Raw genomic sequence first — 57671 nt, 5'->3', positions numbered from 1 at the left:
TTCCAGCCGCCTGGCCGATTGCAGATAGAGCTCTTCTTCAGAAGTTTCCTGCAGCTTTATGGCCGAGTTCACTATTCCGCCACCTTTTTCGGCGATTTCTTCATAAGTGAGGCCGTTAATGCGATCTATGAATTCCTGTTCTCTGTTTCCGGCGTAAACCAGGTGTGTGTGGGAATCTATCCAGCCCGGCAGCAGAAACTTTCGGGAGGCATCTACTTCAGAAACTCCTTCAAAAGAGGGAAGATCCTGCATTTTTCCGAAGTCGGCAATTTTTCCGTCCTCCACCAGCAACCAGGCGTTGTCTATAATGGGAAGTTCTTTCATTTCGCTGCCTCTTAAAGGTTTAAGGGTTTCCTCTCTTACCTGTACGAGCTGTTTGATGTTCTTAAAGATGGTTTTCATATCGTAAAGATAAAAAAGTGCCGAGAAATTACAGGGGCTGTCAGGGAGGAGTCTCAAAAATGGCATTTTTGGAACCCCGTCTTTTTCATTAATTCTTTTTATCTTGGAAAAGAATTTTTTTCTGACAATTATGACTCATAAAAAACCCGGTCTCAATACCATTTGCACCCATGTGGGCGAGCTGAAAGATGAACAGTTTAAGGGCGCAGTGTCCCCTTTGTACATGTCAACTTCTTATGCTTACGAAGATGTGGAGGTGAAACGCTACCCACGCTACTTTAATACGCCAAATCAACAGGCGCTGGCACAAAAAATGGCCGCTCTCGAGCATGGCGAAGCTGCTCTTATTTTTGGCAGCGGAATGGCAGCGGTAAGTACTTCGCTTTTTGCCTTTTTGCAGAAGGGAGATCACGTGGTGCTGCAAAAAACGCTCTATGGAGGTACAAGTAATCTTGTGGTGGAGGAATTTGAAAAATTCGGCATCGAATATTCCTTTGCAAAAGATCTTTCTGCGGAAGCTTTTGAGCACGAGATCGTGGAAAATACAAAAGTTATCTATATTGAAACTCCGTCAAACCCATTGCTTACAGTAACTGATATTGAAGCTGTGGCAAAGCTCGCAAAAAAGCGGGGGCTGGTGAGTATGATCGATAATACGTTTGCTTCACCCGTAAATCAAAATCCCATTGATTTTGGGATTGATGTGGTGATACATTCGGCTACAAAATACATGGGCGGTCACAGCGATATTCTTGCCGGGGCCGTGATCTCTTCGGAAGAAAAAATCGACAGGATCTTTCAGCTGGCCAAGAATTTTGGCGGAAGCCTTAGCGATTATACCGTTTGGCTCCTGGAACGCAGCCTGAAGACCATGGGACTTAGAGTAAAAGCACAGAATGAAAATGCACAAAAACTGGCCGAATATCTCGAGAAAAATGAGTTGGTAAAGAAGGTGTATTATCCCGGACTGGCTTCTCATGAGGGACATGAACTGGCAAAGAAACAAATGCACGGGTTTGGCGGAATGATGTCTTTTGAACTGAAAGATCTCGATTCGCAGGCGTTTATGAAGTACCTGAAGCTTATCAAACCCTCTATGAGCCTTGCAGGGGTGGAATCGACCATTCTGTCACCTGCCAAGACCTCTCACGCCCTACTAACTCCCGAAGATCGTGCAGCGCAGGGAATAAGTGATAAGCTCATGAGGTTTTCGGTAGGTATTGAAGAAGCCGAAGATCTTATTGCCGATATAGAACAGGCACTGGAAGAGACGAAGAAGGATATGCTGGATGTTCGGCTGTAATGTTTAGTACGCAGTTATAAGTATTCAGTGCTCAGTGCTCAGTGTTCAGTGGTCAGTGCTCAGTGTTCAGTGGTCAGAAAGTTTGCTGAAAAATCTTAGCTGATTAACAAAGAGAAGAGTAAATAAAAAATATACGTTTATTCGTGGCAACTAGAGGAACCAGGAATGAGTATTAAAAAGTGATCAGTGTTAAGTGCTCAGAAAGTTTGTTAAAAAAAGCTTAAGAGGAGTAATAAATAAAAATATTCGTGAATTCGTGGCTACTAGAGGAACAGGAATGATGAATTAGTATTAAAAAGTGCTCAGAAAGTTTGCTGAAAAAAGCTCCGACTGATCCATATTGAGAAGAGTAAATAAAAAATATACGTTTATTCGTGGCTAAATTTTCACGAACCAGACAAGAAAGATTACAAAAATGAAATTAGATATACTTGCCATTGGGGCACACCCCGATGATGTTGAATTGAGTTGCTCGGCTACCCTTGCCAAAGAAATTTCACGGGGCAAAAAAGTGGGGGTACTGGATCTTACCCGCGGGGAGCTGGGAACTCGTGGTACCGCCGAGATCAGGGATCAGGAGGCTGCCGATGCGGCAAAGATCCTGGGGCTGTCAATGCGCGAAAATCTCGAATTCAGTGATGGTTTTTTTGTGAATAACGTCTCTCATCAGCTTGAGATCATTAAAGTGCTGCGGAAGTACAAGCCAGATTTGGTGTTGTGTAATGCGATAGAGGACCGGCATATAGATCATGGGAAAGGGGCAAAACTGGTAGCTGATGCCTGTTTTTTGAGTGGCTTGCGTAAGATTGAAACTATTTACAACGGGAATTCACAGGAGGCATGGCGCCCAAAGAATGTTTTTCACTACATACAATGGAAAAATCTTACCCCCGATGTTGTGGTAGATGTTACGGGCTTCATGGACAAGAAATTAGCCTCTGTTAAAGCCTACAGATCTCAGTTTTGGGACGAAAATAGCGAGGAGCCCGAAACTCCTATCTCAAGCAGTAATTTTTTTGACAGCATCACCTACAGGGCCAGGGATTTAGGTAGGCTCATCAACGTAGATTATGCCGAAGGATATAACGTGAGCCGACATGTAGCGGTAGATTCCCTGTTTGATCTCCTGTAAAAAATTCAATTTTTTTCTTTTGTAGAAGAGAGGAATTATATTACATTTGCATCCGATTAAAATGGTGGTTGTAGCTCAGCTGGTTAGAGCGCTGGATTGTGGTTCCAGAGGTCGCCGGTTCGAACCCGGTCTTCCACCCAAAAAGCTTCTTGTGAAAACAAGGAGCTTTTTTTGTTTTAGGGGATCCCGTCACGTAAATTATCCCCTCCTTTTGAGGGGTGGCCGCAGGTCGGGGTGGGGAATTGTGTCGCTCCGCTGGAGCTCATTTTGACCTTGAGATTTCTCTGCTATAAATATGCCGCTCCTCCGGAGCTCATATTGGTTCTGTGTGTTTTTCTATAGATATGCCGCTCCTTCGGAGCTTATTCTTTTTTTTATTCTCTGCTTTTTTACTCAGGGTATCCAAAAGTTACCATTGACCCACCCCCTCCTTCGGAGGGGTGGCCGCAGGTCGGGGTGGGGAATTGTGTCGCTCCGCTGGAGCTCATTTTGACCTTGAGATTTCTCTGCTATAAATATATCGCTCCTCCGGAGGTCATATTGGTTCTGTGTGTTTTTCTATAGATATGCCGCTCCTTCGGAGCTTGCTTCCTCTTTTTTTTTGATCACACAGGTTTTTAAATCCTCAAAAAATATGTCGCTCCTCTGGAGCTCATTTGGGTCTTTTTTTTCTCTGCTTTTTTACTCAGGGTATTAAAATCCAAAAGTTACCATTGACCCACCCCTTCTTCGGAGGGGTGGCTGCAAGTCGGGGGTGGGGAGGAGACAGAATAAAAAAATCCTCACAGGTTATAAAAACCTGTGAGGATTGGGTAATAAAGATATTTCCCGTAAACTACTCTCCTGCTTCAGTCAGGGTAGGTTTATCAACGTAAGGGCGGGTGTCGCGGTTTGCTATTTCCCAGGCGGTAAGGAATACCAGCTTAGCTCTCTTTTCAAGTAAATCGTATTCTATCTTATCTGGTGTGTCTGTGTGACGGTGATAATCTTCATGCACTCCATTAAAGTAAAATATGATTGGAATATCATGTTTTGCAAAATTGTAGTGGTCGCTTCTGTAATAGAACCTGTTTGGATCGTTTTCATCGTTGAAAGTATAATCCAGGTTGAGGTTCAGGTACTTTTCATTGACTGCCTCACTTAGCTCATGGAGTTCGGTACTTAATTTGTCACTTCCTATAAGATAGACATAATCTCCCGCACTTTCCATATCTTTTCCAATGCGGCCTATCATATCAATATTGAGGTTAGCTACGGTGTTAGCGAGGGGAAATACAGGATTTTCGGAATAAAATTTTGATCCCACAAGCCCTTTTTCTTCTCCGGTAACATTAAGGAAAAGAATAGAACGTGCAGGGCCAAAGCCATCTTCCTGTGCCTTTTTGAAAGCCTCGGCAATTTCAAGTACTGCAACTGTGCCCGAGCCGTCGTCATCGGCACCATTATAGATCCTTCCTTCGTCATCAATTCCCACATGGTCGTAGTGAGAAGATATTACAAGCACCTCTTCAGGTTTACTGCTTCCTTTGATATATGCCAAAACATTTTCGGTATCTTTTACATTTCCGCGTGTAAAATAGCTGCCGGGAACTTCCTGGAAATAATCATCACCACCTAAAGGCGAGGCAATGTTGAGACTTTGATATTCTTTTTTAAGATAATCTGCCGCCATTTTCTGGCCGGGCTCTCCTGTTTCTCGTCCTTCAAATTCGTCACTTGCAAAGGTGTACAGGTGATCTTTTAATTCTTTGGAAGTGATGGTGCTGGCATACTCCATTGGGTTGGCTTCCGAGATGTCTCGTGGTTGCTGCGCTTTACAGCCAATGAGGCTTACGGCAAGAGAAAACAATAAAACTTTTTTCATGTTAAATGTTAGGGATTAAAATAAAGACGGCAATATAAGAGATTTAAAAGAATTCTTACATTTTGAAGTTATTTCCGGCGCATTTTCTGAAGAATATTTCCTTATTCTGAATTTAAAATGAGGCAGAATTGTTGTATTTTTAGATAGCTCCTGATAAAAAGAACTCCGATGAAAAATGATATTTCCGTTTCCCAGATAATGACCAAAAACATTTTGCGTCTCTCGCTGTCTGACAGTCTTTCGACAGCCGAATCTCTTATGAAGAAGAACCACATAAGGCATCTTCCGGTAGTAGAAAATGAGCATATTGTAGGCATGATAAGCCTCAACGACCTGCTTAGGATCTCTTTTGCAGATGCGACCGATGGCGGTGGGGATGATGTTGAAACCACTGTGTATGAAATGTTCACGGTAGAGCAGGTGATGACACAGAAGGTAGAATATATCACTTCCAGCCACACAGTCACAGATGTAGCCAAATTATTTTTGGAGCACGAGTTTCACGCCTTACCTGTGGTAGATGATGATTGTCTAACCGGAATTGTTACGACTACAGATGTGATTAGGTTCTTCCTTGAAAATAAAAGCAAAGAATAAAGAAAATAAAAAAGTGAGAAGAGTATTGTAGGGGGTACACTTCTCACTTGTAGTGCCTTTACAGGCGAATATTAATATCAAAATAAGTCATTTCTTTCTATAGAAAAATATGTTTTTATACGGTTTAACCTGTATTTAACATAATGTGTAAGAACTTTCTCTAACGAAAGCGAAAAAATCTGCTTTTTTTTGAAAAGTATTCAATTCTATGCGAAACCGATTAGGTAAGACTAGTTTTATTCACTCATATTTCTACTGCACAGAGCAACAAAAGAATAGCCGGAATTCTAATTATACAGCTCCTGGTTTGGAGTACTTGCCATATAGAATTTTAATTCTCCCCCCTTCATTACATCATGGTGGTTGATAAAAGGACTTTCAAGTTTCTTTCCGTTAAGTTCAACCTTCTCTACGAATACATTTTCTTCACTTTGATTTTCGGCAATTACCCTGAAGGTCTTTCCGTTTTCGAGATTGATAGTAGCCTGGTTAATGGCCGGGCTGCCAAGGGCATATTCTTCGCTGCCGGGTGCTACAGGATAAAATCCTAAAGAACTGAAGATATACCACGCGCTCATTTGGCCAAAATCATCATTCCCACCCAAACCATCGGCCCCGGTTTGATATTGATCTTTTAAAACCATCCTTATTTTATCCTGGGATTTCCAGGGCGTGTCGGTCCAATTGTACAGGTAGGCCACATGGTGAGAGGGTTCGTTGCCGTGCACATAATTTCCTATAATTCCTTCTCTCGAAATATCTTCTGTATTGGCAAAATATTTATCCGGAAGATCCATGCTGAACAGGGAATCGAGGTGCTGAGAAAATCTTTCTTTGCCTCCCATCATTTCAATCATTTCAGCAGGGGCGTGGGGCACGTACAAGCTGTAGTTCCAGGCATTACCTTCAATAAAGCCCTGCCCATGAGTGTCTAATGCATCAAACTCTTTTTTAAAGCTGCCGTCACTCAGTTTAGGTCTCATAAAACCCGATTTTGGATCAAAGACGTTCTTGTAGTTTTCTGACCTCTTCATAAACTCTTCAAAAATGTCATTTTTACCCAACTTTTTTGCAGCCTGTGCAATGGCCCAGTCGTCATAGGCATACTCCAGGGTCTTTGATACCGATGCACCATTTTTATCCTCGGGCACATAACCCATGTCCATATAATACTGCAGGCCGTCGTAATAACTTGTTTTAGCTGTTTGCACCATGGCATCAAGCGCCCGTTCCTGGTCAAAGTCGGCATTGCCCTTTACTATGGCATCTGCAATGACCGAAACACTGTGGTAGCCTATCATGCACCAGTTCTCATTGGCGTAATGCGACCACACCGGCAGCATGGAATGTACGCTCTGGTCATAATGTGCCATCATGGCTTCTACCATATCGGCATTTCTTTCTGGCTGGAGCACGTTGAAAAGCGGGTGTAAAGCCCTGTAGGTGTCCCAAAGTGAAAAACTGGTGTAGTTGGTAAAGCCGTCGGCTTGGTGGATTCCCATATCAATTCCGCGGTATTTTCCATCGGTATCCATATATTCTGTGGGTCCTAAAAAAGCGTGGTACATAGCCGTATAGAAATTGACCATATCTTCAGGTTTTTCAGTCTCTACAATGACTTTGTTAAGCTCTTTGTTCCAGGTTTCCCGGGCTTCAGTTTTTACCTGTTCAAAATTCCAGTGCGGGATTTCCTCTTTCATATTCTGCAAGGCTCCTTCAGCACTAACCGGTGAGATCGCCAATTTGATATTCAGCTTTTCATTTTCTTTCATGTCGAAATCAAAATACATCCTGATTTTTTCCCCCGCTATCTCCGGAAAGTTTTCATCCTGGTCAAACTTCCTCCAAAATCCGTTGTAAGGCTGCTTATCATAACGTTCCCTTCCGTAGTTCTCAATCGGCTGACTGAAGGAGAGCGCGAAATACACTTTCCTGGTGCGGGCCCAGCCATTGGTTTGCCGGAAACCGGTCACCAAAGTGTCATTTTCAACCCTCACAAAGGTCCACACATTTTTATCGTCATAATTGTAAATGCCTGAAACAAGGTCTAAGATGATGTGCGATTTGCCAGCTTCCGGAAAGGTGTACTGGTGCATTCCCACCCTGCTGGTAGCTGTCATTTCGGCTTTGATGTTGTAATCTTCAAGCAAGACGCTGTAATAACCTGATTGGGCAGTTTCATTGTCGTGAGAAAATCTCGAGCGGTATCCGCTATCGGGATCAGATGCTGTTCCGGGATTCAGCTTTAGATCTCCGGTAGTGGGCATGATCAAAAAGTCCCCGAGATCTGAATGGCCGGTGCCGCTAAAATGAGTGTGGCTAAAGCCGACGATGGTCTCATCGTCGTATTGATAGCCGGCGCAATACTTATAAACATCAGGATTGTACTGTCCATTGACGGCATAGGGAATGGTATCGGTATCGGGGCTTAGCTGTACGCTCCCAAAGGGAACTGTAGCGCCGGGATAAGTGTGGCCCATTTTTGCCGTACCTATCATGGGGTCTACATACTGTGCCAGGTCTTTTAATTCGAGGTGCTGATTATTTTCAGTTTCCCTTGCGGCAGATTTTTTACAGGAGTGCAGAAATACGGCAGAAACTACCAGAACAACACCCATAAAAAGTTTGGGGCTAAAAATGTTTTTTCTCATTTGGATACTGTTTCTGGACCTGTTCATGGAAAGCGGGTAATGGAAACTTAATTTGCAGGTCCTTTTTTTGTTTAACGTTGGTTAGCTGAATAGCGTGAAGCTTCAATGGCTCCGTTGCTTTTCCTGCCGAAAAATACGGACAAAAAAGCCGGAGCCATGGTCAAAGTTACAAAAATGAGAATAGGGTGCTGATCTTTTTACTTAGATAAAAATTCGATGACATCATTAAGTCTTTCCTTCAGCTTAACAAGATCATCGATTTCGAGCTGACTATCTAACAGGCGTTTTTCTAATGCTTCAGGGATTTGAGCAGCCTGTTCCTGCAGGTCTCTTCCTTTTGAAGTTAGTTTCACCAGGACCTTGCGTTCATCTTTCTTAGAGCGTTCCCGGGTAATTAGTGCCTGTTGTTCCATGCGTTTAAGCAGGGGAGTGATGGTGTTTGTGTTGAGAAGTAACTTCCTGGCAATATCGTTTACGGTAAGGCCATTGGTCTCCCATAAAACCATGAGTACCAGATACTGTGGATAAGTGATCTCCAGCCGGTCTAGAAATGGCTGATATTCCCTCGTAATTAACCGCGATGCTGCATAAACAGGGAAACATAATTGATTTTCTAATTTGAGTTGTTCGTATTCCATAGTACAATGTATTGCAGGAATTATTCAGGGTGCTACAAATAAATGAAATAATCGCCTGCGATAAAAAACTTCTCTTCTGAAAACGAAGTATCACTAGAATTATTCCAAAGCTCTTAAAAATTGTTCTTCCAATGGAGAGATAGAAGGACCGAAATAGTGCGTTAAAAGGCCATTTTCATCCACTATATATTTACTGAAGTTCCAGTCGGGCGCATGTTGGTTCCAGCCGTTGAGGTCTTTACTTGTCAGCCACTTGAAAAGTTCCTGCTGTTCCTCATTTTTGACCACCACGCTTTTTTTGGCTACCGGAAAAGTTACCCCATAATTCATCTGACAAAATTCGGCTATTTCATTGTCGTCACTTTTTTCCTGTTCGGCAAAATCATTGGCAGGAAAGGCGATGACCTGAAGAGAATTGCCGTAACGCTCCTGTAAAGATTGAAGTTCGGAGTACTGGCCAGTGTATCCGCAGTTGGAAGCAGTGTTCACCAAAATCAATTTCTTTCCTTTAAATTCCTGCAGCTCCAGCGTTTTTCCGGTATTAAGGTCAACTTTCAGATTGTGCAAAGAAGTGAGCGGCTGGCTTTTTTGTTCATTGGTTAAGACAGTGCCATTTTCACCTTTTTTGCCAAGTTTCCTGATTAATGGGTACATGAAACGTAAAACTTTTTGCTTCAGGCTTTGACTTTTTACTGTTGTTGATCTATTTTTCATTTCTGAATAATTATTTGATTTGTTAATATGATTCTCAACTTCTTTTATTCCGAAGTAAATACTCTAAAGAGCTGATCAGGAATTATTATTGCTGTTTGATGAAATATTCCGCTCCACGAATGCCTTATAAGCACCCGTTGACCACAATGCCCACAGAATCAATACCGGTTGAAAGAAGAGCCTGATCAACCTTGCATGGTCTGTATCCAGGCCAAAAGCATCTGTCCCGTTGAGGTATTGGGCGATATTCCCCGGGAAGATGAGGACAAAGAAGATAGCGACCATCCATCCCATTAAGGCTTTCCATTTGGGCAGAAGCACAAGGGCAAGGCCTAATGAAATTTCCACAAGCCCAGAAAGTACAACCACAAGATCATCAGACAGGGGCACCCAGTTTGGTACCTGTGCTACAAATTCGAGCCTCGAAAATGTAAGGTGGCCAATTCCTGCATAGGCTAAGCTGAGGCCTAATAAAATTCTGAAAACCGCACGAAACCAGTGGGTTTTTACGCCATAGCTCCATTTTAAGTTTTGAATGATCCCGTTCATAAGAGAAATTTTTAAATCTTTATTTTTTGTATCGTGCACGATGTAAATATACAGCTATTTATTATATCGCAAGCGACATAAATAGTTACTTCAAAAAAATTACATTTATGTATGCAGAAAAGCGCTATTGTATCTGCAAAAAAATGCACAACAACATCACAGAGTTGTTTTCGCTAAACGAGTCGATTTATTACAGGCTACATTTTCGGATCTTTAGCGAGGATATTATTGAATTATTAAAACTGAAAAATTGAAAAGACTGGTATATTTTGTTCTGATCTTTACCTTGATTCAATGTAAAACTTCGGAAGTTGAGAAATTTGATGCCACCGGAACTTATAAACTCGGAAACTATAATCCTGAGTCGGCTGAAGAAATAAGGGAGTACTTGGGAGAAATCCAGGTAAAACAGATAGATTCTAACAAGATCGCAATGACCTTTATGATCAACAAAGGTGCTCCAGGTTATAACTCGGGCTCTTTTATAGATACTTTGATTGTCGAAAATAAGGTGGCCATTTACCGAACCCCGCAATTTGATGAATCCTGCAAGATCACGTTTGCATTTGATAGGGAAGGGGTAAGAGTGAATGAAGAAACTGAAGATTTTAATTCCGGTTGCGGCTTCGGGCATGCCGTGGTGGCAAAAGGCTACTTCAGGAAGATTTCATCTGATACTCCTGTTTTAAGGAATCCCATGACGGGAGAAGAGCTTTGAGATATGTCACAACCGTATTTACGAAAGCTTATAACCTGCCATATTACCTCTCAAAAATGCCATTTTTGAGAGGTAATATTTTGTTGGAGCTTAAAGAAAATCTGAAACTGAATTTCAAAATTTAATCCCTCGTTTCTTCATTTCTTCGGAAAGTTTACCGGGTATCTTGCGGCACCTGCAATTCTTCGAATGTTCCAGATGCCAGTCGATTCGTTGATCCAAGGTCGGATTTTGGGGCATCCTGTGCGTTTCATGCCATTCTTTATTGATTAGTGTTTTCATGGCTTATAATTTTTAACGTCTGTTTTGGAACTCAATCTTCCAGATTCCCCGCACCTCATTTTCTGAATACCCAACTGCCTTATCCTGCGGATATAGTTTGAGTATTTTCTCTTTTACCTGCGGCTCAATATTTTCAGGTTTCCCGTGACATTGTAGGCACATGGTATTGGTAACTATGGGATAATAGAAGCGGGTTTTGCCATTTTGTGGCATTAGCACCGGCTGCGGATCTTTACCTGCACTTATCTGGTGCGAAAAAAGATCTATGAGTGCGGTTTCTTCAGCATTTGCCGCGTTGGTGGGGTTTCGAGGTTTATCTGAAATCCGCTGTACTGAAGCGTTGTATTTCTTTGCCATAGAAGCTGTCAGCGGAATTGCCTCCACATTACAAAAATCTAAAGCATGTACTGTACCTTCCTTTTGAATGGTTCCCATCAGGTTTTGGCCCAGTAGCTTTTTGGTTTCCAGCGCGATCTCCATGCCTTTGTCAGCTCCATTTTGTCGCTGCATCCCCATTCCTTTTCCCTGACCAATTCCTTTACCCATTTTACCGGAACCCTGTCCCTGTCTCATGCCTTTGCCCATTTGTCTTCCCTGCTGGCGGTATTTTCCATTTCCGGGACCTTCTTTCCAATGTTTGGCAAACCATTCCGGTTCTTCGACCTGGTACTCGTATAGGTATTCCGCAATCTTTTCTAAGGCACCATCAGGAAATTGCTGGTAAGGCATTAATCCAAACTTTCTGATTGCACCGGGCATCATTGATTTTCCGGCAGCAGGTTCCTCAACAAAACTCACAACCTGCTGCACAAAAGCTTCTCGTTTGGGTTTGTTCATAAGGTAATGAGCTTTTACAGCTGCCATGGGCGGGGCTATCCTGCCTTCATTCATTGGAGCACTGGGGCTGTGACAGGCGTAGCAATAAGTTTCCATCAGCTTTTTACCAGAATGATCCTGCTGTTGGGATGAAATTTTCATTTCGGCTTTTTCAGGGGCAGTGTATCCTGCTTTTTTATCCTGGCACCCAAAGAGCAGGAAAAATGCGAGAAAAGGAAGAAGAAACGTTTTCATAAACAGTGGTTTAACAGATAAATATAAACAGCCGGCAATATCCAAAACATGCGATTTATCATATTCTGGAATTTTCAGCTGTAGTCTAAATAAATTCTATAAAGAATGGGATTTTGATCGTTGACCTGAACCCGAAACCCGCAACTCATATCTTTGAACCGGACTTCTGATTTTGTGCTTTTTCATCTTTTATTCCGAATTTCTTCAGGATGTCTTCCATCAAACACCAGCGGGTAATGGAGGATTGCAGCAGATTCACTCCCACAAAAGCTGTGAACCACAACCAGTTGATATTCACATAAACGGCCAGTAAAAGGCTTATGAGGATAAATGTTCCGGCTATACCGCGTATTACTCTGTTTAGCATAATTTCCAGGTATTTGTTGTTTATGATCTGTTGATCATTGTTTATTGATCATTGATAATTGTTAAAGCGATTGTTCTACAGGTAACACTACCGCACGCACGGGATTATTGGTTTCCAGTTTTTGATTGTACTCTTTCAGGTACTTAAAAAGATCTGAGATCTTTTCTTCATCTGTGAAGGAGAAGAGCATAACGGATTCATTGCCACCTTTTTCCCCCGGAAACCAGCTCTGCGTCGCGACCAGGGAATTTCCATTTTTGTAGCCGTCTATTTCCGAAGAACTAAAGGCTTCAATATTTGCTTTTTTGAACAGCTTTAGTACGTCTTTTTGGAAGGCGACTACGCTGGTGACTATTAGTAATTTCATTTACTTGGATTTAAGTTTAATTCTTCGGGGAGCATCAAGTTTTATTTACTCCCTCTGGTCGATTATAATTCACTTCTTTTCATGTCTGTTCATTTTTTTGCTGTGCATTCCTCTCTCTTCGTTCGTCGGATGCAATAAAAACGAACCAAAAAAAGGACACTTTTTTGATAGGTGTTTCCAATTTTGCTCCCGCAAATTGGAACCGTGCTCCCCCGGCTAAATTTTCTCTAAGGCTTCAAAAATTTTTAACGCCGGTGAATCACTACACTTACAAAAAAGAAGCTACAGAACATGATTGTACTTCAAATTGGTGCCGAGGTGACAGGTTTGGAATTTGGTGCTTGGAATTTGGAGCTTCACCTACAACTCACGACCCGTTACTCGCAACCCGCAACTCGTAACCCACAACTGACAACTCACAACTGATAACTTACAACTAAAGAACTTCCTCAGTTTCTTGTTTCTCCTCAACTTCAGGCTTCTTCTCCCTATCCTCATACTTCTTTCTTTCGATCATGTAATACACCAACGGCACTACCAATAGCGTAAGGAAAGTGGAAACTATGGTTCCTCCCATTAGGGAGATAGCGAGTCCCTGGAAAATAGGGTCAAAGAGGATCACGAAGGCCCCGATCACTACTGTTCCGGCAGTTAACAGGATAGGTGTTGTTCTCACAGCTCCGGCTTCGATCACGGCCTGTTTCAACGAAATTCCGTCTTCAAGCCTCAGGTTCACAAAGTCAATCAGCAGCACCGAATTCCGTACCATGATCCCGGCCAGCGCGATCATCCCGATAAAGGAAGTAGCAGTAAAGAAGGCGCCCATGATCCAGTGACCCAGCACGATCCCGATCAGCGATAGCGGAATGGCTACCATCATCACGATAGGTGCCTTAAAGTTCTGGAACCAGCCTACAATGAGGATGTAAATGATCACGATCACTCCCAAAAACGCAATTCCGAGGTCACGAAAAACTTCCAGAGTGATCTGCCATTCCCCATCCCATTTTACAGTGTAATCATCTTCATATTCCGGCTGACCCAGATACAGGTCACTGATCTCATATCCTGCAGGCATTTCGATCTCCTTCAGTTTATCTTCCATTCCAAGGATAGCATATACCGGACTTTCCAGTTCTCCGGCCATATCGGCCAGCACATATACTACGCGTTTCTGATTCTTGCGATAAATGCTCTTGTCTCTTATAACTTCCGTCGGAGTTACCAGGTCGGCAATGGGGATCATCTGTCCCTGTTGAGAAGCGATCTGAATATTCATGATATCCTCAACCGAAGATTTTTCCTCTTCATCCAGAGTCAGCACGATTCCCACCCTTTGGGTAGCTTCTTCATCATAAAGCTGTGTAATGGCTCTTTCTCCCATCGCACTGTTCAGGGTGTAAACGATCTGCTGGGGAGCAATGCCGTTAAGCATGGCTTTTTCTTTATCTATTTCAAATTCGTACTCTTTTTGATCGGCTTCCACCATCCAGTCTATGTCCACCACATCTTCAGTGTTGTGAAGTATAGTCTGAATACTGTCTGCCAGGGCGATCTGTGTCTCATAATCGGGTCCGTAAACTTCCGCTACTATGGTAGACAACACCGGAGGTCCCGGCGGAACTTCTACCAGCTTGATATTGGCGCCGTATTTATCTCCTATCGCCTGAATATCGGGACGCAGTAGTTTCGCGATGTCATGACTCTGCAGGTCACGCTCTCCTTTTGGCAGCAGGTTCACCTGAATATCGGCAGTGTTGCTTGCCCCACGCAGGTCATAGTGACGTACGAGTCCGTTGAAGGTGATAGGGGCAGAGGTCCCAATATAAGTCTGGTAATTCACTACCTGTTCGCTTCCGCTTAGGTATTGACCTACCTCTTTTGTCACTACGGCTGTTCTCTCCAGCGTAGTTCCTTCAGGCATATCTATGACGACCTGGAATTCATTCTTATTGTCGAAAGGCAGCATTTTCACGGCCACATCTTTGGTGAAGAATAAAGCCACAGAACCCAAAAGGAAGAAAGCTGTAATTCCGAGGAATGTCCAGCGGATCTTTGGATTATCGATAAGCGGTTCTTCAAAGCGCTTATAGATACGGTAGATCATGGAATCTTCAATCTTCTCTTCAGGCTTTTCAGGAGCTCCTTTTTTGGTCTTTTCCCTAAGAAAAATAAATCCGAGGTATGGCGTGATCGTAAGTGCCACGAACAGGGACAGGATCATGGCAATAGAAGCCCCAATCGGCATCGGGCTCATGTAAGGACCCATTAATCCGCTTACGAAAGCCATCGGCAGTACCGATGCAATTACCGTAAAAGTTGCAAGGATAGTAGGGTTTCCTACCTCGTTGATGGCATAAAGCGCAGCCTGTTTAAACGGCAGGCGCTTCATCTTGAAGTGCCGGTGCATGTTCTCGGCAATAATGATCGAGTCATCCACCACAATACCGGTAACGAATACCAGTGCGAATAAGGTGATCCTGTTCAGCGTGTAGTCCAGCATGTAATAGCTGAGCAGGGTAAGGGCAAAGGTGATAGGTACCGAAAGGAATACTACCAGTCCGCCACGCCAGCCCATAGCCAGCATCACAACAAGGGTTACGGCTATGATAGCGCCAATAAGGTGCAGTAATAATTCTCCAACTTTGTGCGATGCAGTTTCCCCGTAGTTTCGGGTCACTTCCACATGCACATCTTCCGGAATTAGGTTCGTTTGCAGGTGTTCCACTTTTTCCAGGATCACATCGGCGATCTTCATCGCGTCGGCTCCCTTGCGTTTGGCTACAGATAAGGTTACCGCAGGATATTCCCCGGGATATTCCGAAGCATCTATTGCCTGCCCAAATCCAAAATTCACGTAAGATTTAGAGATCTCTGGCCCGTCCTGTACGGTGGCAATTTGCTTCAGGTACACCGGTTGCCCGTTATTCACTCCCACGATGAGGTTCTCCACATCCTGAGGGGATTCCAAAAAGCTTCCGGAGCTAACCAGAACTTCACTATCGTTGCGGTCAAAACTTCCGGAGGAAAGCTGCTGATTCGATGCTTTGATCTTTTCAGAAACGCCTAATAGATCAACTCCGCTGGCAGCCATCCTGTCCTTGTCGAGCACCACGCGCAGTTGCCTGTCACGGCCCCCAATGGTGTTCACAATAGAAACATCTTCCACCTTTTCGATCTCGTGGCGCAGCTCGTTGGCCATTTGCCGCAGCTGGTAATCATCATAATTTTCGCTCCACAGGGTAAGCCCCAGCACCGGAACATCGTCAATAGCCCGGGTCTTCACCAGCGGCTGAGTAACATTTGGCGGGAACTGGTCCATATTCTTCATGAGCTCGTTGTAGAGCTTCACATACGAACGTTCAATATCCTCGCCCACGTAGAACTGCACGATCAACATCCCCTGTTCTTCCATGGAAGTAGAGTAGACGTACTCCACACCCGGAATGTTGGAAACCATCTTTTCCAGGGGTTTTATGATGCGCTGTTCCACCTCGGTAGGGCTGGCACCCGGGTAGCCTACAAAAATGTCGGCCATGGGCACGTCGATCTGCGGCTCTTCCTCGCGCGGAATTAAAAACGACGCGTACACACCCACGGTCATGAACACGATCATGAGCAACACCGTCAATTTCGAATTTATAAAGCCTTTGGCAATCTTGCCTGCTAATCCTTCTTTCATATTTTTAATAGTTGTTTGGGCGTGACCCTACGGGTCGGGCTTTCGGCGCTACACGCCTGCCCGACTGGTCAGGCGGGGTAGCTGCCTCTATCCCTCACGCGGGTTTTACTCCTTTACACTAACTTTTGCTCCATTGAACAATTTTCCGTCTGCCGAAACTATATAGGCCTCATCAGGGTTGAGTCCGCTAAGAACTTCTACGCGGTCTCCGTAAGTCCGTCCGAGTCTCAGCCATCTTAGCATCGCGGTATTCTGCTGACTCACGGTATAAACTCCTTTCAGGTCACCTCGGGTAACGATAGCCTCTGTTGGGATCATCACCGCTTCAGCAGTGCTTTCCTGCTTCTCTACCGGAAACCTCACCGTGGCATACATGCCCGATTTCAGATCGGCTTCTGTGTCTTCAAGAGCCACTTTCACCAAATATTGTCCGCCGGTATTGCTGGCCGATGTACTTACTTCGGCAACAGTTCCGGGAACAGTCTGCTCAACAGATTTCACGATGACGTCCACTTTAGTTCCGGTTTCGATCCTTGAAATATTTGACTCCGGAACCCTCGCAGTCACCTCAAAATTCCCCGGCGCCTCAATGGCTAAAAGCGGCTGACCAGGATTGGCCATAGTGCCTTCTTCGGCAAATTTGTTGGTGATGACTCCGCTAAAAGGAGCACGTATGTTCACGTAAGCGAACTGTGAATTCACCTCATTTCCCATTTGTTTGGCGGCTTCCAGTCTGGCCTGCGCCATTTCAAAACGTGCGGTCTGGTCATCCATTTCTTTTTGGGAAGCCGACTGCTCTTCGTAAAGTGCCTTAAAACGCTCGTAATCTTTTTGGGCGTTGTTGAACGCGGCTTCAGCTTCGGTGATACCGGCGTTTACCTGGGCACGTTTGGCCTGCAGGTCGCTGTTATTGATGGAAACCAGCAACTGGCCTTTGTTCACCTTGTCTCCCACGTTTACGTGGATGTCATCGACAAAGCCCATCATGCGGGTGCTGAGGGTGGCGCTGTTCACCGCTTCGATCTTTCCGCTGGCAGTGAGAAAACGGTCTCCGGTCCCCGATGGTGTTTCCACCTGCACAGGTACAACGGGACCTTCATTCACCGCCTGCTTTTTATCATCGCTTCCGCAGCTCGTCGCGAATAATCCCAGGGAAGCAATTATTGTTGTGTAAATCAATTTTTTCATATCTCTAATTGTTCAATGTTCAAAGTTTAATGTTCAAGGTTTTTATAGGTTCAAGGTTTAAAGTTTAAGGTCTAAGGTTGATTCAAATTTCTACTTCTACCTTCGTACTTCTCCCTTCGTATTTCGTTCAACCCCCCCGCCCCCTAAAGGGGTAGAAGGGTATTATTTATTGATTTTTTATTTCAGTTCCAGGACTTTCCGCCTCCCTTTAGGGTTGGGGTAAAGCGGAAAGGCCGCTCTCAATACTCAATACTACTCGTCAAAAATTCTATATACGCTACCGCATAATTATATTCATATACCGTCTGGTAATACTCAAGTTGTTTTTCTGAATACTGTGTTTCGGCTCCTAAGAGATCTGTGGTTTTTTCAAGTCCCTGCTCGTACCGGTTGTTGCGGATTCGCAGGGCTTCTTCAGATTGTTCCAGCGCGAGTCGGGTGAGTTGCAGTTTGTTCTCGGCATCCTGTAATGCGCGGGTGGCGCGGTTTAGTTCCAGCTGACTCTGTTGTACGTGTTGTTCCAGTTCCAGTTCTGCCTGTTTGAATTCGGCTTTGGACTGCTGGGCTTTTCCGATACGCTTGCTGCCGTCAAAAATGTCCCAGGTCAAAGCGACTCCGGCCATGTAGCCGTTTGCGTCTCCCTGGAAGATCTCATCATCATAAAGTTCGTAGCTTCCAAAGGCGTTAAGGCGTGGCAAAAATGACATTTTTGAAGCCGTATACATTTTTTTCCTTGCTTCGGTGGCCAGTTCCATGGCTTTAATATCGGCACGGTCAGCGGGCAGGGCTGGTGAGGTAACGGGATTCATTTGTACGTTGAGGGAATCTTTTGGTACCAGCACCACATCAAGGGAATCGCCCATAAGGAACATGAGATAATCACTCGCGTTCTTCACGTTGCTCCTCGCATATTGCAGCTGATTGTTCACTTCGGTCACGCGGACCTCCACGGCCAACACATCAGAGCGCTGCAGGTATCCCTGCTTAAAGTTGTTCTCTGCCAGTCTCAGGTTCGCCTGCGCGGTTTCCAGTGCCTGCTCCAGTACGATCACTGCTTTGTGAGCGAGCTGCAACTGCATATAGGCTTTTTCGGTTTTAAGTTTCATTGCGTCCCCGGTGCGCACGCTCTGCAGCTCTGTGGCCTCCATTTTATTCTTCGCGGCGCCACGTTGCCAGAAGCCATCGAGGTTGACAAGAGGTTGCTGAACTGCGAGTTTTGTAGCGAAATTGTCAATACGATCGGGATCGTTGAGCCGCGCCGGATTAAAATCATTTTGGGTGACGCTTTCCTGGTTCAGTTTGGAACCAAAGGCCATGAGGGGGTTATTGGTGGTCATCCCGGTGTGGGAGACGCTTATGTTTGGTAAAAAGACCGAGTTGGTCTGCCGGTATTGTGCCCGGGCTGCCAGGAACTCCTGTTGGGAGATCCTCAATTGGCTGTTATTCTCCTGCACCCGTTGCAGGATCTCCCTTTTCCCAATTGCAACAGTCTCCTGCGCCTGCAGAAGAAAGCTGAAAAAAAATATGGGAATAAGGGCAAGGGTTCTTGTTCTTTTCATCTCTTAAAATTTGTGAGACAAAAATACCCTTAGAGAAGGCGGTGGTCAGTAACTTTTGTTACCTAGCAGTGTAGCATTTGTTACAGAAGGGAGGGGGGAAATGGGTTTTTTGGGAGGGGCTGGTAAGGAGTGTTTTGGGCCTGATTAGGTGAGATTTCTAGGATTTCTCTCTCGCTAAAAAGCGCCTTCAAAATGACATTTTTGAATATTCTATTCTACCTCGCCTGCACCCGGGATCAATTTCGGCTAACCCAACAAAAACCCACCTTTTACAAAGTGGGTTTAATGAATATTATTAAAGTATTTTATTGCCGGTCCATGGCCTTGACGTCTGCAGAAAGTCCGCTGAGTTCGGGTTCAAAGATCCATAGTTCAGACTGTTTTCCATCAGTAGATTGTTCCCACTCCTGCATAAAACTTTTCCAGCTATTGGCGCCGTACATTTCTTCGTAAGCCTTTACAAATTTGGGGTCTTCACCCATCCACGCCATATCATCAAAGAAGAAAACCATCGAAAGGTCCCGCCCATCTTTGGTCGCAGGTAATTCATTGGTGTAGACACCGTAGGCCATATCGGGATATTTTCCCTTCATCACCTTCGCTACCTTTTCCATTGATGCCTTTGCCCCTTCGTCTTTAAAACGTTTGATATCATAGGTGTCTACCAGTAGCTTATTTACTTTAAAATCTTTAGGGAAATTGGAGAGTTCATTGTTAAAGCGCCAGTAGGATTGATCGGAATCTGGGGTCATATACTTCACCACATTGTTGATCCAGTCGTCATCGTGCGCCTTATCCTCAGGCCTATTGTCCATAGCACTCCAGGGAAGGGGACCCATGACCCACATGTATTTTCCAACATTTGGTCCGTTTGAGATGTAATAGACCCTGGCTCCATAAGGATCGGAAGCGTGAAATTTCTTGTTGTGTGCTGCAATCCCCTCTTCGAACTGTTGGACCTTATCCGGTTGCGGGGTTAAAACGGCATTTTCGAATACAGCATATTGCTGATTGCCTTGCTCAGGGTTTTGGGCCATAGCCATAAACGGGATCAGGAATAACCAATACATTACTTTTTTCATGATTTTATGTTATTAAGGTTAATAATTAAAGATGAAGGAGGCTATAAGCTGGGAGATTGTTGAAATTACGAATAAATAATTGATAATCAAGTATTTATTAATTGTTAAAAAAATGATTTGAAGATTTGAAGATTTGAAGATGTGGAGGAATACGAGTAAATAAAAAATTATCTGTGCATCTGTGGCCGTTTTTATTGTATAAGGTATAATGAATATTGAATAGTGGGTGAGTGAATAATTTCCAGGCACCAATTCCCAAATTGATTTGAAGATGTGATAATTTGAAAATTTGAAGATGTGGAGGAATACGAGTAAGTAAAAAATTACCTGTGCATCTGTGGCCTTTTTTATTGAATAAGGTATAGTGAATATTGTATAATGGGTAGGTTGAATAAATTCCAGGCATCAATTCCAAAATTGATTTGAAGATGTGATAATTTGAACATGGGGAGGAATACGAGTAAGTAAAAAATTATCTGTGTATCTGTGGCCGTTTTAATTGTATATTGTATAATGTGTAGGTTGAATAAATTCCTGAAGGAGTTTTAGTCAGGTAGCACGTTCCTAAATGGGGGAGGTAATAGATAAAGACAAGTCAGTATCTGTTCAGGAAAATACAGGTTGTTTTCGCAATTTTCACTAACTTAATGAGATCAATCGCATTTAACCAACCATGAGCTTTAGAAAAGTCTTCTTTTATTTTATCGTGTTTGTAAGCAGTCTTGTGATCCTGGCGAGCCTGCTGTCCCTTATTCACGATTTGCCGTACTGGTACTCGAAACTCCTGGATTTTCCGCGATTGCAGTATTTGATCCTCGCAACTTTATGCCTCATTCTCGTTGGCGGACTCAACAAAAAGTGGAAGTGGCCTTCCATACTGCTCGTCGCTGGTTTATTGGCTTCTATTTTCATTCAATCTATCCGCATCTATCCTTACTGGTTCGGGAATAAAACTGTGCCTGATGCAGCCGAAAATTATTCAGAAGAGAATTCTGTTAGCCTGTTGCTCTCCAATGTTTTGATGACCAACCGGGAAGCTGCTAAGGTGATAGAAGCTGTTAAAGAGGCCGATCCCGATATTTTCCTGGCTATGGAAGTGAATCAGTGGTGGCTGGATGAACTGGAGGTCCTCAAACAGGATTATCCTTATGTTATGGAGCAGCCAAATGATGAGGCCTATGGGATGGCACTGTATTCGAAGCTGCCTCTAAAACAAAAACAAATAAAATATCTGAAACATAAAAATGTGCCCTCATTTCATACGCGGGTTCAGCTGGAATCAGGAAAAGAATTTATGCTTCACGCCGTGCATCCGGTGGCGCCTATGCCCAGCGACAAATATCCCGATAATGTTGGGGAAGCCGAGGTTGCCCTTCTCAAAGTGGGAGATTTTGTAGCCGGTGAAAACATTCCTTCTCTGGTAGCAGGAGATTTTAACGATGTCTCCTGGTCTAAAACTGCCAGGCTCTTCGGAAAATCGGGAGAGCTAAATAACGTGCGGATTGGCCGGGGGCTGTACAACAGTTTTGACGCAAATTCCATGATCATGAGGTGGCCGCTGGATCATTTTTATGTCACCAAAGAATTTCAACTTGCCGATCTCAAAACCCTCGGAAAAGTAGGCTCTGATCATTTTCCTGTTTACGCGGAATTCGTTTTACCCTGATCCATTATTGAATAAGGTATAATGTTCTTTTGAAATCAAAAAATGATTTGAAAATGAGATAATTTGAAGATTTGAAGATGAGAAGGAATATAAATTCCAAAATTTCAAGCACAAAATTCCAAATTCCAATGCTTTTCAATTAGCAATTAGGAGAGATTTTTGGACTCTTTGCGCTAGAACTTTTTGGGGTTTGTGAGAAATTAGTCGGCAGACGTTTTTTTATTGAATAAGGTATAATGGATAATTAAAAAGGATTCCTGAGAGGGCTTTGATTCCATTCACTAAATTCCAAAGTTAATTTGAAGATGAGAGAATTAGAAGATTTGAAGATGAGAAGGAGTGGAGAGTAAAAATTATCTGTGTATCTGTGGCAATTTTTTATTGAATAAGGTATAATGAATATTGTATAATGGTTAAGTCAATAAATTTCAAGCACCAAGCACCAAATTCCAAAGTTAATTTGAAGATCTGTTGATTTGAAGATTTGAAGATTTGAAGATTTGAAGATTTGAAGATGAAAAGGAATATAAATTCCAAATTACAAACACCAAATTCCAATGTTTTCAATTAGCAATTAGCAGAGATTTTTGCGCTCTTTGCGCTTAGCTTAGCGGCCTTTGCGAGAAATTAGTCGGGAGACGTTTTTTTATTGAATAAGGTATATTGAATATTGTATAATGTTTTTTTGAAATCAAAAAATGATTTGAAAATGAGATAATTTAAAGATTTAAAGATTTAAAGATTTGAAGATTTGAAGATTTGTTGATTTGAGAATTTGAGAATTTGAAGATTTGAAGATGAAGGAAAAATCCCAAATTCCAGCACCAAATTTTAAACATCAAAGCTTAGATCCAGCTTTTAAATACCTTCCAAAAATGGCATTTTCAGAAGGTATTTTTCTGCAAATTATTAAGCTTCACAACTCGAGCAGCTCACAATATTTGAAACAAATTCTTTTGAAACGCTTTGGCTTCTTTGGTAGTACAATGTTTTTACGCCGAGCTTCCAGGCTTCTATCAGTAGCTTGTTCACCTCTCTTACCGGAAGCCCTGCAGGGATGTTTAGGTTTAAGCTCTGTGCCTGATCAATGAACTTCTGGCGTACAGATGCCTGCTGGATGATCTCTAACTGGCTTATCTCTTTAAAGGTCTTAAAAATGTCTTTTTCTTCCTGGCTTAAACTATCCAGGTGCTGCACGCTGCCGTGGTGTAGCATGATGCTTCTCCAGGTATCTTCATTATCCAGATTTTTTTCCTGAAGTAGCTCTTTCAGGTACTTATTCTTCCGCATAAAATTCCCTTTTGCAAGCCCCGCTTTAAAATAGTTACTGCTAAAAGGTTCAATTCCCGGTGAGGTTTGCCCCAAAATTGCTGAAGATGATGTGGTTGGCGCAATGGCCATTAAGGTGGTATTTCTGAGTCCGTAGCCCTTGAGGATTTCGGGCTCGCCGTAGATCGTTGCCAGCTCTTTACTTGCTTTGGTCGCTTTTGTGCTTATGTCTTCAAAGATCTTATGAGTTAAGCCTTTTGCACGCATGCCTTCAAAAGGGATCCTGTTCTTTTGCAAATAGGAATGCCAGCCCATCGCACCCAAACCAAGCGCCCGGTGATTCTTTGCAAAACGGTTTGCTGCAGCCAGGTAGTGATTACCTTCGGTCTTTGCTATGAATTCCTGTAGCACCCCATCAAGAAAATAAACTGCCATTTTAACCGCTTCAGTGTCTTTCCACTCATCATACAATTCCAAATTCATAGAAGAGAGACAGCAGATGAAAGATTCATCTTCAGTAGAAGGCAAAGCAATTTCAGAACATAAGTTACTGGAGTGTATCGTGAGGTTGTTGTCTTTGTAAACCTGCGGCTTAAACCTGTTCACGTTGTCTTTGAACAGAATATATGGCAATCCTTTTTGCTGGCGGCTTTCCAAAACTTTCGCCCAGATCTCCCGTTTTTCCATGTCGCCATCAATCATTTCCTGCATCCAGTAATCGGGCACACACACCCCGTTGAACAAATTCTGGATAGGGTTACCAATATTCTTGATCTCCAGGAATTCCTTAATATCGGGGTGGTCAATGTCAAGATAGGCAGCAAAAGCGCCACGACGTACGCCACCCTGCGAAATGGTGTCCATAGCCGTATCAAAAAGCTTCATGAAACTGGTGGCGCCGCTGCTTTTTCCATTGTCGGTCACAGCACTTCCACGGCCACGCAATTCCCCAAAATACCCCGAGGTTCCGCCGCCAATCTTGGTTTGCATGATCACCTCGCCAAGCTTGTGGGTGATGCCTTCAATATTGTCGGGCACGTACACGTTAAAGCAGGAAATAGGCAAGCCGCGTTCGGTGCCCATATTTGCCCAAATGGGAGAACTTAAACTCATCCAGCCGCGCTCGATCATTTCAATAAATGCTTCGGCTAATTCGGGTTTGTACAGGCGCCTGGCTGCAGCATTGGCAATACGTTCAATGGCCGATTTCACAGTTTCACCCTTCAGCAGATAGCCGCGGTTAAGGATCTGCTGGCTCTCGTCGTTTAGCCACCAAAGTCTTTCGTTCGTAGTTTCATCGCCAATTAAAGGCTGGGCTTGTACATTAGTTGTCATGGGGATTTCAGGTTTAATTCGGGAATTCAGGCTTAATTAAAAAAGGTCGGCTGCGGTAATACTTTTATCGTGCTTGGTGTAATCTACCGGGCGTCTTGCAAAGAAATCATCAAGACTGTTGGCAAAAACTTCTTCCTCAAACCACAGCATGGGTTGATAATCTGCTGCGCTCACGTTGTAGATCTTAGACATACCAATGCTTTTTAAGCTGTCATCTACGCGGAACTTCATAAAATCCATGAGGTTCTTTTTATCGATATTCTCCAGTTTGCCATTTTCAAAGATCCAGTCCAGGATCTCACCTTCAACTTCTATAGATTTCTTTACGGTGCTGGTTAAATTCTGAATCAATTCCTCATCAAAATAATCGGGAAATTCTTCACGGATTTGATTGATGATGTACATGCCGGCATTTGCGTGTATTTGCTCATCAACCGAAGTCCACGCTATAATATTGCTGATGTTCTTCATCACGCCTTTAAAGCGGTTAAAAGACAAAACGATAGCAAACTGGCTGAAAAGAGAGACATTTTCAATTAATATTGAAAACAGGATGAGGGAAGAAATATAATCTTTTGGATCTTTTGCTTTGGTGTGTTCCAAAGCTTCAGACAGGTAGTTAATTCGGTTTTTGATTGCCGGTACTTCAATGACATTTGCAAATTCATTGCTGTAGCCCAAAACCTCGAGAAGCCTTGAATACGCCTGAGAGTGCCTGAATTCACATTCGGCAAAAGTACTGCCCAGACCGTTAAATTCCGGTTTTGGCAAATGCTTGTAAAGGTCGCCCCAAAATGATTTTACAGCAACTTCAATTTGTGCAATAGCAAGTAAACTCTTTCTTACCACATCTTTTTCACCGTCTGAAAGATAGGAGTGAAAATCCTGTACATCGGCTGTAAAGTCAACTTCAGAATGTACCCAAAATGCCTTGTTTATGGCATCGGTAAAATCCAGAACTCCGGGATATTCAAAAGGTTTGTAGTTTATTCTCTTTTCAAAAATGCTCATAATCTATTCATTTTGATTAAACAAAAGCCTAAAAAATAACCAATGGAAGAGAAGATAAGGGCCAGGAAATAAAGCAGGGCCAATCTGTAGAATTCCACGACAATTACTTTTTATGCGAAAGCAAAGTCATCGATCTGAAAAAGGTACTCTGGCTTATAACCTAACGATTATTGACAGTTGCGCAACAGCTCATGATTTTCACATGATTCCCCTCCTGAAAATATCAGATCAATTATTCAATGTAAAATTAGAAAGAAAGAAGCAGCAATCATTTTGTGCTGCGTTTACTTATCAACACAGTTTTTCACAAAGGCAAAAATTCAGGTTGAACTAAAGAGTCAGCGACAACGGTGTTTCTAAGTTTTTCATTTTATAATGCTTCGGAAAGAGGTGTCAAAAATGTCATTTTTGGATACCGATATCTTCGGAAATTTTTGGCGTTGCAGGAAGTGGAAAACTTCGGTTACTACTGAAGGTGCATTAATAAAAAGTAAGTGTCTTTTACTTCAGCAAAGAGGGAATAATTTTTTCAACCCCTCGTTTTCAGCAGCAGAATTGACAAAAACTAATTATGATATAGTCATCAGTATGATCAGCAAAAAACTGAGTGCGGAATGGGAGGGAAGGCACTGCTTTCAAGCCCCTTTTCTCGGTATAAATGTTTTATATTTGGTAATTCATTCCTCTTTAATTTTTTCAGGATGCCCGGCACAATTTCAACCAAAATAGAACTTCAGGAGAGAATTAAAGAGCTCAGCTGTTTGTATGAAATATCTTCTATCATTAGAGATCATACAGGAGAGATTGCAGCTACGCTTCAAAAAATTTCAGAAGTACTAAAACAGGCCTGGAGGTTCCCCGAAAATGCCATTGTAGAACTGAAGTTAAACGGGTTTGAACATAGCACCGGGGAAATTCCGAAGAAAAACGTGGTGCAACAGGCGCCAATTTATACCTTCAATGAAATTAAGGGCAGTATAAAGATCTATTATCCCGATCCTGAATTCAGCCTGCTGTCTTTTCTGCCTGAAGAACAGAAACTACTCGAAAAAGCGGCGCAGGAAATAGGATCTTTTTATGAGAAAATAAAGCAAAAAGAGCAGGAAGAGCTGTTAAGGCGCACCGTACACCGCAATGACAGGTTAGCGATTCTTGGGGAGATCACTGCAGGGATTGCCCACGAGCTCAACACGCCTTTGGGTAACATTTTGGGTTTTGCCGAACTCATAAAAGACAGGGCCGAAAATGAGCAGACAAAAAAGGATATTGGCAAGATCATTAAAGGAGCCATTTACTCGCGGGAGGTAGTGAAAAAACTAATGTTCTTTGCCTGTGAAATTCCGCAGGAAATGAAGATCATTAGAATTCAGCCTATAATTGCACAGGCGCTTTCGCTTTTGAAACCGAATTTTAGAAAAGCAGGTGTAGAATGCCATTTTAGAGTGTTAGACAAGAGGATTGAGGCACAGCTGGACCCGATTCAGCTAACGCAGGTACTCTTTAACCTCCTTATCAATGCCCTGTATTTTTCTCCAAAAGGTTCGGCTATAGAAGTGAAGCTCTACCGCGATGGCACCAGCTTTTTTATAGAGATTGCAGACGAGGGCCCGGGCATTAAGGAAGAGTTGAAATCAAAGATCTTTGAACCTTTTTTTACCACTAAACCTATTGGAGATGGCTCGGGGCTGGGGTTAAGTGTGGTACATGGTATCATTAGAAGTCATAAAGGTAATATTGTTGCTTTTGATAATAAGCCCCAGGGAACAGTTTTTCAAATTAGTATACCTCTTAGAAATTAACTTATGGCACTTCATAAAGAGAACGTTTTAATAGTTGACGATGATTATGATATGCTCGAGTTAATTCATCGCAACCTCAGTGCACTTCACTTTCACACTTACCGGGCGATATCTGTAAAAGAAGCTATAGAGATTTTAAAGTCGTCACCAATAGACCTTTTAATTACCGATTTGCAAATGCCCGGCGTGAACGGCATTGAGCTCATAAAATATGCCGATGAACATTACCCGGAGATACCAAAACTGGTCATTACAGGATTCCCATCAGTAGACGGGGCAATATCGGCTATACAATCGGGGGCTTTAGATTACCTGGTAAAACCTTTTACCCAGGCCGAACTTAAACTGGCCATTGAGAAAAGTCTTCAGGAAAAGAGAAGTGACATTTTTGATCATAAAAAAGATAAACCCGTTACCAATGCTTACGCCGGGATGATAGGCTCTTCGGAAAGTTTTGAGGAAATGATCGATGTTGTTGAGCGGGTAAAGAACAACAGGGCAACCATACTTATACAGGGTGAAAGTGGAACAGGCAAGGAGCTGGTGGCACGTGCCATTCATTACAAAGGCGCTTATGCAGGCAATCCTTTTATAGCTGTGAACTGTGGTGCTATTCCTGAAAATTTACTGGAATCGGAATTATTCGGGTATGTAAAAGGCGCTTTTACCGGGGCAGGAGATTCCCGGCAGGGATTCTTCCAGGCAGCGGCAGGCGGAACTATTTTTTTGGACGAAATAGGAACGGCACCTGCAAATGTACAAACCAGCCTTTTAAGGGTTTTACAGGAAAAGGAAGTTAGAAGGATTGGAGCGCAGAAGTCAGAGAAAATAGAGTTGCGTATCATCGCGGCAACCAACAGCGACCTTTACCAGATGGTTGAAAAAGGCACTTTTAGGCAAGACCTTTATTACCGTTTAAACGTGGTGAATATTCTCACGCCACCGCTTAGGGAAAGGAAAGAAGATATATTTCCTTTAGTCCATAATTTCATCAAAAAGTATGGGGTTGAATATAAAAAACCCTTCGTCACCATTACAGATAAGGCGATGGAGTTGCTCACGAGATATTCCTGGCCCGGCAACATCAGGGAGCTGGAAAATGTGGTGCAGCGGGCAATAATCCTGTGTGATAAGAATATAGACGTACAGGAAATTCCGAAGCATATAAAATTAGCCGAACCTTCTGCTGAAAGTGATGTGCATAAATCTTTAAGGGAAGTTGAGAGAGAACACATTCAGCGGGTACTGGCTTCGGTAGACAACAACAAGACAAAGGCTGCAGAAATCCTTCAAATCGATCGCAAAACCCTTCGGCAAAAGCTGAAGTAAAAATGGCATTTTTGAAGGGGTAGTTTTTTTGATGTTGAGAAAAATATATATATCTGAATAGTGCTTTCAGCAAAATAAAAGGGTCTGCCAGCGGCAGACCCTTCAAACAAACTAATTAAACTTCTAAACTCTCGACTTTCTTTTTTTCATTTTTTTGTCCTCGAGTTTCTTCTGAATTTTTTCCTGCTTTTTAGCTTTTAAATCTATTGTTGAAGGTTTTAAATTTCCTTTTTTCATGATCCTGGTTTAAAAATTATACATCTTTTTGCCGGGGTGCACCTTTTTCATGGAAATACATCCATAGGTTTGGATGATTCCATTTTAAAAAAGGCGCTTTAAAGCAGAAAGATGATTTTAATTTTTGCAGACCTGTTTTTCATGATTAAGTGACTTGTTTAAAAGCTGATTTTTTCTGAAAAAATTTCAGAAGAATTGCCTCAGGAATGTTGAACCTCCTGCATGTTTTCGAGTATGTATTTAAATACAAAACCTTTAACTATCTGAGACCTTTTTAAATGCTTCTGAAATGAATTCTTTACATGCAGGTGTTCCTGAACATATTGATTTTCACACTGCACGTCATCACATTCCCGAATATTCTCTGCTTTTAGTTTATAATCTCTCAATATTTTAGAATTGAGGCTGTTCATTTCATGAATCTCCTGCAGTTGCTTTACCAGGAACTTCAAATCTTCTACATTTTTTTCAGTTTTAAAGAACGAACTCTTTTGGAGTAGCCTTAAATAAAAACCGATTTCCTGCTCCATAAAGCTGATGTTTTCCTGCCACAGCTTTAATTCTGAACTCATATTGAGCTTCAATATTTCTTCGTCTCTATAGTGGTTCTTCATTTCATTCATTACAGCGCTTCCAGTTTAAATGTTGTGTTTAACTGTTCTACTTCCAGTATTTTTATTGTTTTAATGCCCATGGGGAATTCCCATTCCACTTCATCTCCCTGGGCATAACCAAACAGGGCCAGGCCCATGGGGGCGAGAATAGAAATCTTATTGTTCCTGATGTCACTTTGTTCAGGAACTACAATCTGGTAGGTTCTCTGTACATTCCACGGGGTCTCAATAGTTACATTAGAGTTGATACGTATAACATCGCCGGGCATCTTGTTATCTGGTAAGATCTTTACATCTTCCAGTTCCTTTTTCAGTTTATGAAGAGAAGACTTGTAGGTCTTGTCTTTATAATATGATTCTGTTGATATCAGGTTTCTTAAAAGCTCAAATTCTTTTTTTTCGATTATTATTTGCGTGTATTTCATAGCTGTCTCATTTATGGGAAAATTCCGCGTTGTACATAAGCCATTTCAATTCGGGCTATAGCAATGATGTAGGCTGCAGTACGCCAATCTACCTGGCGTTGATCAACTTCGGCAGCAACATTTTTAAACACCTGGGTGATTTTCTTCTCGAGTTTTTCCATCACTTCGTCCAGTTGCCACAATTCGCCATTTCGGTTTTGTAACCATTCAAAGTAACTTCCTATTACTCCTCCCGAGTTACATAAGATGTCGGGAATAATAGGAATTCCCCTTTCCAGAAGAATGCTTTCACCTTCATCATTGGTAGGGCCATTGGCGCCTTCTGCAATTAATTTCGCCTGAATCTTATAGGCGTTATCTTCAGTAATCTGGTTGCCCAAAGCTGCGGGGATCAATATGTCACAAGCTAACCCGAAGAACTCTTCAGGATCAATTTCTTTGGCTTCAGAAAATCCTTCTATAGAGCCTTTTCTGGGTTTGGAGTGTTCAAATAAACTTTCAACATCAATGCCTTCAGAGTTGAATAAGGTAGCATGTGCATCCTGTACCGACACGAGTTTAGCACCTTCCTTAACTAAGAAATGAGAGGCCCAGTAACCAACGTTTCCAAAGCCCTGAACGGTAAAAGTTTTGCCTTCAAGAGTTTCACCACGTGCCTCAAAGTATAATTTGATACACAAGAACACGCCAAAGCCTGTAGCCCTGTCGCGACCTTCGAGCCCACCTGAGCCTACAGGTTTCCCGGTAACCACGTGCTGATTCTGAGATCTCTCTGACGTAGATTTTGTTGACATGTAAGTGTCGGCAATCCATGCCATAGTCTGGGCATTGGTATTGACATCGGGCGCAGGGATATCATGCTCGGGCCCAATATTTTCGCCCAATGCATAAGTGAACCTTCGGGTAATGCGCTCCAGCTCAGATAAGCTGTAGTTTCGCGGGTCTATTTGTATCCCACCTTTAGCACCTCCATATGGCAAACCAGCCAAAGAAGTTTTCCAGGTCATCCACATGGCCAGGGCTTTTGCGGCATCAACATCTACAGTAGGGTGGTAACGCAATCCGCCTTTGTACGGGCCCAGCGCATTGTTATGCTGAACTCTGTAACCTGTAAAGATTTCCACCTTCCCGTTATCCATCTTCACAGGAAAATGCACGATGAGTTCGTTGTTGGTAATAGCGAGGATCTTACGGATGTTTGGGTTGAGATCAATTAAGTCGGCAGTTTTATTAAACTGGTTTTGTACAGTCTTAAACATGCTCTGTTTATTATTCTTGTTAGCAGTAATCATATTTTTATTATTCAAAGTGTTCACAATTTTGTTTTCTTGTTTCTTTCCAGGTGCAGTGAGTTCTATGATCACAATTAAAACAGAGCCCCTTAAGAATTTCCTGGGGTAAGCTATTATTGACTTCCATTGTTTTAGAATTGATCATTGTTTTTTCAATTAGCATAGTAGTTCAAAATTTGTTTTGCATCCTTGAAGACAAAGCCCGTGCCTTCTTCAATAATTACTGAAGATGTTATTTATAGTGTGCTGTAAATCAATATATTGGTGATGTTTGAAACTGAAATAAGCAAAGGGTAGAGTGGGGAGGAATTACCCGGACGGGGAGAATTGTACCAGTGTCAAAAAGGGCATTTTAGAGGTGCTACTTCCCATGCAGTGGAGTATTTTTTGGAAATACTGAAGGAGTTACCTGAAAGTGGGGTAGGGAAAAGATAAACATAAAGGAGGCTCAAAAATGACATTTTTGAGCCTCCTTTATGTAAAAAAAGGCCTGTTTTTCTTTACACTATCTGTTTTTACTTAGGGATTTTCTAAAAACCATTATTTGGTGGATAGCGCGGGTTTTCTCATTAAAAATCGACAAGGATAAATTCACTTCTTCGGTTATTTTGATGAAGATCTTCGGGACAGGTGCTGCCATCAACACATTTGTTAAGAGGAAGGGTTTTACCCAGTCCCTCATAAGAAAGTCGGTCGGGAGAAATGCCTTTTTTGAGCAGGTAGTCAGCCGAAGCCCTGGCCCTTTGTTTTGACAGCTGCATATTATAGGAAGCCGCTCCTCTGCTGTCTGTATGGGATTTTCATTGTCAAAGTAGTTTTCTTTTTCAGCCCTTATAAAAAAGGGGGCTATCATAACTTCAGTTTTGAGCTACTAAAAGGTATAATTGATGATTCCTCTCAAGAAAAATGGTGTTCCCGGGGTAAAATGGATTTCTTTAACAGGTTCTGTTTCAAAAGAAAGCCGGGATTCTGTTGCGAATTGGGTTTCATTCCATTCAGTATCAAAGAGGTTCTGAATATTCACTCCAAAATGCCATTTTTGGAACTTATATCCCAGATTGAAGTCAAAAACCGTGTAACCTTCGGCCACTATGCTGTTGTCTTCATTGGCAGGGCGCGACGAGAGGTGCCGCATGGAAATTCCGGTGTTAATCCCCGAAGGTAAGTCTACATTAAGGCCACCTGTAAGGGTGAAATCTGGTGCCAGGGGAATGTAGTTATTGTCGCCGGGAACATCCAGGCTGCGGGCAACGGTGTAAGTGGCATCAAGGTTCCCGTACAGCCAGTTTAGGGGCTGGTACTGCAGGCTAAAGTCTATTCCTTTACGTTCTGTTTTGCCGCTGGGCTCCACGATACCGGCATCACCTACATAAACGAATTCCTGTTCGAGAAAAAGGTACCAAAAAGCTGTATTTATCATCATTCTTGGAACCGGTTTCCAAATCATTCCCAGGTCGCTGCCGTAAGCTGCCGGTAAAATATTTTCTGAAGCTTTTCGCACAACCACCCTGGTGTCATTAGAATGAAAACCTTTACCTGCCTTCAGGTAGAGCTGTAAATTGTTTTTGGCGTTATAAAGAAAGTTGAGTTTTGGGCTAATAATGCTCTTTTCTTCAGAAAGCGTTGCATATTTGGGAGCGAGACGATCATAGTATTTAAAATTAAAATGATCAATCCTAATTCCGGGGTTGATAGTCCATTTTCCGAGGTGCAATTCAGCATTAATATAAGCGGCAAGATTGGTCTCGTTAATATCGCCCAGGCTAAAGTTGGAGAGGGTGGAAAGGCGCTGGTAGGTGTGCGACAATTCGTTCTCTTCGCTTTGGTCATTTCGTAAACTAATTCCCGCCTGCAGGTCACCGTACCATTTTTTAAAATTAAACCGGTTGTTGTATTCAGAATTTAATCCCATCATGGTCCTTGTTTCCTGCTGTTTTATCTGGTCACCAAATTTGGGGTCTTCAAGAAAGAAAGTGAAGTTTGAGAACAACAGAAAATCATATTTTGAATAGTAAATATTATTCTTAACAAAAGATTTTTCATCTACTTGATGATCGTACTCTACAATAAGGTTGGTGCGTGAAGTTTCGCCTCCCTCGGTGTCATCTATAGCGCCAAACCTGGAGATCATGCCACTTTCTACCGCCCTTACAAGAATTTGCCCCGAGGCATCCCATGTACTGTAAAAATTTGAAATACTGGCTTTTAGAGAACTGTTTGCCCCAACTTTTGCGGCATATTTTGCCATGAGGTTGATGCGGTTAAAGTGCTGCGGACTCTCAAAAGGGCCGTCTGTTGCCAGATATTCTGACGCAAGATAAAGGCTGTGGTTTTGCTTATTAAGCACGCTGAACATTCCCAACAGCCTTTGTGAATTAAATTGTCCTGCTTCGGCTTTAATCAGGCTGTTCTCAAGCCTGTCTTTGGTTTTAAAGGAAACAAAACCTGCAGTTGCAAAATTGCCTTTTTCAGCATTGTAAGGCCCTTTTCCAAAGGCAACTCCTTCAATTGTTTCAGGAATAAGGAAGTGTAAATCGCTATAACCCTGGCCGTGAGCATGGGAGACGAGGTTTACCGGCTTTCCGTCTACTCCAATACTAATATCTGTTCCGTGATCAATATCAAAACCCCGAAGGAAGATTTGTTCGGCTTTTCCACCACCTGCATGTTGCCCAATGATCAAACCCGGAACTTTTCGAAGTAGATCCTGGGAGGAAGTAACCGGATTAATGTTGATATTTACTTTGCTGAAGACCTCCAGAGAATTAAGTCTGGGGGTGAGGACGACTTCATTGATGAGGTTGAGCTTTTCCTGCATCTCAATATTATTTTTACCTGTATGGGCTATAAATGTGAGGGTTTTGTAACCCATATGGCTCACCCTAATAGAATCCCCGGCTTTGGCCTGCAATGAAAATTGTCCTAGTGAAGAAGTATGGGCGTGATTTTCATTGTTCAGGTTATAGATATATGCATCTGAAACAGGAGATTTTTTATGGTTAATTACAGTTCCCGTTATGGTTTGGGCTTTAACCGATATAAAACTGAAGATAACAAGTAAAAGTAAAAGAATTTTGTAGGGGGTAGAAAGGTACATGCAACTGGTATTTTTGAAGCTGCAATTTTAACACATTCTTTGTAGTACAAACAGTAAAATGCTAGCAAACTGAAAGAAATTTTTTATAAAATTAGTTAGATATTTATAGGTCAGTGTGTTAAATAATATATGTTTAGAAAACATGATCTACTTATTATTGGAGAAGATCTAGAAAACTTCTACAAGCTTCTGAGAGGTTCTTCTTTAAATGACATTGACCCTGAGCAAGGTATTAAGATCAATAAAAAACGGATTGAACGATTGTCCCTACATTATGGGCTAAAGAGACACTATGCCCAAAAAACATACTTCCAGACGAAAAAAAGATCACAAGGTTTATCTCTATTTATTATGCCCTTTAAAAAGTAGAACGGCCCAACCCAATTTGGCCTATTTACATTGCCTAAATCCCCATGCGGAAAGGATTATGTTTTTTGTGGCGATGGTAGATCTTTACTGGAAACTCCATCAATAATTTATTTTTTACAATCACCGAAAGGGGGTGTGAGGGGATAAACAATGCAATACCTAATTGTCAGATACTCAAACAACAAAGAAAAGCTGCATAACAAATGGAAAATAGAACTTAATTTAGCAGCCAAGTTGCCCTAACAAATGGGAGGAACTTTAATTTTTGAAGGTTAGAAATAATTAATGCCCGTAAGTAAGGTAAAGAACATTATAAGACCTATAAAAAAATAAATAATGGATATTGTTATTATAGAAGATGAAGATTTGGCCGCTGAATCTTTAATAGGTTTATTACTCAAAATAAGACCCGACTTAGTTATAAAAAAACGTCTTGAAAGTGTGAAGCAGGCCATTGAATGGTTTAGTAAAAATACCTGTGAATTAATTTTTAGTGATATTCATTTAGGAGATGGGGAAAGTTTTGAAATATTTGAAGCTTTAAAAATTGATACTCCTATTATTTTTACAACTGCGTTTGATCATTATGCCATACAGTCTTTTCAGTATTATGCAGTTGATTATTTGCTGAAGCCTTATGATAAGGCCAAACTCACTACTGCAATTGAAAAGTATATGAGTTATACTAATTCATCCTTTAAGAGGTCTCAGGATTTAGAAAAATTAATAATTCGATTAAAAGCTTCCCCAGAAGTTAATCCAAACAAAACGAGGTTTCTGGTATCCAGAGGTGAAGAATTTATTTCCATTTCCAGTGAAGAAATAGCTTACTTTATGGCCGAGAATAAAACGCTTTTTTTGTTTACCAGGGCTGGTGAAATTTATTTATATGAGGATACAATTTCGAATCTAGATGAGAAATTGTCAGAAAAGGATTTTTTTAAAGTTAACAGAAAATTCATTGTTCGCCTTAATGCCATACAGTCTATAATACGCTACAGTCAGAATAGATTAAAAGTTAACCTTCAGCCTTCCCCTGGGAATAATGAACCTGTTTTAATTAGTTCTAAAAATGTGCAGGTTTTCAAGGAATGGTTAAACCATTAATATGATGTCAACCAATCTTCTACAGGGGTTTAGAAAGCACCGGAAATTTTTTTATTTAAGCGTTCTAGTCATTGCTGGATTCTTTGCTACCAGTGCTCTAATAACCCCAAACATCACCCTGGTAGCGGAAAAATTACTGGAGGAAATTCTTCGGGAAAATTTAGAAACAAAAAAAAATATTGTTGCATTTGAGTTTAACAGACTTGATAGCTTTTTGGAATATTCAGAAAAAGTAATTAATGATTCTACCGATCTTCCGTTTGAAAGGATTAAAGAAAATCTACTATTTATTACAGAACTGGCCAGATCTACAGAGGTTATATCCAACAGTTTTATTTATGCAGTTACATTAGGGGAAATTCAAAAAATTCATCGCTCTGAAACTTTGAAAGAACCAGATTTAAAAGACTTTTCAAAGCACTTGAACTCCTTTGAAGATAACACCTTTTTTGATACTATTATATCAACCCCGCAAAGAGTAATTAATAGGAAATTTTATTTTAAGAAAATTGATCAAGATACAGCTATTGTAGTGGGGTATGATATCGATTTGCTTAATTTCTGGAAATACTTTTCTGAAAAATATAAAGGAGACAGTGGTTATACAGTTGTAACCAATCAAGAAGGAGTATGCCTTTTACATCCTGAACCAGAATTTATAGGCAAAAGATTAGATGGATTCTTTGGGGCTGTATCTATTGATGATGTTTTAAGCAGTAAAGATCCTTCATTTCGTAAATCAATAGAATCTGCTTCAGGAGATGTGCTGAAAGATACTGCTACCTCTGAATTTCTTGGTTTAGAAGTGGTGCGTTATTTTGATCAGATAAACATTGGGAAATCTGCTTTAATTATTGTGGAAAGTTTTCCTGTAGAAATTAATTTGAAGGAAACCACTCAAAATATACAGGAATATTTTTCCTGGATTAGTCTGGTAGCTTTTCTAACTTTTATATTGCTATTAATGATTTCGAGGATTCAATTAAAAGAGGAGTATGTTGATAATCTTAAAGTCCTGGAAGAGAAAGAGCGATTAGTAAATACTAATGAAAAATATCAGAAGGAAAATGCAGTTTTGCAATTAAACCAGTTAAAGAAGAAAATGAATCCCCATTTTTTATTTAACAGCTTAAATTCTTTACATGTGTTAATAGAGTCAAAACCGGAATTGTCTCAGGAGTTTGTTTTGAAACTGGCAGAAGTATACCGGTATCTATTAGAAAACCGGGAGGGAAATCTTACTACAGTAAAAAAAGAACTTTATTTTCTAAAGCAATATGTGTTTTTACAGGAAATCCGGTTTAAGAATAGCTTAAAGGTTGAAATTATAAATAAAGGTGATGAGCTGGTGTTTTTCAGGAAAATTCCTTTTTTATCTTTGGAAACCATGGTGGAAAATGCCATTAAACACAATGAATTTACAAAGTCGAATCCCCTTATTATTGAAATTATAATACATCAGGAAGTTATTGAGGTGCTTAACAATTATACTCCGAGGAAATTTAACGATAAGGATAGTCACAAGCTGGGGTTAACATACTTGAAGAATATTTATTTACATCATCAGGAAAGTAGGTTCAAAACCGAAATAATCGATGGCAAATTTAAATGCATACTTCCTTTATTGTCTTAATTTAATAATTCACTCCACTTTTTATTGAGTTCACTCCATTTGATTTTTACTAACACTTCAATACATGGATATTTAACGTTTTAATGTTAAATATTTATGGGGAACCCCTTGTCTACAGTAAGGAATAGATCATTTGTGATCTTAGTAATTTTTTGTTTGAGTAATTTTGCGGTTTTTGCGCAGGGAGATGAGAATACAGGTGAGCACACCACAAAAGAAAAAGACTCCACAAGCGATGATGGAGGGGAGTTATCCTATCAGCAGTTTCTGAAGAATGGTAATGTTAAGAAAGGGCTTTTCAACGTCTATAATATTAAGAAAGATTATTTTTTTGAGATACCGGATTCTTTGATGGCCCGGGATTTATTAATCGTTAACAAAGTTTCAAGTGTTCCCTATGAATTGAATGGTCATGGATTAAATAAAGGGATGACTTTTGAAACAAAGCTTGTACGGTTTTATAAAGATACTGTGCTTAATAAGGTTTGGGTCAAAACTCTAAATCCGCGCGTGAAGTCTCCTGTAGCTGATGCAATAACACGTTCTGTTAATGCTAATTTTGGAGAGTCAATTATTGAAGAATTTGAAATTGAAGCAAAAAATACAGACTCTACTTCTGTTTTTATTAAAGTAAATAAAGTTTTTAACGGGAAAGAAAAAAGCTTCAGCGACATTCTTGCCAATACCGGGTTAGGAGGGAGTATAAAAACCAACTTGTCTCTTTTAGAAGAGGTGAAACCTTTTCCGGAGAATATTGTGGTAAAATCCCTTTATACTACTTCAGTAAGTGAGGGGGGAGGCCCCGATTTACCGTTATCTATTGGAGTCACTACAAATATTGTCTTATTGCCTTCTGAAGTGATGACGCCACGTTTTTCTGATAAACGGATTGGGTATTTTACCACGCCAATGGATTATTTTTCAGATAATCAGCACGAAGTAGAATCCAGAGGATTAATCACGCGATGGAAGCTGGAGCCTAAGCCTGAGGATGTAGAAAAATACAAACGAGGGATTCTTGTAGAGCCAAGGGAGCCCATTGTATATTATATAGATCCGTCCACTCCACATCAATGGGTGCCATATATCATGCAGGGGGTGTATGACTGGAACACTGCTTTTGAATCGGCTGGTTTCAAAAATGCGGTAGAGGTAAAGGTGCCTTTAGAAGAGGATGAGAATTTTGATGTGGATGACGTGAGGTATTCTGTTATTACATACGCAGCATCAGAAAAGCAAAATGCCATGGGGCCTTCAGTTGTTGACCCCAGGAGCGGTCAAATTCTCGAATCAGATATTATTTGGTGGCACAATTTGATGAAAGGATTGCATTCATGGATACGTGTGCAGACAGGTCCTATAGATCCTAAGGCCAGAGCAAATACATTTTCAGATGAGCATATGGGAGATGCTATTAGGTTTGTTTCCTCACACGAAGTTGGTCATACGTTTGGTCTTAAACATAATATGGGGGCTTCCTTCAGTTATCCTGTAGACGCTTTAAGATCTAAAAATTTCACTTCTCGAATGGGAGGTACAGCTCCATCCATAATGGATTATGCGAGGTTCAATTATGTCGCCCAGCCCGAAGACAGTGTGGTGGACATTACCCCAAAGATTGGAGTGTATGATAAATATGCCATAAACTGGGGATATCGTTGGCTTGATGCTGAAAACGCTCACCAGGAATTACCTGAATTAAATAAGTGGATTAGGGAGCATGAGGATGATCCTGACTATTTTTATGGCCCTCAACAGAGTGGTTCAATCGTGGATCCAAGATCACAAAGTGAAGATTTAGGAGATAACGCAGTAAAAGCAAGCGAATACGGGCTAAAAAACCTCAAGCGGATCATGCCAAATATATTGGAATGGACAGAAGAAGAAGGACAGGATTACTATAAGGCAGCGAAATTATACAAAGCTTTGATAGACCAGTGGGAATTGTATAATAATCATGTGATGGCCAATATAGGTGGGGTTTATATTAACAATACAGTGTACGGGGATGGTAAAGATACTTATGAGCCTGTTCCTGCAGCGATGCAGAAAAGCGCACTGGATTATCTGATCAAGAATGCCGTGGAGCCTCAAAGGTGGCTTTTTACTCCGGAAACTATTGATAAGGTGTTTGCTGTAAGAGATGCTCCTGATGGCGAACGCTACTATTCACCAGTATCTATGTTTCGAATTTACCAAACCAATGTTATTTATAAACTGGTAAAGACTGAACGACTGATGAGGATTGCTGAGAACGAGGTTCTGGAAAAAGATAATCAAGACGTTTTTAGGGAGCAATATCTATTTGATACACTGTTTGATGCGATTTTCAAAAAAACAAAAAAAGGGGAATCATTGGACATGTTTGACCGGATTTCTCAAAAAAATTATGTCGACGTACTTACTGTAGATAGAAATAAATTACTGGAAAAAACGAAAGAAAAAACCGTCGCTGAAAGTGATTCGTACTTTAAAAATATCCACTTCTCTTATTTACCAAGGGTTTCGGATATAGCTACTACCAAACGGGCGGCACTGGAAGATGTTCTTGATCTTCTAAACAAACGGAAAAATAGAGGAGATCGCGAGACTAAGGCGCACTATAGAGACCTTATATCCAGAATTGAATATAATCTTAATAACTAAATGAATAAATTAATTTACCTGTTGATTCTTATTCCTTCTATACTTACTGCTCAGCATCAGAAGATAGTGAAAGGCAAAGTAGTAGAGGCATCTACAAACATGCCAGTTTTGGGAGCATCAGTTTATATTTCTTCATCCCTGGTAGGAAACCAGACTCGGGAAGAAGGGGTGTTGGAAGGTGCAATGTTAGGAACTACTACAGATTTTGACGGCAATTTTGAATTTAAAGTCGCAAACGACACTCAATATATTCTAGTCTCATTTATGGGATTTGAAACTCAAAATGTTGACGTTACCAACCCTGCTAAAAATTTGATTATTAAATTAAAAGAGAGTTCAGAGAGTCTGGAGGAGATTATGATCACAGGCTACCAAAAAATAGAAAAGCGTAAAGTAACTTCTGCTTATGGTAAAATAGATGTTTCTGAAATTCAACAGGCAGGGGTGGCCACTGTAGACCAGCTTTTAAAGGGACAGTTGTCGGGGGTGCTTGTGCAGCCCACTAGTGGGGCACCGGGAGCTCCTTCAAAAGTTTCTATTCGAGGAACAGCCACTTTAAACGGTTCTTCAGACCCACTATGGGTTTTAGATGGTATCCCTTTAGAAGGCAGTGATATTCCGCAGGATTATAGAGATAAAGATAACATTGATAACCTTCAGTCCTATCCTATTGCGGGTCTTAATCCAGATGACATAGAAAGTATAACCGTCTTAAAAGATGCCTCGGCTACTTCCATATATGGAGCAAGGGCTGCTAACGGAGTCATTGTCATTACAAGTAAAAGCGGTAAAAAAGGAAGCATGCGCATCAATACAAATGCCAATGTATTTGTAACCCAAAAACCTGATTTAAGTAAATTAAACTTAATGAGTTCTTCGCAAAAAGTAGATTTTGAATTGTACCTGGCAGGTCGTTCAGATTTGAAATATCAGCAAGACAGAGGACAAGTGGCACGAATTCTAAACAAATATGGAGAATATACCCTATTTCAGAAAGAGGGGTTTTCGGGGATTTCTTCAGGAGCTCAAGATGCCATAAATGAATTGAGAAATATTAATACCAGGTGGGAAGATGAACTGTATCAAATAGCTATTAACCAGCAGTATAGCTTAAATATTTCGGGAGGTAATGATACGAACAATTATTATTTTTCTGTTGGACTCTACGATGAAAAAGGAACAACAAAAGGTACGGGGCAAAAGCGGTATAATATTACATTAAAAGATAAATTTCAAATAACTGATAAACTAAACATTGGGGTGAGCTTGTTTGGAAGTCAGAATAAAACCTCTTCCTATATAACGGGGGCAGATGCTTATACGAATCCTTCGTATTATGCGAGGAATGCTAATCCCTATTTGAAACTGATAGACGAAGATGGAGATTATGTCTATGATCCAGACCTGGTGGAAAGATCTGATCTTAATCTCAATTATAATGTTTTAGAGGAGAGGGAAAATACCGACTATGAATTGGTTGCCAATTCATTGAAATCTATTTTCAATGGTGACTACGAATTGAATGAAGAAATTCATTTCAATACACAATTGGGCTTACAGTTTGACTTTAATCAGACTGAAAAATTTAGTGGAGCAAACAGCTATTTTACCAGAAAATACAGACAAAAATCCCAATATAATACACCCGATGGCGATGATTACTATATGCCTCAAGGGGGAATCATTCAAAATTGGAATGCTGATGTTTTTCAATACAACTGGAAAACTACAGGGAATTACAAAACTTTTTTTAGTGACCTGCATGAGCTGGATGTGATGCTTGGAACAGAATTCCGAAGAAACAAAACTACGGAAATCCATACAAAAGGTTTTGGTTTTAACTCTAATACCTTAACTACAATACCCATTACAGATGAGCGTGCGTTAAGCAACTCTTTGTTTGACACTTATGGGAAAACATTTAATGAGAATGCTTATGCTTCGTTTTTTGGTACTGCCTCTTACACTTATAATAAGAAGTATACCTTATTTTCAAGTTTGAGATACGACGGATCAAATTTATTTGGGGTCAACCCAAAATACAGGTATTTGCCCATATGGTCTGTGGCGGGTTCATGGAATGCTTATAATGAAAATTTCATGTACGATGTTAAATTTATCAGCGATTTGAAATTAAGAGCTTCTTACGGAGTACAGGGGATTATTGATAAATCTACTTCACCTTTTGTAATGGGAGAATATGACAATACCTCCATCCTTCCAGGATTAAGTGAAGAAATCATAAGAGCATTAAATGCACCAAACCCCGATTTGAGATGGGAAGAAACGACGACCTCCAACCTTGGTGTAGATGTTGGGATATTCAATAACAGGATCTATTTTACAGGTGATTATTACTACAGAAAAAGTACCGATTTAATAGGATTAAAAGCAGTGCCTTTAGAATCTGGTTACAATTTTATTAATACCAACTGGGCCACGGTAAGTAACAGAGGGTTTGAATTAGCTATCAATACCACCAACATTGTGACTCCCAGCTTTTCATGGACCAGTGGTTTTAATATCTCTCACAACAAGAGTATTGTTGACAAAATTGAGATTAGAGATGAAAATTTTAAACCCTCTCTGGAGGGACGTAGTGTAAGTGCCGTATTCGCAATTAAAACGGCAGGTCTTGATAGCAATGGTTTACCGCTTTTTTGGAGGAACGGAAAAAAAATTACTGCCGTTGATTTTTACAATTTGGAAGAGGGAACCGACGGAAGCCAGTTAATACGTGAGGAGCATAGAAATCTATATTCATTCGTGGGCGACGAAATGCCGAAATTTAGTGGTGGATTTAGAAATACTTTTCGATACAAACAGTTTGAATTGAGGGTGTTGAGTAATTTTAATATCAAACAAACTGTAAAAACTGAGCCGGCTTATTATCCTACAATTGCACAACCTGGAAATAACTATAGTACAGAAATACTAAAAGCAGGTACAGGTGATTTACCTGCACTTATAGGATTCAACTCTCCTGGATTTGACACAGACCTTGTTTACAGTTGGTACAACTCATATGATGTAGGTAACACGTATAAGGATCTTGATATTTGGGTAAAGGATATTTCATATATACGCATAAGTAGTATCAGGCTGAGCTATGCATTACCAACAGCGACCCTTAAAAATTTACATCTTTCAGGTTTGAATTTTAATATTGAAGGACGCAATTTGTTTGTACTAGGCAGTGACTACGACGGATATTTTGATCCGGAAACCTTCGGAAGTTTATATGCACAGCCTATTCCCAGAATTATTTCTGCAGGTTTTAATCTTTCCTTTTAAACAGCAACTATGAAAAAACTATTACTTCTCATTATCACAGTATTAAGCTGTCTTTCCTGTGATGATTACCTTGATATAAAACCGGTGGGGCAGGTGATACCTACTACGGTAGAGGATTACAGAAGTTTTCTAACTTCGGCATATTCAATAACAACTTCAAGTAAAGTCCTCACCTCCTTCCGTAGTGATGAGCTAGCATTATCTTCTCAAGCTACGGGAGTAGAACAGTACGAAGATATTTTTATTTGGAATGATTTAAATCCAAGTCCGCTGATGAAGGCTTATCCTTATGCCAGCTTTTATAACATAATTTTTTACACCAATCACATTATCAATAGTCAGGCTAACATAGAAGGTAATCAGGAAGCTATTGAACAGTTGGTAGGGGAAGCTTATGCCCTTAGGGCCATGCAATATTTTGAACTCATGAATTTATATGCAAAACCTTACAATTCGTCCACAGCAGCTACAGATGCTGGAGTACCAGTAACTACTATTTATGAAACAGAAGTGGATTATCCTGTAGAAACTGTTGAAGAAGTTTATCGATTGATCTTAAGTGACCTGGAAGAGGCGGAAACTCTAATTAATATTGAACAACAAACGCCGGGATTGAATTACAGGTTTTCTCAGTGGGCCTTACATGCTTTTAAAGCACGTGTTTACCTTTACAGGCAGGAGTGGCAAAAGGCCATAGATTATGCCGATGCAGCGTTGACTATAGGTTCAGAACTGCAGGATCTAAATTCAGATGTAAACATCATGCCTTCAGAATATAATTCTGTAGAATCTATTTTGGCACTGGAAACTGTGGCTACTTTTGACCTTGTAAACAATGCATCTATTTCCGATGGACTATTATCAATTTATAATCAGGAGGAGGATCTACGATTTGAACTCTATTTTAGTAAGAATTCTGACGGTCGCTATCGTTCTAATAAACGTGAAGAGACCAGATTTAAAGTAAGCTACAGAACTTCTGAGATGTATCTTATACGTGCCGAAGCACTTGCCCGGTTACAAAAACCAGATTTAGCAAAAGAAGCTTTGCTGGCGTTGGTGAAACAACGATATACTCCCGAAGGCTTTGAGGCCTACACCCTTAAAGTTTCTGGCCTGACCCCTGATGAGTTAATTACGGAAATAATAGAAGAACGTAGAAGAGAATTTGCCATAGAAGGCCATCGCTGGAATGATCTGCGAAGAACTACTCAACCGGAGATTACAAAAGTATATGATGGGAAGAGCTATACCTTAAAGAAAAATGATGAGCGCTATGTAATTCCTTTTCCAAGAGATGCTGTAATAAACAATCCAGATTTATAAAAATTAACCCCTTGAAAGCCGTTGTTATCTTGCGTTTTTCAATAATAACTAAAAGATAAAATTAAAATCAAAAATTTCACAATTATGAAGAAGTCCATTTCTATTTTTTTATCAATTATTGCAGTTGCACTTACTGTTTCCTGTTCAAGTGATGATGATGCAATTCAACAATCCTCTTTAGCAGAGATTACAAGCTTTTCACTCGATTTTAAAGGTTTAAATGAAGAAGATGTTGATTATGACCTTGGAACAAACATTAATGTACATGTTCCTTTTGGTACAGATTTAACAGCTGTGGTTCCTACTGTTACAACATCTGAAAACGCTACTGTTTCTCCTGCATCTGGTGCGCCAGTAACCTTTGAAGATGGAGCACCCAAAGTTTTTACCGTAACTGCAGAAGATGGTACAAAGAAAGAATATACGGTTACTGTGAATGTTCGGGGTGAAGTAGGTAGTGGCTCTAAATTGAAAACATACACCATTGCTGACCTTTATGGAGAGAATTCTTCAAGTACCTATTCATATAATGAGGCAAATTTTGTAGAAGAGATTATGCGGGAAGTTGATGATTGGGGCGTAGTAACAACTTCTGTTACCACTTTTGAATATAATGATAAGAATCAGATCATCGCTAAAAGAGTGGAAGCGACTAAGGAAGAAACCCTATACACTTATGGAGATGATAAAATTGTAAAAGCCGTATATTCCGAGGACGGTACTGTAGTTTACACTTACAATTATACCTATAACGAAGCTGGAGAAATTCTTTCTGAAAAGCGTACCAACCATGCCGATGAAGATGCAATAGATGAGATAAAATTTGTTATAGAAAATGGAAACGTCACAGAAGAAAACAGATACGGCGAGGTATATGTTGCAACTTACGATGATAAAAATAATCCGTTTATAGGGTTGTATCCTGCAGCTTATGCTGCAATAAATGCAGGAATACAGGCTGTGAATGTAAACAATCCAATTTCTGGCACCATGGCAGATGATGTTATTTCTTATGAATATAATGAAGACGGTTATCCGGTAAGTTCATCATATACCTATTTTGATAACCTGGCGACGGTTAATAAGACCTTCACCTATTTTACTGAATAAGGTTTATTTAAACCTCTTTTTAATGGAACAGGCACTTTTAATTAAGTGCCTTTTTTTATAATTCAAAATGAAAAATATCCAATTGCTTGTGCTTACCTGTTTTTTTTGTGGATGCATTACAACAAATTTTAATAGGCAAGAAATAGATCTACCCGGGGAAAAAATTAAAAACAAAGAGGAAAGACTCAGAGAGCTATACTCTGAAACTGTAGTACCTTTTTTTGAAGATTTAGAGAATTTAAGTATCCCACTTAACTTTCAGGTAGATCAAAAGGATTTAAGCATAAATGCAGGTGCAGCCTTTGATTATATTGAAGTGAGTAGGGGCTTAATTGATTTAGAAAATGAGCCAATCCAGATATTTGTCCTTGCGCATGAAATTTCCCATTTAGCTATTCTGGAACAAAAGCAAATTCTTGGGATACAAAGTGAACTACCCAAAGGGAGCAAGATTAATGATTATAAAAAAGTTGAATATTTATCTGATTTAATAGCTATATATTTAATTAAAACAAATTATCCCGAAGTTTTTGATCTCTTAGATTCAAACTTTTGTTATTTACAGGAAATACTTGGTGCTGCAAGTTTTACGCATCCATCCGGTAAAGAAAGAATAGATTCAATAAAAAAATATGTAAAAAGTATCAGAAAGGGAAATGAGAAAATTTCATTCCGAAACAGATTTATTCATATTTGGGAGATGCAATGATGATATTATTCAGATTAAGAGAAGAATGAGAGAATCCCTTATTCCGTATTTAGAGGAAGAAAAAAATTTTTCAAGGTAAAAAATATGAGGAATGAAGATTTCATATCTTGTTGTTATTGGTTTGACTTCTTCAATATACAGCATAAAGCACACGTGTGTAAGGTGTTAAGCTTTATTTTTACAGAAAATACTTGCTTTGGTTACACTAAAAAATTGAACATCAGGTGTAACCGAATTTGACACCGAATAGATTCATTTTGATGATATAATTTAATATTATCGAAAAAGAAAAATTCTTTTTTTAAGGCCTTTCTAAATTAGATTTTAAAACGATAAAAAGAGCATATCAGCCAAAGTTAAGGCCACTTGCTTTTGTGTCAAAAACTTAAAAGTGACATACGCATCCCGGTTGGCCTTACCTGTTCTTCTTCTAAAAGATTTCTATAGCTCTCATAATCAATGGGCGTGCCCGCCTTCGCCTTTCTGCATTTCAGCCATGAGATAATACGCGTTATTATGGGCAAATCTCATATCTCCCGGCAGATCTTGTAATAATGTTATTTCAACCCATTCACCTTTATCAGAGCCTGTAGTAATTTCTACAGGTCTAAAGCTCCATGTATCTCCTTCCTCTTCTGCCGTAAAAGCATAAAATTTACCTCCTTCTCTAACTATGGCAGATTCGGGTAATGCAGTTGTTTGTTGGTTGTCGACCGCAATTCGTCCTCTTACATACATTCCCGGCACTAGGTTTTCTGGCCTGTCGATGATTTCTGCATGTACATGCACGGCTTTGGGTTCCTGTTCAAAGTTCTTGCTTACCGAAATGATCTCCGCAGTTAATTCAGTTCCGGGTAATGATTCGATTGTAAAAAATACTTTCTGTCCTTTCTCTACTTTGGCAACATCTTTTTCAAAGACCATGAGGTCTACATGAACATCTTTCGTATTGATGATATGGAACATTTCAATCTGCGACTGTACAAATTGACCTGTTTTTATGTTGACCGCTTGTACAGCACCATCTATGGGGCTTCTTACCGGGATCCTTTGCTGAATATTTCCATTTCGAATAGTTTCAGGATTAATATTTAATTGTTGCAGTTGGGCCTTAAGCCCTGCCACCTGTCCTTTAAGACTTTCCAGTTCTGCCTCGGCACGTTGGAAAATTTGCCCGGAACCCACTCCGGCTTCGTATAATTTCTTTTGTCTTTGAAATTCTTTTTCCTGATAATTCAGACTGTTTAAGGCATTGATATACTGCGTTTGGACCTCAATGATCTCCGGGTGTTCAATGTATGCCAGTACATCTCCACGCTCAACTTCATCTCCTTCGATCACTGTTATTGACGATACGTTACCTCCAATAACAGGAGTAACTGTGGCTTCACTTTGAGGAGGGACTTCCAGCTCTCCATTTGCCTGTACGTAACCGCTCATTAACCTCGTTGTAAGGCTGTCAATTTGCATATCCAGTACATCGAACTGCTGCTGTGAAAGCATAGCTTCCTTGACGGCTTCTGTTTTAGCAGGTTCACCGGCTTCTTCTTTCTGATTCCCTTCTTTTTCAGCATTTTCCCCACAAGACAATAGGAGGAGAAACGGAAGTATATATATTGTTTGAAATTTCATTTTTTTAGTTTTTTCCTGTTAGGTAAAATTGTAATTCTGCAAGGGCTATCTGGTAATTCTCAAAAGCCTCGAGCGCTTTAGTTTCGGACTCCATTGCATTGTCTAAATTCTGAATAAAAGCCACATATTCTATGGCACCTTCATTAAAGGCAAGTAATGAACCCTCCCGTTGTTCCTTCAGCAGGGGAAGGACTTCATCCCTGTAAAACAGCCAGGAAGATTTCCATCGCTTATAGTTTCTCAAGGCAACTTCAAAATCAGATTTTATCTGGTCTTTCTGAAAATCGGCAGTCCTTTGTGCAATTTCCTTTTCTATTTTTGCCGCTTTAGCCTGGCCGTATGTAGCTCCGGAAAGAATTGGAATAGATATACCGGCCTGATAATTATAAAAACCGGTTGCTCCATTTACTTTTTGAAGTCCGTACTGAACACTAATATCAGGAAGGAAATTAGCCTTTTCTGCAGCATAAGCAGCTTCTGCTACTGCAATCTTCTTTTTAGGAACTTCCAAAAGAGGATGATCCGCAGGCAGATCTCCGGTAAGGAAAATTTCATTCTCCCAAAGGTCATTTAAATCATCCGGAACATCATAAGCTTCTTCACCTCCCAGCCAAAGGTTCAGCTTTTGCAGTGCTGTCAAATACTCCATTTCAGCCTGTTGCAAATCAATTGATGTTTGGCTGATCCTATTTTTGGCTGTCAGCATCTCTAATCTTGAAATTGCCTCTACCTCATACCAAAGATTCACTGCCTGGTCTAACTTTTTGTACAGGGAATCCAGTTCCTGGAATAACAGATACTGCTGTTTTGCTGAAAAGGTCCGACTCCAGGCAATTTTCACCTCCTGTGCCACCTGAAGTTGAGACAGCTCATAGGCTTCTTCGGCAAGCGCGATCCTTTTATTGTAGAGCTTATTTTTAGAAGGTATGCCCAGTAAATCTATCCCTTTCTGTTGAACGCCTATCATGGTGTATATTCCGCCGGCTTCTCCAAGCTCTTCTCCACCTGTAAATACTTCGGTTTCCCCGAGATCCCATGCGGATCTTTTCATTGCCTGCTCCTGGTCAATTCTCAATTTTTCATTTTTCAGAAGTGGGTAATTCTGAAGAGCCAGGGCAACGGCTTCCTCCTGACTTACCTGCGGAAACCATTCAGTTGTCTGAGCATTCAAACCGGCAGGTAAAAGGAATAGGGTAAGAATTACTGCAAAAGAACCACCTGTTGTGGGTTTAAATTTCATCCTGCCTGACCTGGATTCGACCCATTTATAAAGAATAGGCAAAATAAACAACGTGAGCAGGGTAGAAGTGATCAACCCTCCAATAACAACAGTTGCCAAAGGCCGTTGCACTTCTGCTCCTGCCGAGCTTGAAATCGCCATAGGCAGGAATCCAAGCACGTCGGTAAGAGCCGTTAATAAAATGGGTCGGATTCTGCTTTTTGTTCCAAGACTGATCCTTTCATTTAGATTTTTCACACCTTCTTCTTTTAATTCATTGAAACTGCTAATAAGTACAAGACCATTTAAGACTGCCACTCCAAATAAGACGATGAAACCTACCCCGGCAGATATGCTAAAAGGCATATCCCGCAGCCATAAAGAAAATATCCCGCCAATAGCTGCAAGTGGAATGGCTATGTAGATCATGGTGGTTTGTTTAAACGATTTTAAAGCAAAATAGATCAGGATGAAAATGAGGAGTAGGGCAATAGGGACAACAATATGCAGTCTCTTACTTGCTCGTTCAAAATTTTCAAAGGCTCCCCCATAGCGAATGTAGTAGCCGGGTGGTAGTTCAAACTCAGCATCCAGTTTGGTTTGTATATCTTCCACTACTGACTTTACATCACGATTCCGGATATTAACTCCCACATAGGTACGGCGGTTGGTGTTGTCCCTACTAATCTGCATCGGGCCGGGCTGATAACTTATTTCAGCCACTTCTTTCAGCGGGATCTGGCTACCTGAAGGCAGGGTTATGTACAAATTCCTGATATTCTCAATACCCGTTCTTTCCTCTTCCTGTAATCGCACTACCAGGTCGAATCGTCTTTCTCCTTCAAAAATAACTCCTGCATCCCCTCCTGCAAAAGCTGACTGGATAAGGGAATTTAGATCCTTTATTTGTAAACCATATTGGGCCGTTTTATTTCTGTTATAATTCACTGTAATTTGAGGAAGTCCGGCTGTGGCCTCTACTTTCATATCGGCAACCCCTTCTACAGTAGAAATAATATTGCCCATCTCCCGCGCCTTACTTGCCAGGACCTCCAAATCTTCACCATACAGTTTAACTGCCACATCTTCCCGAACTCCGGTAAGAAGTTCGTTGAACCTCATTTCGACGGGTTGTGTAAATTCATAACTAACTCCTGGAATAATCTCTATGGTTTCTTTGATCCTGGCAATTAGTTCATCTTTTGAATCTGCAGAGGTCCACTCATCTTTATCCTTTAGAATAATAAAGCTATCTCCAATGTCCATAGGCATAGGATCTGTTGGTACATCAGAAACTCCAAAGCGAGTGACTACCTGCTCTATTTCTGGAAATTCGTTTAGAAGAAGCTGTTCTATTTTTGTGGAGGTCGCAATTCCTTCGCCAAGAGAGCTTCCCGGTTTTAGGATGATATGAAAGGCTATATCCCCTTCGTCAAGCTGCGGAATAAATTCACCTCCCATTTTGGTGAACATGAACGCAGCCAAAGCAAATAGGGCTATGGCAATGCCCAAAATAATCTTACCTCTTTTCAGGGATTTATTTAATAAGGGTTCATATTTATCCTGTAGCCAGACTACAAATTTGTCACCATAGGATTTCTTGTGCTTTTTACCTTCTTTAAGAAAGAGAGCAGAGACCATTGGTACATATGTTAGGCACAAGATCATTGCCCCCAGCATTGCAAACATAAAAGTGAGTGCCATTGGCCTGAACATCTTCCCTTCAACTCCTTCCAGGGCCAGGATTGGCAGAAAAACGATAAGGATAATAAGCTGCCCAAAAAAGGCAGAATTCATCATCTTTTTTGCAGAAGAGGAGGCGATGGAATTTCTTTCAGATTTATTTAATTCGCCTTTTTTCTTCATGTGCTGATGAATTGTAAAAACGGTACTTTCTACAATGATTACGGCTCCGTCGACAATGATCCCAAAATCTATTGCCCCCAGGCTCATCAGGTTTGCCCAGACGTCGAAAAGGTTCATAAGAATGAAAGCAAACAGGAGGGAGAGGGGAATTGTAGAAGCCACAATTAATCCTCCCCGCCAGTTCCCCAGGAGCAGCACCAAGACAAAGATCACGATTAACCCTCCTTCGAGCAGGTTATTTGTAACTGTGGAAGTTGTGTCACTAATAAGTTCACTTCTATCCAAAAATGGCTTTATGGAAATACCTTCAGGAAGGGATTTCTGAATCTGTTCAATCCTGTCTTTTACATTGTCAATTACCTCATTGGAATTGGCTCCTTTCAGCATCATGACCATTCCGCCAACGGCTTCTCCCTGTCCATTTTTTGTCAGTGCTCCATAACGTACGGCACTTCCTATTCGAACATCAGCAACATCTGAAACGGTTATAGGCACTCCACCGGAAGTGGTAACGACAATCTTCTTCAAATCCTCCACACTTCTGGCAAGTCCCTCGGCCCGAATGAAGTTTGCCTGATGATTCTTTTCAATATAAGCCCCACCGGTATTCTGATTGTTGTTTTTAAGGGCGATAAAAACATCAGAAATGGAAAGTCCAATAGCTTTTAGTTCGTCCGGATCTACAGCAACTTCATATTGCTTTATCCTTCCGCCAACACCATTCACCTCAACAACTCCTGGTACCATGGCCATTTGTCGGCGTACAATCCAATCCTGAATCGTTCTCAGCTCAGTAGGGGAGTAGTCATCCCTGAATTCCTCTTCTACTTCGAGGGTATACTGATAAATTTCCCCCAGTCCCGTAGAAATAGGTCCCATAGAAGGTTGTCCAAAACCTTCGGGAATTTCATCTTTTACAGCATTCAGTTTTTCACCTACTAACTGCCTGGGGAGATAAGTACCCATTTCATCTTCAAAGACAATAGTTACTACGGAAAGCCCGAACCTGGAAACTGAGCGTATTTCTGTAACGCCCGGCAAATTACTCATAGCGATTTCCACGGGGTAGGTGACGAACTGCTCGATGTCTTCAGTTCCTAAATTAGGTGCCTGGGTGATCACCTGCACCTGGTTATTTGTGATGTCTGGTTGGGCATCTACCGGAACCTGAAAAACGCTCCAGATCCCTGCACCAATGAGCACCACTGTTAAGAGACCAATAATGAATTTATTATTGATCGAAAAATCAATGATCTTATTAATCATACATGATAATTTAATTCAGTTTGTAATAAATTCTCTGGCTAGAGCCAGTGACCACAGGATATAGCTATCCTAAAACTGAATTAAATACGGGGAGGCTGGAAGTGAGAAAAGGCAATTTCCTTGCCTGCACTCTCGCCAAATAGAGGAGTCAAAAAAGGTATATTGGGCTCAAATACTTCGAAGGTACCTGTTTCGAATCTCACCACATGCACATGGCAGCAGTGACATTGGCAAAAAGGAGGACATTCGTCAGAAGTTCCATGCTGATCTCCTTGCTGATCCTGGTTTAATTCCACACTCACGGAGATAGTATCCCGACTTTCGGATACAGCTGTGTCATCACAGGGTATGAAATTTAGCCCCAGGAAATAGACAGATAATATGATTGCCAAAATATTCACTTTTCAAAAGTATAAAAAAAGATAAGCAAAAGGCTTAGGTACATTAAAAAGATGTCTTCCAAAAAGCTTCATGCTTTTCAGAGGGGATCGAGATTTATTTTTTGGGGAGGTTCCTCAATATTAAAACCTTCAGATAATTAATTCATGGTCTGTAAGTTGGAGCCTAACCTTTCTCTCAAAGCAGCCATGTCATCACTGATTTTTCTATCTAAAATTTTTGCATAGTGCTGAGTGGTCTGGAGGTTTTTGTGACCAAGCATCTTACTTACACTTTCTATAGGTACCCCGTTGGATAAGGTTACAGTTGTGGCAAAAGTATGTCTGGCCAGATGAAATGTAAGATTCTTATTAATACCACAAAGATCTCCGATTTCTTTGATGTACGCATTCATCTTTTGATTACTTAACACTGGGAGTAGCCTTTTATGATTGACATCGTGATGGGAGGAATATTTCTCCAGGATGGCTTCTGCAGTAGGAAGGATTGGAATGCTACTTCGGGTTTTCGTCTTTGTGCGGTTTATTTTTATCCACTTGTTTCCGTCAATTCCCACTACTACCTCTTTTTCTGAAAGTTTCTTTACATCGGCATAGGCCAGTCCTGTAAAGCAGCAGAAGAGGAATATATCTTTTACTAAGTTTAATCTATCGTTGTTAATTTCTTTTTCTATCATGACCTGAAGTTCATCTTTTGTAAGAAATTCCCGGTCAACGATTTTTAGTCTCCCCTTCCAGTTGTTGAATGGGTCTCTACTGATCCATTCGTTGGCATAGGCAATCCTGATAATCTTTTTAAAATTGGTAATATATTTTATTGCTGAATTGTGAGCACAATTCCTTTCCGTCTTTAAATAATATTCCAATCCTGAGATGAATTTATGATCAACATCCTTTACGGGAATATCCGAAGCCTTATATTCCTTCTTAATATAATCTTCAACATGCTTTTTCGCGGTTCTGTATCTTTCAGCCGTTCCGGCAGCAAAGTCCTTTCCTATGAGCTTATTTACACGATCATTATGTTCCTGAAAAATATCAAGAAGCATTTTTCCATCCTTTTCCTTGGATCATTCCTAAATGTTGTGGAGGAATTGGAGTAAATCTCGATCTTTGCAGAAAAATTACTGTAGGTGGATAATAATTACCTGGACCTGATTAAGCTTGTACTTCCACAATTCTTGGTGGAGAATTTTGACTTAGAAAAGAGTAGAAAAGAAAAAGAAGTACTTCATCTTTATTTTGAAGAACGCAATATCCCTCCTGACGAACATTCTTCAAAGATTTTAGTATCTAAAGGTTTCCACAAAGAAATTACTATTCAAGACTTTCCGCTCCGGGGAAACACCGTTTATCTTCATGTGAAACGCCGTCGATGGTTGGATAAAGATACCGGACAGGTAGTGCAAAGAGACTGGAACTTAGTAGCACAGGGAACACGTATGACCAACGAGTTCGCTGCTTTTTTAAAAGAAATTAGTCGATACTAAGGCTTCTGACTGCCATACTATTGGAAGTTTCTACAGTGTCAATGGAAAGAAACTGCAGCGCCAGTACAAAGACTTTCTGAGTGATTTTAAGCAGTGGAAAGAAAAGAAGCACGCCAGAAAGTGGCTTATCTTTCCAGAGAATATGGGACCTTACCTCTCCATTGATGAGACTGCTCTATCCAAAGGAGAGCTCTACACGATCATCACCAATAAGAAGGCTAAAGGTAAAAAAGGAGCACTTGTAGCTATTATTGCCGGTACTAAAGCTGAAGCTATCATTGAGCAATTACTAAAGATCCCTTCTTATCAACGCAATAAAGTGAAGGAGATAAGCTTAGATATGGCTCATTCCATGAAGCTTATCGTGCAGAAATGTTTTCCAAAAGCAATAAAAGTCACAGATCGATTCCACGTCCAGAAGCTGGCTATTGAAGCCCTTCAGAACCTCCGGATCAAGCATCGATGGGAAGCAATTGATTATGAAAACGAGCAGATACAGAAGAGAAAATTAAAAGGCCAAAGTTATACTCCAGAGACCTTTACCAATGGAGATACCAGGAAACAGTTATTGGCCAGGAGTAGATATCTGCTATACAAAGCTCCATCGAAATGGACAGAAAGTCAATCTAAAAGAGCTAAAATCTTGTTCCATGAATATACAGACATTGATAAAGCCTATGCACTTGTCAATAGCCTTAGAAATGTATTTAACCAGACAAAATCTATTGAAGCAGGATATACAAGATTAGCCCATTGGTATAAAGAAGTAGAAGAATCCGGATTTAAATCATTTAACACCGTTGCCACAACAATAAGTCTCAACTACAGATCGATCTTAAACTACTTTAGAAATAGAAGCACAAATGCTTCAGCAGAATCATTCAATGCAAAAATTAAAGCTTTTAGAAGTCAATTTAGAGGGGTGAAAAATGTAGAATTTTTCCTGTACAGATTAACTACATTATTTAGCTAGTCCACAACTTTTGTTCTTGATCCTTGGTTACACTAAAAAATAGAAATTTAAGTGTAACCGAATTTGTAACCGAATAGATTCATTTTAGATGATATAATTTGAAATTATTGAAAATGAAAAAGCCCGAAAACTCAGGGTTTTCGGGCTTTTTACTAAAATTTGGAACTTAATCAGCGGAGAAAGAGGGATTCGAACCCCCGGAGGTGTTACCCTCAACAGTTTTCAAGACTGCCGCAATCGACCACTCTGCCATTTCTCCTTAGCGGATGCAAATATAAAAAGCTTTTTTAAATATTAAACAAGAAAATCCACTTTTTAAAAGAAGAAGTTTTAGTTGTTAGGCTAACAATCTTAAAAGTAGTAGTTTATACATAAAAAATATTTTCAAGCCTGTTTGCCCTTTTTGGAGGCAGCAGTCTATTGTGTTTTCTCTCTGCCGCATTTGGATTTCCCACATTAATAAATATCTTTGCCATAGTTCATTTTTTACTAAACGAGTTATCAAGAAAGGTTGAGGGATTAGACCCTGTGAAACCTTAGCAACCCTCCTTTGGAGAAGGTGCTACGTTCTACCACGGCAACGTGGATAGATAACAATAAGAATTCTTTCCCGTCTTCTTTTTTGATAGCCTTATTGCGCAAACAAATGTCAAAAATTGAAGACCTGCTTTCAGAAAAAATATTGATCCTCGACGGTGCCATGGGTACCATGTTACAGGAATATAAATTCACCGAAGAAGATTTCCGCGGAAAACGTTTTGCCAACTGGCCGGTTTCCCTAAAAGGGAATAATGATCTCCTCTCCATCACTCAGCCCGCAGCTATTGCCGAAATTCATAGGAAATACTTTGAGGCGGGAGCAGATATTGTGGAGACCAATACCTTTTCGGGCACCACTATCGCCATGGCCGATTATCAGATGCAAGACCTGGTTTATGAGCTCAATTATGAGTCCGCCCGCATTGCAAAAGAAGTGGCACAGGAGATCACCAAAAAAGATCCTCAAAAACCCCGTTTTGTGGCCGGCGCAATTGGTCCTACAAACAAAACTGCCAGCATGTCTCCCGATGTCAATGACCCGGGATTCAGGGCCATTTCCTTTGCCGAGTTATCTGCGGCCTACAAGGAACAGGCAAAAGCACTAATCGACGGCGGAGTGGATGTATTGCTGGTGGAAACCGTTTTTGATACCCTTAACGCCAAAGCAGCCCTTTTCGCCATTGAAGAACTTAAAGAAGAACTTTCTCTGGACATCCCGGTGATGATAAGCGGGACTATTACCGATGCTTCTGGTCGCACTTTGAGCGGACAAACAGCCGAAGCTTTTCTCATTTCCATTTCTCATATTCCCTTACTCAGCGTCGGCTTTAATTGTGCATTGGGGGCCAAACAACTCACCCCGCACCTGGAAGTCCTGGCCCGAAAAAGCGATTTTGGAGTCTCGGCTTACCCCAATGCCGGGCTGCCTAATGCTTTTGGGGAGTACGATCAAAGCCCCCGTGAAATGGCAGAGCAGATAAAGGAATATCTGTCCCGTGGTCTCGTAAATATCCTTGGAGGTTGCTGCGGAACTACTCCAAAACACATTAAAGCTATTGCTGAAGTAGCTAAAGATTACCAACCACGAAAATTCCAGAAAGAATTCATTCAACCTGAAACCGAATAGATCATGATTGCAGAAAAAAGTACGCCTGAAAGCACATTTTTGAGAGGTAAGCAGGAGCGATATCTAAAACTTTCGGGCCTGGAGCCACTGGTAGTCACTCCCGACACCAACTTCATCAACGTTGGTGAGCGCACGAATGTTGCAGGTTCCAAAAAGTTCCTGAGGTTGATCAAGGAAGAAAAATATGATGAGGCGCTTTCGGTTGCGCGAGATCAGGTTGAAGGTGGCGCGCAGATCCTTGATGTGAATATGGACGACGGGCTCATAGACGGGAAAGAAGCTATGGTGAAATTCTTAAACCTCATTGTCGCCGAACCCGATATTGCCCGTATCCCAATCATGATCGATAGTTCCAAATGGGAAATCATAGAAGCAGGGCTTCAGGTGGTGCAGGGAAAATGTGTGGTGAATTCCATAAGTTTAAAAGAGGGGGAGGAAGAATTCCTTGACCATGCAAAGAAGATCAGGCGCTATGGAGCGGCTGTGGTGGTGATGGCCTTTGATGAAACAGGACAGGCCGATAATTATGAACGGCGGATAGAAATTGCGAAACGCTCTTATGAGCTGCTGACTCAAAAAGCCAATTTTCCACCCGAAGATATCATCCTCGATCTCAATATTTTTCCCGTAGGTACGGGTATGGAAGAGCATCGCCGCAATGCGATAGATTATATAGAAGCTACGCGCTGGGTTAAGGAAAATCTCCCTTACGCAAGCCTAAGTGGCG

General features: G+C 40.9%; 40 protein-coding genes, 2 tRNA genes, 1 pseudogene and 2 riboswitches (2 of these 45 only partly in view). Of the genes and pseudogenes, 19 read left to right on the top strand and 24 right to left on the bottom strand.

Annotation, left to right across the window (positions count from 1 at the left end):
• A protein-coding gene (hutI, locus tag VS868_RS01255; protein WP_345599807.1) for an imidazolonepropionase crosses the window boundary here: on the bottom strand, window positions 1-402 show its 5' end (the start). It extends 834 nt beyond the left edge of the window; 402 of the gene's 1236 nt are visible here — the first part of the coding sequence; the start codon lies at window positions 400-402; the stop codon falls past the left edge of the window.
• Between the two features lie 130 nt (window positions 403-532).
• Between hutI and VS868_RS01250 the strand changes: the two genes are divergently transcribed.
• From VS868_RS01250 to VS868_RS01240, 3 genes are all read left to right on the top strand, one after another.
• Window positions 533-1705, top strand: a complete 1173-nt coding sequence (locus VS868_RS01250) for a PLP-dependent aspartate aminotransferase family protein (RefSeq protein ID WP_345598934.1) — start codon at window positions 533-535, stop codon at window positions 1703-1705.
• A 415-nt stretch (window positions 1706-2120) separates the two neighbouring features.
• Window positions 2121-2837: a bacillithiol biosynthesis deacetylase BshB1 gene (gene bshB1 / locus VS868_RS01245; RefSeq protein WP_345598933.1), complete on the top strand. Its 717-nt coding sequence runs from the start codon at window positions 2121-2123 to the stop codon at window positions 2835-2837.
• Between the two features lie 63 nt (window positions 2838-2900).
• Window positions 2901-2976, top strand: a tRNA-His gene (locus VS868_RS01240).
• A gap of 696 nt (window positions 2977-3672) precedes the next feature.
• Here VS868_RS01240 and VS868_RS01235 read toward each other — a convergent pair.
• The gene (locus VS868_RS01235) at window positions 3673-4701 is read right to left on the bottom strand and encodes a M28 family metallopeptidase (RefSeq protein WP_266069068.1); all 1029 of its coding nucleotides are present in this window, start codon (window positions 4699-4701) and stop codon (window positions 3673-3675) included.
• A 168-nt stretch (window positions 4702-4869) separates the two neighbouring features.
• Here VS868_RS01235 and VS868_RS01230 point away from each other — a divergent pair, with 168 nt between their 5' ends.
• Window positions 4870-5298 (top strand): CBS domain-containing protein, encoded by a 429-nt coding sequence (locus VS868_RS01230; RefSeq protein ID WP_266069067.1) that lies wholly within the window; start codon window positions 4870-4872, stop codon window positions 5296-5298.
• 287 nt (window positions 5299-5585) lie between these two features.
• Here VS868_RS01230 and VS868_RS01225 read toward each other — a convergent pair whose 3' ends face one another.
• The 4 genes from VS868_RS01225 to VS868_RS01210 all read right to left on the bottom strand — a co-directional run bounded on the left by VS868_RS01225 (window position 5586) and on the right by VS868_RS01210 (window position 9850).
• Window positions 5586-7949 carry a GH92 family glycosyl hydrolase gene (locus tag VS868_RS01225; RefSeq protein WP_345598932.1) on the bottom strand — a complete coding sequence of 788 codons (2364 nt, stop codon included), beginning with the start codon at window positions 7947-7949 and terminating at the stop codon, window positions 5586-5588.
• A 197-nt stretch (window positions 7950-8146) separates the two neighbouring features.
• Window positions 8147-8587 carry a MarR family transcriptional regulator gene (locus VS868_RS01220; RefSeq protein ID WP_266069065.1) on the bottom strand — a complete coding sequence of 147 codons (441 nt, stop codon included), beginning with the start codon at window positions 8585-8587 and terminating at the stop codon, window positions 8147-8149.
• Window positions 8588-8686: 99 nt separating this feature from the next.
• Window positions 8687-9301 (bottom strand): glutathione peroxidase, encoded by a 615-nt coding sequence (locus VS868_RS01215; protein ID WP_266069064.1) that lies wholly within the window; start codon window positions 9299-9301, stop codon window positions 8687-8689.
• Between the two features lie 75 nt (window positions 9302-9376).
• Window positions 9377-9850, bottom strand: a complete 474-nt coding sequence (locus tag VS868_RS01210; protein ID WP_266069063.1) for a hypothetical protein — start codon at window positions 9848-9850, stop codon at window positions 9377-9379.
• A 250-nt stretch (window positions 9851-10100) separates the two neighbouring features.
• On the opposite strand from VS868_RS01210, the gene VS868_RS01205 reads away from it, so the two are divergent.
• Complete coding sequence (locus VS868_RS01205; RefSeq protein WP_345598931.1) at window positions 10101-10568, top strand: hypothetical protein; 468 nt, start codon at window positions 10101-10103, stop codon at window positions 10566-10568.
• Between the two features lie 294 nt (window positions 10569-10862).
• Here VS868_RS01205 and VS868_RS01200 read toward each other — a convergent pair whose 3' ends face one another.
• The 7 genes from VS868_RS01200 to VS868_RS01170 all read right to left on the bottom strand — a co-directional run bounded on the left by VS868_RS01200 (window position 10863) and on the right by VS868_RS01170 (window position 20166).
• On the bottom strand, window positions 10863-11921 hold the full coding sequence (locus VS868_RS01200) for a DUF3365 domain-containing protein (protein WP_345598930.1): 1059 nt from the start codon (window positions 11919-11921) through the stop codon (window positions 10863-10865).
• 145 nt (window positions 11922-12066) lie between these two features.
• Complete coding sequence (locus VS868_RS01195) at window positions 12067-12288, bottom strand: DUF2892 domain-containing protein (RefSeq protein ID WP_345598929.1); 222 nt, start codon at window positions 12286-12288, stop codon at window positions 12067-12069.
• Window positions 12289-12349: 61 nt separating this feature from the next.
• A complete protein-coding gene (locus VS868_RS01190) occupies window positions 12350-12655 on the bottom strand; it encodes a hypothetical protein (RefSeq protein ID WP_266069057.1) in 306 nt (101 codons plus the stop codon).
• A gap of 436 nt (window positions 12656-13091) precedes the next feature.
• Entirely contained in the window at window positions 13092-16337 is a 3246-nt protein-coding gene (locus tag VS868_RS01185; protein WP_345598928.1) for an efflux RND transporter permease subunit, read from the bottom strand.
• Between the two features lie 105 nt (window positions 16338-16442).
• Complete coding sequence (locus VS868_RS01180) at window positions 16443-17525, bottom strand: efflux RND transporter periplasmic adaptor subunit (RefSeq protein WP_345598927.1); 1083 nt, start codon at window positions 17523-17525, stop codon at window positions 16443-16445.
• Between the two features lie 239 nt (window positions 17526-17764).
• Entirely contained in the window at window positions 17765-19084 is a 1320-nt protein-coding gene (locus VS868_RS01175) for a TolC family protein (RefSeq protein WP_345598926.1), read from the bottom strand.
• Window positions 19085-19389: 305 nt separating this feature from the next.
• Window positions 19390-20166: a hypothetical protein gene (locus tag VS868_RS01170; RefSeq protein WP_345598925.1), complete on the bottom strand. Its 777-nt coding sequence runs from the start codon at window positions 20164-20166 to the stop codon at window positions 19390-19392.
• 673 nt (window positions 20167-20839) lie between these two features.
• Between VS868_RS01170 and VS868_RS01165 the strand changes: the two genes are divergently transcribed.
• Window positions 20840-21832, top strand: coding sequence for an endonuclease/exonuclease/phosphatase family protein (locus VS868_RS01165; protein ID WP_345598924.1), 993 nt, complete (start codon window positions 20840-20842; stop codon window positions 21830-21832).
• Window positions 21833-22741: 909 nt separating this feature from the next.
• Here VS868_RS01165 and VS868_RS01160 read toward each other — a convergent pair.
• Together VS868_RS01160 and VS868_RS01155 are read right to left on the bottom strand one after the other, a co-directional pair.
• Window positions 22742-24436, bottom strand: a complete 1695-nt coding sequence (locus tag VS868_RS01160) for a ribonucleoside-diphosphate reductase subunit alpha (protein ID WP_266069048.1) — start codon at window positions 24434-24436, stop codon at window positions 22742-22744.
• 36 nt (window positions 24437-24472) lie between these two features.
• Complete coding sequence (locus tag VS868_RS01155) at window positions 24473-25447, bottom strand: ribonucleotide-diphosphate reductase subunit beta (protein ID WP_266069047.1); 975 nt, start codon at window positions 25445-25447, stop codon at window positions 24473-24475.
• Between the two features lie 101 nt (window positions 25448-25548).
• Window positions 25549-25675, bottom strand: a riboswitch (adenosylcobalamin-variant (AdoCbl-variant) riboswitch).
• A gap of 473 nt (window positions 25676-26148) precedes the next feature.
• Between VS868_RS01155 and VS868_RS01150 the strand changes: the two genes are divergently transcribed.
• Entirely contained in the window at window positions 26149-27246 is a 1098-nt protein-coding gene (locus tag VS868_RS01150) for a HAMP domain-containing sensor histidine kinase (protein WP_345598922.1), read from the top strand.
• Window positions 27247-27249: 3 nt separating this feature from the next.
• Window positions 27250-28575, top strand: a complete 1326-nt coding sequence (locus VS868_RS01145) for a sigma-54 dependent transcriptional regulator (RefSeq protein ID WP_345598921.1) — start codon at window positions 27250-27252, stop codon at window positions 28573-28575.
• A gap of 437 nt (window positions 28576-29012) precedes the next feature.
• Here VS868_RS01145 and VS868_RS01140 read toward each other — a convergent pair whose 3' ends face one another.
• The 5 genes and pseudogenes from VS868_RS01140 to VS868_RS01120 all read right to left on the bottom strand — a co-directional run bounded on the left by VS868_RS01140 (window position 29013) and on the right by VS868_RS01120 (window position 34240).
• A complete protein-coding gene (locus tag VS868_RS01140) occupies window positions 29013-29435 on the bottom strand; it encodes a hypothetical protein (RefSeq protein WP_345598920.1) in 423 nt (140 codons plus the stop codon).
• Window positions 29435-29851 carry a GreA/GreB family elongation factor gene (locus VS868_RS01135; protein ID WP_345598919.1) on the bottom strand — a complete coding sequence of 139 codons (417 nt, stop codon included), beginning with the start codon at window positions 29849-29851 and terminating at the stop codon, window positions 29435-29437. The genes VS868_RS01140 and VS868_RS01135 overlap by 1 nt, the downstream gene beginning before the upstream one ends.
• A gap of 11 nt (window positions 29852-29862) precedes the next feature.
• Complete coding sequence (locus VS868_RS01130; protein WP_345598918.1) at window positions 29863-31110, bottom strand: Glu/Leu/Phe/Val dehydrogenase; 1248 nt, start codon at window positions 31108-31110, stop codon at window positions 29863-29865.
• Window positions 31111-31712: 602 nt separating this feature from the next.
• Window positions 31713-31928 (bottom strand): annotated as a pseudogene (locus VS868_RS01125) (OmpA family protein); the annotation flags it as partial.
• A gap of 86 nt (window positions 31929-32014) precedes the next feature.
• Window positions 32015-34240, bottom strand: coding sequence for a TonB-dependent receptor (locus VS868_RS01120; protein WP_345598917.1), 2226 nt, complete (start codon window positions 34238-34240; stop codon window positions 32015-32017).
• A 705-nt stretch (window positions 34241-34945) separates the two neighbouring features.
• Between VS868_RS01120 and VS868_RS01115 the strand changes: the two genes are divergently transcribed.
• From VS868_RS01115 to VS868_RS01085, 7 genes are all read left to right on the top strand, one after another.
• Complete coding sequence (locus VS868_RS01115; RefSeq protein WP_266069039.1) at window positions 34946-35716, top strand: LytTR family DNA-binding domain-containing protein; 771 nt, start codon at window positions 34946-34948, stop codon at window positions 35714-35716.
• A 1-nt stretch (window position 35717) separates the two neighbouring features.
• Window positions 35718-37349, top strand: a complete 1632-nt coding sequence (locus tag VS868_RS01110) for a histidine kinase (RefSeq protein ID WP_345598916.1) — start codon at window positions 35718-35720, stop codon at window positions 37347-37349.
• A gap of 96 nt (window positions 37350-37445) precedes the next feature.
• A complete protein-coding gene (locus tag VS868_RS01105; RefSeq protein ID WP_345598915.1) occupies window positions 37446-39995 on the top strand; it encodes a zinc-dependent metalloprotease in 2550 nt (849 codons plus the stop codon).
• The gene (locus VS868_RS01100) at window positions 39996-43289 is read left to right on the top strand and encodes a SusC/RagA family TonB-linked outer membrane protein (RefSeq protein ID WP_345598914.1); all 3294 of its coding nucleotides are present in this window, start codon (window positions 39996-39998) and stop codon (window positions 43287-43289) included.
• A 9-nt stretch (window positions 43290-43298) separates the two neighbouring features.
• The gene (locus tag VS868_RS01095; RefSeq protein ID WP_345598913.1) at window positions 43299-44615 is read left to right on the top strand and encodes a RagB/SusD family nutrient uptake outer membrane protein; all 1317 of its coding nucleotides are present in this window, start codon (window positions 43299-43301) and stop codon (window positions 44613-44615) included.
• Between the two features lie 84 nt (window positions 44616-44699).
• Window positions 44700-45725 carry a hypothetical protein gene (locus VS868_RS01090; protein ID WP_266069034.1) on the top strand — a complete coding sequence of 342 codons (1026 nt, stop codon included), beginning with the start codon at window positions 44700-44702 and terminating at the stop codon, window positions 45723-45725.
• 67 nt (window positions 45726-45792) lie between these two features.
• A complete protein-coding gene (locus VS868_RS01085) occupies window positions 45793-46434 on the top strand; it encodes a hypothetical protein (RefSeq protein WP_345598912.1) in 642 nt (213 codons plus the stop codon).
• 456 nt (window positions 46435-46890) lie between these two features.
• On the opposite strand, the gene VS868_RS01080 is transcribed toward VS868_RS01085, so the two are convergent.
• The 3 genes from VS868_RS01080 to VS868_RS01070 all read right to left on the bottom strand — a co-directional run bounded on the left by VS868_RS01080 (window position 46891) and on the right by VS868_RS01070 (window position 53864).
• Window positions 46891-48066: an efflux RND transporter periplasmic adaptor subunit gene (locus VS868_RS01080; protein ID WP_345598911.1), complete on the bottom strand. Its 1176-nt coding sequence runs from the start codon at window positions 48064-48066 to the stop codon at window positions 46891-46893.
• A 4-nt stretch (window positions 48067-48070) separates the two neighbouring features.
• On the bottom strand, window positions 48071-52417 hold the full coding sequence (locus VS868_RS01075; protein WP_345598910.1) for a CusA/CzcA family heavy metal efflux RND transporter: 4347 nt from the start codon (window positions 52415-52417) through the stop codon (window positions 48071-48073).
• Between the two features lie 538 nt (window positions 52418-52955).
• Window positions 52956-53864, bottom strand: coding sequence for a site-specific integrase (locus tag VS868_RS01070; protein ID WP_345598909.1), 909 nt, complete (start codon window positions 53862-53864; stop codon window positions 52956-52958).
• Between the two features lie 84 nt (window positions 53865-53948).
• Here VS868_RS01070 and VS868_RS01065 point away from each other — a divergent pair, with 84 nt between their 5' ends.
• Together VS868_RS01065 and VS868_RS01060 are read left to right on the top strand one after the other, a co-directional pair.
• Window positions 53949-54305, top strand: a complete 357-nt coding sequence (locus VS868_RS01065; protein ID WP_266068495.1) for a transposase — start codon at window positions 53949-53951, stop codon at window positions 54303-54305.
• 52 nt (window positions 54306-54357) lie between these two features.
• Window positions 54358-55278, top strand: coding sequence for a transposase (locus VS868_RS01060; protein WP_345599806.1), 921 nt, complete (start codon window positions 54358-54360; stop codon window positions 55276-55278).
• A 174-nt stretch (window positions 55279-55452) separates the two neighbouring features.
• On the opposite strand, the gene VS868_RS01055 is transcribed toward VS868_RS01060, so the two are convergent.
• Window positions 55453-55537 (bottom strand) — tRNA-Ser (locus tag VS868_RS01055).
• A gap of 236 nt (window positions 55538-55773) precedes the next feature.
• Window positions 55774-55875, top strand: a riboswitch (SAM riboswitch).
• A gap of 49 nt (window positions 55876-55924) precedes the next feature.
• On the opposite strand from VS868_RS01055, the gene VS868_RS01050 reads away from it, so the two are divergent.
• Together VS868_RS01050 and VS868_RS01045 are read left to right on the top strand one after the other, a co-directional pair.
• Entirely contained in the window at window positions 55925-56944 is a 1020-nt protein-coding gene (locus tag VS868_RS01050; RefSeq protein WP_266069028.1) for a homocysteine S-methyltransferase family protein, read from the top strand.
• Window positions 56945-56947: 3 nt separating this feature from the next.
• A protein-coding gene (locus tag VS868_RS01045; RefSeq protein ID WP_345598907.1) for a vitamin B12 dependent-methionine synthase activation domain-containing protein crosses the window boundary here: on the top strand, window positions 56948-57671 show its 5' portion. It continues 2477 nt past the right edge of the window; 724 of the gene's 3201 nt are visible here — the first part of the coding sequence; its start codon is at window positions 56948-56950; its stop codon lies off the right edge, out of view.

Source organism: Salinimicrobium sp. 3283s, from assembly GCF_039602225.1.
GTDB classification, from domain to species: domain Bacteria; phylum Bacteroidota; class Bacteroidia; order Flavobacteriales; family Flavobacteriaceae; genus Salinimicrobium; species Salinimicrobium profundisediminis.
Note: the sequence above shows the minus strand (reverse complement) of the source record. Positions and strands in the feature narration are given on the sequence as shown.

Coding starts and splice junctions, on each gene's coding strand:
- VS868_RS01235 (WP_266069068.1), bottom strand. CDS start 4,701: ATGAAAAAAGTTTTATTGTTTTCTCTTGCCGTAAGCCTCATTGGCTGT.
- VS868_RS01050 (WP_266069028.1), top strand. CDS start 55,925: ATGTCAAAAATTGAAGACCTGCTTTCAGAAAAAATATTGATCCTCGAC.
- VS868_RS01100 (WP_345598914.1), top strand. CDS start 39,996: ATGAATAAATTAATTTACCTGTTGATTCTTATTCCTTCTATACTTACT.
- VS868_RS01135 (WP_345598919.1), bottom strand. CDS start 29,851: ATGAAATACACGCAAATAATAATCGAAAAAAAAGAATTTGAGCTTTTA.
- VS868_RS01140 (WP_345598920.1), bottom strand. CDS start 29,435: ATGAATGAAATGAAGAACCACTATAGAGACGAAGAAATATTGAAGCTC.
- VS868_RS01080 (WP_345598911.1), bottom strand. CDS start 48,066: ATGAAATTTCAAACAATATATATACTTCCGTTTCTCCTCCTATTGTCT.
- VS868_RS01165 (WP_345598924.1), top strand. CDS start 20,840: ATGAGCTTTAGAAAAGTCTTCTTTTATTTTATCGTGTTTGTAAGCAGT.
- VS868_RS01210 (WP_266069063.1), bottom strand. CDS start 9,850: ATGAACGGGATCATTCAAAACTTAAAATGGAGCTATGGCGTAAAAACC.
- VS868_RS01085 (WP_345598912.1), top strand. CDS start 45,793: ATGAAAAATATCCAATTGCTTGTGCTTACCTGTTTTTTTTGTGGATGC.
- VS868_RS01075 (WP_345598910.1), bottom strand. CDS start 52,417: ATGATTAATAAGATCATTGATTTTTCGATCAATAATAAATTCATTATT.
- VS868_RS01215 (WP_266069064.1), bottom strand. CDS start 9,301: ATGAAAAATAGATCAACAACAGTAAAAAGTCAAAGCCTGAAGCAAAAA.
- VS868_RS01170 (WP_345598925.1), bottom strand. CDS start 20,166: ATGAAAAAAGTAATGTATTGGTTATTCCTGATCCCGTTTATGGCTATG.
- VS868_RS01225 (WP_345598932.1), bottom strand. CDS start 7,949: ATGAGAAAAAACATTTTTAGCCCCAAACTTTTTATGGGTGTTGTTCTG.
- VS868_RS01155 (WP_266069047.1), bottom strand. CDS start 25,447: ATGAGCATTTTTGAAAAGAGAATAAACTACAAACCTTTTGAATATCCC.
- VS868_RS01160 (WP_266069048.1), bottom strand. CDS start 24,436: ATGACAACTAATGTACAAGCCCAGCCTTTAATTGGCGATGAAACTACG.
- VS868_RS01145 (WP_345598921.1), top strand. CDS start 27,250: ATGGCACTTCATAAAGAGAACGTTTTAATAGTTGACGATGATTATGAT.
- VS868_RS01220 (WP_266069065.1), bottom strand. CDS start 8,587: ATGGAATACGAACAACTCAAATTAGAAAATCAATTATGTTTCCCTGTT.
- VS868_RS01130 (WP_345598918.1), bottom strand. CDS start 31,110: ATGTTTAAGACTGTACAAAACCAGTTTAATAAAACTGCCGACTTAATT.
- VS868_RS01120 (WP_345598917.1), bottom strand. CDS start 34,240: ATGTACCTTTCTACCCCCTACAAAATTCTTTTACTTTTACTTGTTATC.
- VS868_RS01175 (WP_345598926.1), bottom strand. CDS start 19,084: ATGAAAAGAACAAGAACCCTTGCCCTTATTCCCATATTTTTTTTCAGC.
- VS868_RS01115 (WP_266069039.1), top strand. CDS start 34,946: ATGGATATTGTTATTATAGAAGATGAAGATTTGGCCGCTGAATCTTTA.
- VS868_RS01105 (WP_345598915.1), top strand. CDS start 37,446: ATGGGGAACCCCTTGTCTACAGTAAGGAATAGATCATTTGTGATCTTA.
- VS868_RS01195 (WP_345598929.1), bottom strand. CDS start 12,288: ATGCTAAACAGAGTAATACGCGGTATAGCCGGAACATTTATCCTCATA.
- VS868_RS01190 (WP_266069057.1), bottom strand. CDS start 12,655: ATGAAATTACTAATAGTCACCAGCGTAGTCGCCTTCCAAAAAGACGTA.
- bshB1 (WP_345598933.1), top strand. CDS start 2,121: ATGAAATTAGATATACTTGCCATTGGGGCACACCCCGATGATGTTGAA.
- VS868_RS01200 (WP_345598930.1), bottom strand. CDS start 11,921: ATGAAAACGTTTCTTCTTCCTTTTCTCGCATTTTTCCTGCTCTTTGGG.
- VS868_RS01150 (WP_345598922.1), top strand. CDS start 26,149: ATGCCCGGCACAATTTCAACCAAAATAGAACTTCAGGAGAGAATTAAA.
- VS868_RS01070 (WP_345598909.1), bottom strand. CDS start 53,864: ATGCTTCTTGATATTTTTCAGGAACATAATGATCGTGTAAATAAGCTC.
- VS868_RS01095 (WP_345598913.1), top strand. CDS start 43,299: ATGAAAAAACTATTACTTCTCATTATCACAGTATTAAGCTGTCTTTCC.
- VS868_RS01110 (WP_345598916.1), top strand. CDS start 35,718: ATGATGTCAACCAATCTTCTACAGGGGTTTAGAAAGCACCGGAAATTT.
- VS868_RS01230 (WP_266069067.1), top strand. CDS start 4,870: ATGAAAAATGATATTTCCGTTTCCCAGATAATGACCAAAAACATTTTG.
- VS868_RS01250 (WP_345598934.1), top strand. CDS start 533: ATGACTCATAAAAAACCCGGTCTCAATACCATTTGCACCCATGTGGGC.
- VS868_RS01180 (WP_345598927.1), bottom strand. CDS start 17,525: ATGAAAAAATTGATTTACACAACAATAATTGCTTCCCTGGGATTATTC.
- VS868_RS01090 (WP_266069034.1), top strand. CDS start 44,700: ATGAAGAAGTCCATTTCTATTTTTTTATCAATTATTGCAGTTGCACTT.
- VS868_RS01185 (WP_345598928.1), bottom strand. CDS start 16,337: ATGAAAGAAGGATTAGCAGGCAAGATTGCCAAAGGCTTTATAAATTCG.